Genomic DNA, 55,969 nt, shown 5'->3' on the forward strand with positions numbered 1-55,969 from the left:
GCCGACCTGGTCGGCATCGGCACCCGCTTCGTGGCCGCCCGCGGCGGCTCCGGCGGCCTGGGCAATGCGGCGCTGGCCTCCACCAAGCGCAAGGCCCCCGGCTTCGCCCTGCTCGGTGAGCCTGGGCAGGAGCGCAGCCTCGTGCTCGAGCTGAAGTCCGTGGCCGACGTCGCGCTGGTGGGCTACCCCAGCGCCGGGAAGTCCTCGCTGATCGCCGCGATGAGCGCCGCCCGGCCCAAGATCGCCGACTACCCGTTCACGACCCTGGTGCCGAACCTCGGCGTGGTCGAGGCCGGCCAGTACCGTTACACGGTCGCCGACGTCCCGGGCCTGATCCCCGGGGCCAGCCTCGGCAAGGGGCTGGGACTGGACTTCCTGCGCCACATCGAGCGCTGTCACGTCCTGGTCCACGTGCTCGACGCGGCCGCCCTGGAGTCCGATCGCGATCCGCTGACGGACCTCGCGATCATCGAGGAGGAGCTGGCCACCTACGCCGGCAGCCTCGACGAGGAGGCCGGGGCGCGGGTGCCGCTGATGGAGCGGCCCACCGTGATCGTGCTGAACAAGACCGATCTGCCCGACGGCACGGAGATGGCCGAGATGGTCCACGAGCGCCTCGCCGAACGCGAGGTGCCGGTGCTGGACGTCTCCGCGATCTCCCACAAGGGGCTGCGCGAGCTCTCCTTCGTGCTCGGTGAACTCGTCGACCGGGCCCGCACCGAGCTGCCCGAGCCGGAGCCCGCCCCCATCGTGCTGACCCCGACCGCGGTCGATGCCGAGGACTTCCGCGTCGTGACCGAGCAGTTCGACGGCGCGACGGCCTACCGCGTCCAGGGCGACAAGCCCGAGCGCTGGGTGCGCCAGACCGACTTCGCCAACGACGAGGCCGTCGGCTTCCTCGCGGACCGCCTGGCGCGGCTGGGCGTCGAGGACGACCTGCTCAAGGCGGGCGCCGTCGCGGGTTCCACCGTGCTGATCGGCCCCGGGGACGACGCGGTCGTCTTCGACTGGGAGCCGACGATGGTCGGCGGCGCCGAGCTGCTGGGCCGCCGCGGCACCGACCGCCGCATGGAGGACCATCACCGTCCCACCCGCGACGAGAAGCGCGAGCAGCAGCGGGCCCGCACCGAGGCCCGCATGAACCGGATCGCGGCGATGGAGGCCGAGCGCCGCGACGGCCACTGGGCCGATCCCACCGTGGACGACGAGACCCGCTGACCGTGGCCGGGTCGACCACCGCCGGCGCCGGGCTCCGGCAGCCCTCCCGCATCACCGCCCGCGAGTCCCTCGCGTCGGCGGCACGGGTCGTGGTGAAGATCGGCTCCTCGAGCCTGACCGACGAGCGCGGCCGGCTGGACCAGTCGCGGGTCGCCGGGATCGCGGAGACCGCGGCGCAGCTCGTCGCCGGCGGCACCGAGGTCGTGATCGTGTCCTCGGGCGCGATCGCGGCCGCACTGGGACCGCTGGGCCTGTCCGAGCGGCCGTCCTCCGTCCCGCTGCAGCAGGCGGCCGCCAGCGTCGGCCAGGCCCTGCTGGCGACCTCCTGGTCCTCCGCCTTCGGCGCCCACGGCCGCACCACCGGGCAGGTGCTGCTCACGGAGTCCGACGTGATCCGGCCGCAGACCTACCGCAACGTGCGCAGCGCCCTGGAGTCCCTGCTCGACCTCTCCGCGATCCCGGTGGTCAACGAGAACGACACCACCGCCACCCACGAGATCCGCTTCGGTGACAACGACCGCCTGGCGGCCCTGGTCGCCCAGCTGCTCGGGGCCGATGCACTGTTCCTGCTGACCGACGTCGACGCCCTGTACACCGCGCCGCCCACGGAGCCGGACGCCGAGCGGATCGGGGTCGTCGAGGACGCGGCGCGCCTGAGCGACGTGAGCATCGGTTCGGTCGGCTCGAAGGTCGGCACCGGCGGCATGGTCACCAAGCTGTCGGCCGCCCAGCTCGCCTCGACCACGGGCACGGCGGCCCTGATGACCTCTGCCGGGCAGTTCGCCGCCGCGGCCGCCGGGCACGACGTCGGCACCTTCTTCCCCGGCCATCACGGCCGTCGCCGCTCGCGCCTGGTGTGGCTGCGCTTCGCCACCCGCGGGGCGGGGACCCTGACCCTCGACGCGGGGGCCGCCGAGGCCGTGCGCAGCCGGCGCCGCTCGCTGCTCGCGGTGGGCATCACCGCGGTGGCCGGGACCTTCCCCGACGGGGCCCCGGTGGACATCGCCGACCCCGACGGCGCCGTGATCGCCCGGGGACTGACCTCCTTCAGCAGCGAGGAGCTGCGGGCCATGACCGGCCGCGGCTCCGACGAGCTGCGCGAGGCGCTGGGGGAGCGGTTCCGCCGTCCCGCCGTGCACCGTGACCAGCTGGTCGTGCTCTAGACTCCGGCCATGACTGCCGCCGCTGCCGTAGCCCAGGTCGCCCGCGCCGCGAAGGACGCCCAGCCGCGCCTGGCCCGTCTGCACCGCGAGGCCAAGGACGCGGTGCTGCTGGCCATGGCGGAGGCTCTGGTGGACCGGGCCGACGAGATCGTCGCGGCCAATGCGCGCGACCTCGAGGCCGCCGACGCCGCCGGCATCGCCGCCGGCCTCCGCGACCGCCTCGCCCTGGACGTCGAGCGCGTCGGCTCGATCGCCCAGCAGCTGCGCGACGCCGCGGCGCTGCCCGATCCCGTCGGCGAGGTGATGCGCGGCTCGGTGCTGTCGAACGGACTCGAGCTGCGCCAGGTCCGCGTCCCGATGGGCGTGATCGGCATGGTCTACGAGTCCCGGCCGAACGTGACGGTCGACGCCGCGGGGCTCGCCCTGAAGTCCGGCAACGCGGTGGTGCTGCGCGGCGGCTCCGCCGCCCTGCATTCCAACTCCGCGCTGATCGCGGTGCTGCGTTCCGTGCTCGCCGCCCATGACCTGCCCGAGGATCTGATCGCCGGGATCGACGAGCACGGTCGCGAGGGCGTGGACGCCCTCATGCGCGCCCGCGGCCTCGTCGACGTGCTGATCCCGCGCGGCGGTGCGGGACTGATCCGCCGGGTGGTGGAGAACTCCCTGGTCCCGGTGATCGAGACCGGCACCGGCACCACCCACGTCCTGGTCGACGCCGACGCCGACCTGGACCAGGCCGAGGCCATCGTCGTGAACTCCAAGACCCAGCGGGTCGGGGTCTGCAACGCCCTGGAGACCCTGCTGGTCCACCGCGACATCGCCGAGCGGGCCCTACCCCGTCTCGCGGCCCCGCTCGCGGCGGCCGGGGTGCGCCTGCACGCGGACGACGCGGCCCGCGCGATCCTCGCCGCGGCCGGCACCGGCGCCGAGGTGGTCCCCGCCACCGAGGAGGACTGGGACCTCGAGTACCTCGCCCTCGAGCTCGCCGTGAAGGTGGTGGAGGACCTCGACGAGGCGCTCGAGCACATCCGCGCCCACTCCAGCGGGCACACCGAGTCGATCCTCACCCGCGACCTGCGCTCCCAGCAGCGCTTCCTGTCCGAGGTCGATTCCGCCGTGGTCATGGCCAACGCCTCCACCCGCTTCTCCGACGGCGGCGAGTTCGGCTTCGGTGCGGAGATCGGCATCTCCACCCAGAAGCTCCACGCGCGCGGCCCGATGGGGCTGACGGAGCTGACCAGCGCCAAGTGGCTCGTGGTGGGACAGGGCCAGGTGCGGCCGTGACCGCGCTCCCATCGGGGGCGTGGGGCCATGACCTCGACCCCCGCTGTGGGATGATGGGGCCGTCACTCGTGGAAAGGTCCCAACGCACATGATCGACCAGCTCATGATCCTCGCCGAGAGCGGCGAACACGCCACCGGCGGAGTCACCCCGCCGATGGTGGGCATCGGCGTCTTCATCATCCTGATGATCCTGCTCGGCATCACCTACCTCACCGGCGGGACCCACCAGCGCAAGCGGGACGAGACCCGCGAGCACGGCGACCACTGATCGACGTGGAGCAGCAGCGACGCCGGATCGGTGTGATGGGTGGGACCTTCGATCCCATCCACCACGGCCACCTCGTCGCCGCCAGCGAGGTCCAGAGCGTCTTCGGCCTGGACGAGGTGGTCTTCGTCCCCACCGGCCGTCCCTGGCAGAAGTCCTCCCGGGAGATCTCCGACCCGGAGCACCGGTACCTGATGACCGTCGTGGCCACTGCCGCGAACCCGGTGTTCACCGTCTCGCGCGTCGACGTCGACCGGCCCGGCTCGACCTACACGATCGACACGCTCCGGGACCTGCACGACCAGCAGCCCGAGGCGGATCTGTTCTTCATCACGGGGGCCGACGCCCTGCAGTCTATCCTCACCTGGAAGGACTCCGAGGAGATCTTCTCCCTCGCGCACTTCGTCGGCGTCACCCGCCCCGGGCACGAGCTGGACACCGCCGGTCTGCCGGCGGACGGGGTCACGCTCATCGAGGTCCCGGCGATGGCGATCAGCTCCACCGACTGCCGGGTGCGGGTCGCCGCCGGGGAACCGGTCTGGTACCTGGTGCCCGACGGCGTCGTCCAATACATCAACAAGTACGCCCTCTACACAGGAGGTGACGGCGATGACTGAGTCCGACACCACCCCGCGGCGCGGCCGTCGTGCCCGCGAGCTGGGCCCCGAGGAGAGTGCCGCTCTGCAGGAGACCCGGACCTCGGCCCCCGGCGTGCGCGGCGCCGTCGCCCCGCCGACGGCGGACGCCCCCGTGCCCACGCTGCGCAAGTTCGGCCGTCGCGCCCGTATCATCGAGCTCAGCGACGACGCCCCGGCCCCCGCGCCGGCTCCCGTCCCCGAGCAGCCCGCCTCGCGCGATCGCGACCTCGACGGCGTCGAGCTGGGGGAGCTGTCGGTGAGCGAGGCCCCCGAGCCCCGTCCCGCCCCGCGCTTCGACGGCAAGGTGCTGCACCGCCCCGAGCGCTCCGGCAGCCGCCCGCTGCTGTGGCTCGTGTGGGCCCTGATCGCCGTGGCCCTGATCGTGCTGGTCGTGCTGCTGCTGACCGGTGTGCTCGGTCCGGGCACGGCCTCCGACCTGGGGGCAGCCGCCCCCGACCTGTTCGTCGACCATCCCCTGCTGGAGGAACCGATCGCGTGAGTGCTCCCGAAGAATCCCTCGACCTCGCCCGCGTGGCGGGCCGGGCCGCCGCCGGCAAGCTCGCCGAGGAGGTGATCGGCCTGGACGTCTCCGAGCAGGTCGTGATCACCGACGTGTTCCTCGTGTGCAGCGGCGACTCCGAGCGCCAGGTCTCCGCCATCGTCGACGGGGTCGAGGAGGCCCTGCTGACGGACCGCCGGCGCAAGCCCCTGCGCCGCGAGGGCGAGCGGGACGCGCGCTGGGTGCTGCTGGACTACGGCGACATCGTCGTGCACGTCCAGCACTCCGAGGACCGTGCCTTCTACGCGCTCGAGCGCCTGTGGCGCGACGCCCCGGTCATCGACCTGCAGATCGACGAGGACACCTCGGCGTGAGGTCGCCGCACGCCCCGGGTGGCCACGTGCGCACCCGTCTCGTCCTCGTGCGCCACGGGCAGACGGACTACAACCGCGAGGGACGCCTGCAGGGGCAGGTCGACATCCCGCTGAACGAGGCCGGCACCCGGCAGGCCGCCGTGCTCGCCGCCACGGTCGCCGAGAACCCGCCGGACCTCCTCGTCTCCTCCCCGCTGGAGCGGGCCCGTGACACCGCGGCGATCGTCGGCGACGCCTCTGGGCTGGACGTCACCACCGACGAGGCGTTCCTCGAGCGCGGCTTCGGCCGCTGGGAGGGCCTGCGCGGCGAAGAGATCCGCCGGCACTGGCCGGCCGAGCACGCCGACTGGCGCGCCCACCGTCCCGTGCACGGACTGGGCGTGGAGGACCGACCCGCGGTGGGCGAGCGGGTCGCGGCCGCCTGCCGTCAGCTGGTCGCCGAGAACACCGGCGGCACCGTCATGGTGATCGCCCACGGCGCCGCCATCACCCTGGGGATCACGGCCCTGCTGGGCCTGGACGCCGACGGCTTCCGCGGCGTCGCGGGCCTGGAGAACTGCCACCGCTCGGTGCTCGAGCCGCTGACCTCGGACACCACCGGTGAACTGATGAGGTTGGTGTCACACAACCTCCCCCCGGATTTCCACTGACCCGGGGAGCGATGTAATATCGATGAGTCGCCTGATGGGGCGACGCCCGACACGGGGCTATGGCGCAGTTGGTAGCGCGCTTCCATGGCATGGAAGAGGTCAGGGGTTCGAATCCCCTTAGCTCCACCCCGCGCACAAGGCTCGAACCCTTGCCAACAGAATCGTTGGCTGGGGTTCGGGCCTTGTCGCCGTTCTGGGTCCAGTTGAGGGCGTTGGCGTTGACCTCGGGATCGAGCAGCATCTCGAAGGGCCGGTTGTTCTCGACGCGTAGCTGGTCGTCCTCGTCGATGTAGACCTTGGTGAAGAAGGCCTGGTTGCACAAGCGCCGGTTGGCGTCGTCGCACCGTTGGTAGATGTCGGCGCAGTCAGTGAGCAGGTTCAGCGCATCGTCGAGGTGGGTACGGGCGTCGGCGTAGTCGCCGTGGTGGGCGTCGATACGCCGGTTGACGCTGTCGAGTTCGCCGAGGATGCGATCCTGTTCCCGTCTCAGTACCGGCAGAGGTACGGCGTCGGCGTAGTGGGCTTGCATGAGCCGGTCTTGTTCGTGTTCGAGCCGGTCGCGGTGCTTGGTGAGGCGTTCGAGTTCGTCGGTTTCGGCGGCCATGAGCCGGTCGAACTCGTGATGCATCATCCCCGACAGGGCATCGCGCTGTGCGGGGCTGATCTGCACGCGCGTGTAGTAGTTCTCGATCAGTTTCTCGACGTCTTCGATGAGCATCGCTTGTCGGGTGCAGTCGGTGCGCTTGGAGTGCCGGCCCGAGCACACGAAGTAGCTGTAGACCTTCCCGTGTCGGTTCTTGGCGTTGGACACGATGAGCCGGGACCCGCACTGGCCGCAGTGGATGGTGCCTTTGAGGTAGTGGTCGTGGACCTGTGTGGCCTCGGCGGCGGTCTTGTGCGCGGTGAGCACGGACTGGACCTGGTACCAGACCTCGGGAGGGACGAGGGCGGTGTGGGTGCCTTTGTAGCGGGTGCCGCGGTAGATGACATCGCCCTTGTAGTAGGGGTTGGTCAGCAGCCGGTGCACCGAGGACACCGCCAGCGCCTTGGCAGGCCGCTTCGGGGTAGGCACGCTGACCAGTCCGCGAGAGGTCAGCTCGTCGTGGAGCTGGCTGACTGTCCAGTTGCCCGAGGCGTAGGCCTTGAAGGCCCACTCGATCAGCGGTGCGCGGTCGGGGTCGAGTTCGACGGCGCGGACCTCACGGCCCATCTCGTCGCGGTTGCGGACGTTGAGGTAGCCGATGGGGGCCTTGCCGAGGGTGCCGCCGCCGATGGCTTTCTGGGTCATGCCTTTGGTGACCTCGGTGGCGAGGTTGCGGGAGTAGAACTCCGCGATGGTGGACATGATCCCGTGCAGCAGCATCCCCGAGGGGGTTTCGTCGATGTTCTCCGTGGCCGAGACCAGCAGCACGCCGGCCTGTTGGAGGGCCAGGTGGATGGTCACGTCGTCGGCGCGGTTGCGGGCGAGTCGGTCGACCTTGTGGACGATGCAGTAGGCGACCTTGTTGGCCTTGACGTATTGGATCATCCGCATCAGCTCGGGCCGGTCGGCGGACTTGGCCGAGGCTCCGGCGTCGACGAACTCCTCGATGATGGCCGCGCCGAGCTGGTCGGCCTTGCGGCGCACCGCCTCACGTTGGGCGGGGATGGAGAAGCCTTCGTCGGTGCCGCCCTTGGAGGCCTGTTCGCGGGTGGAGACCCGCAGGTAAGAGATGGCGACTGCCGTGCTGATCGGTGGTTCGATCAGACTGGCCGCCGGATCGGCAGCAGTAGTGGTGGTCATCGGGTCCTTCACTCTCACGCGATTCGACCCTCGCGCTCCCAAAAGACTGGGAGGGGATGTTGATCGTGAGAGCAGCCATCGATGTGGCTGTAGGGCGAGACCCGACGGGGTCACGGTTTTGCGTGTTGCCCACCCATGCGGGTGAGGTTTAGGACCACAACACCCCGCGCACGCGAGGCTTGCACGTTCATTCTACCAACGGGGCTGCGACACCCGCCTTGGTACTGGGTGCGGTGGTGCCGCGGTCGCTGTAGGTCTCGGGGGTCTCGGTGGCGCGGCGTTCGGCGCGGCTGTGCCCGGTCTCCTGCAAGGTCAACCGGATCAGGACCTCGGCGAGCTTGTGCAGGTCCGCCTGGTCGCGGTGTACTGCGCGGGCCGAGAATGACCGGTCCTCATACCGGCGCCGGTCGGTCTTCTTCACATAGGTGCCCATCAGTCCCGCACCTCCCCGGTCACCGGATCGACATCGAGGTCGTCGTCGAGGCTGGCGTAGAACTCGTCCTCGGCGTCCTGGCGGCTGCGGACCTGTGCTTGGACGAACTGGACGAACTCGGCGTCCCGGTCGGCGATCACGACATCCTCGACCGGCGGCCCGGGTTCTTCGCCGGGCCAGGTGGTCTGTCGGGTGGGCCGGTCGCGGTCGATGCGGGTGCCGGAGGCGGCGACCCAGTCCCGCAGCCGGGCGCGGGTGTCGGCGAAGTCGCGATGCCAGCCGATCGCGGCGGAGGCATTCTGTTCGGGGTCGTAGGCACCCAGCCAGTGCAGGTGCAAAGCCGACAGTTCCCAGACGAGTTCGGGATGATGGTGCCAGAACGGCGGAACCACCGAGGCCGGTAGTCCGTAGGTGTGGCGCAGCCAGTTCACCCACCGGTTCAGCGCGAGCCATTCCTGTTCCAGGTCGTGGGCGGACAGCAGGTTCCAGTTCACCGGGTGCGGTGTCTCGGGCACGTCGGCGTCACTGACCTGTGGTGGCCCGGCGAACACGTCCGGCTCATCCACCTCTGGCTCGTCGTTGTCGAGCGGGTCGGGTTCGGGAATGTGATCGGTCATGATGATCGGCTCCCGGCGTTCACAGGCCGATGGCCGCGGACTGCGGTGCCTGAGCTGGCCGAGTGGGCGGCTCGACGGCGGCTGCTTCGCGTTCGGCGGCGCGGCGCGGTGTGCGGTCGACGTCGTAGCGGGTGCGGGCGGTGTCATGGCCGATCTTCTTGGCCACGAACTCCTCGCTCTCGACCGCTTGGCCGTCACGTTCGTAGTTGATCTCGCGGGCATAGCCCTCGGCAATGAAGTTGTCGCCCTTGGCGAACCTCGCGTGGGCATGCTCGGCGGATCGGCCGAACATCACCAGATGGTGGTAGGTCGTCTCGGTCTGGGTGAACGAGCCGTCGTCCTCGCGGCGGAAGTGCTCCTTGCCGACCCGGGCGTAGAACCGCGGGTCACCCTTCGAGGTCTGGCTGAGCTGGGGGTCCGAAGCGATGAACCCCGAGAACGACTCCTGCGTGCGGATAGCCATCAGACTCTCCTCCTGACACATCACGCGACCCCACGTGTAGGGCCGCTCGTGCCAGACAGGTGCACCCACCCGCCCAAACGTGGTCAGGAGCCCGGGCGGCGCAGCAGCGCTTCGATCTCGGCCCGGTCGGTCTTGAGCTGAGCTGCATCAGGACGCGAGGGCCAAGGACGCAGATCGGTGACGATCGGTGGCGCAGAGCGCAGGAGGGTCACACCCGTACCGAACGGGAGCGTCCTGATCCGGTCCGGGGGCAGGATCGGCACTCGACGCACCGAACGCTGATTCGATCGCGTCCCGTGGTCACCGAGGGTCACGCTGTCGGTGTACTCGTCGCGTTCCCCGATCAGGGTGGAGAGGTCTTGGAGGTCGCGGGAGTTGGAGGCGCCGCCGAGGATGATCTTCACGATGGAGGCGTCCCAGATCGCCCCGGCGGCGTTGTCGGACCACTTCTCCCGCGCCTGGGCGAGGGACTGTAAGACCGGGAGTGTGGTGATGCCGGTGCCGCCACCCTCGGCCATCAGCGCCGGTAGCGACGGCAACGGTGCGAGGTTGCCGATCTCATCGAGTGCCAGCAGCAGCGGTGGGTCCAGACGTGCGCCGGGTGAGCGTGCGGCGATCCGGCGGGCGGTTTCGATGAGGTCTTCGACGAACGCCGCCACGAGTGCTGCGGATGCGCCGGCTCCGGCTCCGGTGGCGAGCAGGTAGAGGGTGCCGCGCTGGCGGATGAAGGTCTCGGGGTCGAAGTCCTCGCCCGGCCGTGGTGAGACGGCGTCGAGGACGCGGGGATCGGCAAGGGCTCCGAGGGCGAGTGCGACGCCTTGCCAGATCGAGTCCCTGGTTTTGGGGTCCGAGTCGATCATCGCCCCGAGGGAGTCGGCCCACCCTGTGGCGGCCTGGGTGGTGTTGGTGAGGATGGCGACGGCTTCGGCGGCGGCGGTGGGGTCGAGGGTCCAGCGGAACAGCTCCGCGGGTGGCCGGTGGTCCAGTGCTGCGGCGTGCAGGAGGGCTTGGAGGGCGGTGCGCGTTTTCCCTTCCCAGAACCCGCCGGATTCCACCCCGCCGCTGCTGAGCCCGGTGGTGGAGGCGAGGCCGGTGGCGCGGATCATCGCCGTTAGCGGGTCATCGCAGCCGCGGATCGGTGACCAGCGCATCCCGGCGGGGATGCCCTCGGCCAGGTGCTGGGGGTCGAACACCGCCACCGGCCGACCATCTCGCTGGCGAGCTTTGAGGGTGGCGGTGAGGTTGTCCGGCCGTGTGGATGTGGTGACGACCGCGCCGGGTGCGTCGAGGATGGCGTTGATGACCACGTGCAGGCCTTTGCCGGAGCGGGGTGGGCCGATGAGCAGGACCGAGTCCTCCACGCTCGCCCATACCTGCCTGCCCTGCGAGCGTCCGAGCAGGTAGCCCACATCGGAGGGCGTGGGCTCATCGAGCGAGGGACGCAGTGTCGCGGCCCGGCGCAGGAGTGTCTTGGCGGAGGCGGTCTGGATGACCTCGTGGGCGGTAGCGATCCCGGCCAGGCGGCGTGGGTCGGTCTCGACCTTGCGCGAGTGGCGGCGCAGCCGCACCCACACCGACCCGGCGGCCGTCGCGAGGACGGCAAGCAGGACTGCGGTCACGATCCAGTACGCGACTGGGCTCAATCCGTCGGCATCGAGCGCGGCGGCGGGTTCGGTGGGGTTGAACAGCACACCGAGTCCCGAGGCCGGCCCGGCAGTGGGTTGGGATGCGCCGGTCAGGAACGCCGCCACGCTCCCTGCGGCGCGCAGGATGAGCGCGGCACCGAAGGCGCTGATCAGGGCGATGATGGCGGCGTTGGTCAGCTCATCGCCCAGGCTCCCGGTCTGCCGCCCCGACGCCGGTCCGGTCATGGCAGCCGCCGGACCTGGACTGTGCCTGAGACCCGGCCCAGCAGCACGACCTCCCCGGCGTCGTCGTCGAGCAGGCCAGCGAGGCGGCTGGTGTCGAGCAGGGCGCGGGCGTGACCCGTGCCGGTGGCATTGGTGTGGGCGAGGACGAGGGCGACGGCGATGTCCTCGCCGGGCACGAACCCTTCGCCGGTGACCTCCACCAGCTCCGGCACCTGCTTGGATTTGGAGTGCTTCCCGCGCGGTTTCCTTTGCTTGGTCTCTGCGGGTTGTGGGGGTGTGGGTTTGCGGGCGTGGATGAGGTCGGTGAACACGGTCCCGTCGCTCTCGCGGACCTCGATCCGAACCGCGACCGTGCGGTCCTTCGTGATGGCGTCCAGCAGGGCGCCGAGGGTGCCCCGCGTCCACACCTGTCCCTCAGCAGGGGCCGGGAAGGCGGCACCGTCGACGGTGACCTCCAGGGCACCGGTCTCGGTGACCGTGATGACCACATGCGGCAACACCACCGGCGGCGCATCGGGTGGCGTGTTGCGGCGGCCGCGGCGAGACGGAAGATCGGCGTTGGAACCCATACCGGCCAGGTGCACGGGCTCTGCCCTGTGAGCACGGCCGTGTGCGAGTTCATCGGCTGGTCATCTCCGGGCCGTACCGTCAAGACCCAGGACGGCGGCACGAACAGAAGGGGCGGGTGGGTGCGGATGCGGGTGGGGACATGGAACGTGGAGAACCTGTTCACCCCCGCCGCCGGCACCGGCTACGGGCCGACCGAGAAGGCCGTGTTCGAGGCAAAGATCGCAGGTCTTGCCTCCACGATCACCGACGCCGAGTTGGATGTGGTGGCGGTGCAGGAGGTCGGCGACGAGGACGCCTTCACCGCCCTAATCGACGCGCTCGGGTCAGGGTGGGACGGTGAGCTGTCCACTCGGTTCGCGACCCCGCACACGATCCGTAACGGCATCCTCTCCCGCCTGCCCATCGAGACCGTCAGCGAGCACGAGGCGATCCCCGACGAGCTGCAAGGCGTCCCGGTCGACGACGCCGGTACGGCGTTGACCGCGATGGGCCGCGGCGCCCTCCACATCCGCGTCACCGCCCGCGGTCAGGCGGTGGACGTGGTGAGCGTGCACTTGAAGTCCAAGCTCATCACCTACTCCGGTGGCCGGTTCACCCCACGCGACGAGGCCGAGCGCGCCAGATATGCCGCCTACGCGTTGTATCGGCGGGCGGCCGAGGCCGTCGCCGTGCGCGGTTTCGCCGATGCGCTGATCGACGCCCAGGGCGACGAGAGGCATCTGGTGGTGGCCGGGGACTTCAACGACGAAGCGGCCGCGGCGACCACGCAGATTATCCACGGCCCGGCCGGCAGTGAGATCGGCACACCGGGTGAGAACCGTCCCGATCAGGGCGACGCGCACCGGTTGTTCAACCTGGCCCCGCTGATCCCCGAAGAGCTGCGGTTCTCCCGCGTCTACCGCGGCCGCGGCGAGCTGATCGACCACCTGTTCGTCACCAACGCCACCCGCCAGGCCGTCACCGACGCCACCACCCTCACCGGCGGCGAACCCCTGCCCTCCATCGACGACACCCCCACGACCCGGCGTGATTCGCCGTACTCCGACCACGCCCTGGTGGTCGCCACCCTCGACCTGTAGACCTCAGGCGGGATTCTGAACGCCGGTATAGCGCTGGTCCGTCCGGAAGAGTTCCAGCTCAGCGGGATGCAACTGGTGCTGGGTCACGAAGCTCCTGGCCTTGATCCGCCACAACCCCTGACCCACGCCGAGGGACGGGAGCAGCTTCTGCTCGGTGCCGGTCAGTCCGAGCGCGGTGGCGGTGGGGCCGAGCTGGTCGGACTCCTGCCGGTACACGATCCGCGTCTCCGCATTCGCCAACAGGCTGTTGGCGAGAGAGCGCATCGCTGAGCCGACGTCACCGACGTTGTCCAGGTCGGAGAGCTTGTGGAAGATCAGCATGTTCGCGATCCCGTAATGCCGCGCCAGCCGCCAGTGCGCATCCATCCGCTTCAACAACGCCGGGTGGGACATCAGCCGCCAGGCCTCGTCATAGATCACCCACCGCTGCCCACCGTTTGGGTCGAGCAGCGCTGACTCCATCCACGCCGACGAGCAGGTCATCAGCACCGAGATGAGCGTGCTGTTCTCGGTGACCCGCGACAGATCGAGGCTGATCATCGGCAACGACGGATCGAAGGCGACGGTGGAGGGGCCGTCGAAGAGTCCTTGGAGGTCGCCGGCAACAAGCCTGCGCAGGGCGTGTCCGACGAGCCGGCCGTCCTCTGCGAGACGCCCGCCCGTGTCGCCGGTGGGGTTGAGGATGTGGTCGACGACGGTGGGCAGGATCGGCACGTCGTTCTCCCGCACCGTGGCAGTCAACGCGAGGTCGATCGCGGTGTGCTCCAACGGCGTGAGCCCTCGCGCCAGCACCGTCTCAGCCAGCGCGCCGATGAGGTCACGGCGACGGGAGGCCACGGTCGTCTTCCACTGCTCATCGGTTAGCCCGCCGGGGCGGTGTCCTTCGTCGAGGGGGTTGAGGCGAGTGTTGAGGCCGTGGCCGAGGACGATCGCGCGTCCGCCGACTGCCTCGGCCACGGCGGTGTGTTCGCCTTTCGGGTCGCCGGGGACGTAGACGCGGCGCCCGAACGGCAGGCTGCGCGTGTAGAGGGACTTGGCGAGGGAGGACTTTCCAGAGCCGACGATGCCAGCGAGCACCACGTTGGGTGCGGTGATGATGCCGCGGGCGTACAAGACCCAGGGGTCGTAGACGAACGATCCGCCGGAGTAGAGGTCTTGGCCGACGAACACCCCGTCGGAGCCGAGCCCGCCTTCGGCGACGAACGGATACGCCCCCGCCAATGTCGCCGAGGTGTCCTGATGGCGCGGGAGCCGGAACCGGCCCGGTAACCTGAGCGCTGCGGGGCCGGGTTCGCCGGCGGCGGGCAGGTAGCGGGTGGCGCGGCGTTCGGCGCGCTCAGCGTCCGCCTTCGCGCGTGTGGCGGCCTTGTCGGCGGCGTCCTGCTCGACCTGAAGCCTCGCCGCTGCCTTTCGGCGCTGCTTGCGCAGCTGGCGGCGCTCCTTCGCGGGGGCGACGAGAACCGATGTGTGCAGCCGCTCCCGTTCGGCGCCGGTCACAGCGACAACCCCCGCGGGGAACCGGTGGAAGCGCTGGCTGGGCCGGCGTACCAGTCTCGGTCCGGGCCGAGGGCAGCGCCCCGGGCAGCCGACGCATCACGAGCCGGTGCGGGGTCCCGGTGTGGCTGCTCGTTGACGACCGCCGAGGGCGGCCGCTCGACCTCGTGCAGTGCGGGGTCTGGTGGGGTGTCGAACTCGCGGTACAGGCCCACATGCCCCAGGGCGTGGTTGTAGGTCAGCGCGTACCCCGCGGCAGTGACGGTCCGGTCGGTGCCGCTCGCTGGCGGCTGGTCGTCGTGGACGTAGCCGTTCTCCAACGCCGCGGCGGTGGTCTCGTCGCCGTAGTCCCAACTCTTGAGGTTTTCGATGGCGGCGTCGGCGCCGTCGCGGTCGATCAGATCGAGCATCGCATCGGCCTCCTCGCCCTGGAGGAAGGCCACGTCGAGCCAGCGCCTCCCCACCTGCGCGGGTCCGGCGACGCGCCCGGTGGGGTCGTGCTCGATCAGCTCGGCCAGGGCGTCCGTGCTGATGCGTGCGGCCTCGGCCACCCACGCCGGGAACAGACCCTCGTGCTCCGGGCTGCTGCCGGGATGGTCGAGTGCGTACTGGCGAGCCTCACCCGCCGCGCTCAGGAAGGTCGCGAGGTCACGGAACGCGCGGTTGGGGTCGACGGGGGTGCCGGCGCCGGTGAACAGGTCTCGGCCCGCCACTGCTTCGCCGGTACTGGTGTCGGCGATCCGGTAGGCGTAGCGCTGATGCTCACCCACCGGCGCATCCGGCAACACCGTCAACGCGAGCGACCCCGCCTGCACGGTCGTGGTCGCGGGGTCGCCACGGAGCCGGGCGGCCAGCCGTTCTCGGGCGGCGTCTCGGTCGACGACCGGTTCGGGGTGCCAGGCGATCCTCCCGGAGTGGGAGAACGCCGTGTCGAGCCGGTCGTAAGCCTGATCGAGCAGCGTGCCGGCCTGGTGCAGCTCATCGGCCGCAGCCAGCGCGGACGTCGCGCCCGCGGCGGGGTTGCCGTCATCGTCGAACGCCCGATCCCGCGCGTTCAGGTGGGTGGTGGCGAGGTGGTCGAGGATTTGACGCAGCGACCGAACCCCCGCTACGAGGTCACCAAACACCCGGTAGGTGTCGGCCGGGTCATCGAACACGCGGGAGGCGTGGGCCAGGCCCCGCAGCGCCTCGGAGGCTTCGGCCGCATCAGCGAGCGGGTCGTGGAAGGTGGGCATCACAGCCTCCAAGGCATGGCGCGCGAACAGAGAGGGGCGAGCCCGGCAGTTCGGGCTCGCCCCTCAGGTGCACGCACCACGCCACCGCCTTGACTGGGTCGGGGGCCGGCGCCTGTGCGCGATCAGACGCGACGGCACAACGGCAGTGCAGCGGCGGTGAACGCCGCAGCCTGCTGGCCCACCAGGAGCCGGGTCTCGCAGGAGGCTTGGATGGCGGCCTGCTCGATCGCTGCCACCCCGGCCTCAAGTTCCTCGACGGTGGGCGCGGAGACACTGAGGAGGCCGGTGTAGCGCAGGACGCCGTGGCCGGCGGTCAGGTCGGCTTCCTGCTGGAGCACGTCCTGATACTCCGCGGTCTGGGCGGCGTCTTCGATCTGCCCGATCTTCGCCCGCTGCGCGGCATCGGAGATGTGCTCGACCTTCTTCTTGCGGATATCCCTGGCGGCCTGGTCGGAGCGCATCGGGGTGCAGATCAGCGAGAACGACCGCTGAATCCCGGTCGACAAGAGCACCGGCGACAAGAAGCCGGGATAGACCAGCGAGCGGGGCCACTCGGAGACCCAGAGCACGGCGTGGTGGGCGGAGTCGGTGCGCAGCCGGGTCCAGGACTCGTTGACCGCGACCGGCCCGGCGGTGGCGAGGGACTGGCCGAGTTCGCCGTGGCGTTCCAGGGTGGCGGCGATGGCCGGGTCGTACGCGCTGCGGAGGATGACGGCGATCTCGCCTGGGCTCAGCCATCCCGAGGGCGTCAGGTCGGCCGAGCGGAGCGCCGCGACCAAAGTGGACATCTCTTGGCGGAGCACGGCGGCGGCACCCCGGATGCCGCCGCCGGCGGTTCTGATCTGCCGTGCGGCGTTCTTCATGTCCAGCGCCAGGCTCAGGGTGGTGGCGTGGCGTTCGCCGGCGGGTCCGGCGCGGTCGATCAGCTGGGAGTAGGTGGTCGCGGCCCAAGTGTCGTCGGCGGTGCCGTGGGCGGCCCACCATTCGGCCAGTCCGGTGCCGGAGTCCGGCAGGGTGCGTTCGAGGACTTGGAGGGTGGCGATGCGCCCGGAGCGGCAGACGGTGGCCAGGACGCGGCCCCAGGAGGTGACCCGCCGTTCCTGCTCGCCGGGGTCGAGGAGCACGAACGCCGGATGGGACACCTCGCAGACCACGGTGAGGGTCTGGGCGTGGGGGTCGTGGATCATCCCGGCGTTCGTTTCGGGGTCGGTGTATTCGCGCAGTCGCCCCATGTCACCGGGCAGAGCGAGGGTGCCGACCGGCCGGGGTGTGACGACTCGGCGACGGTAGAGGAGTTGTCCGCCGGTCGAACGCCAGAGCCACCAGAACGCGACCGGCAGCCACTCCACCGCCGGGCGTCCGGCGATGGGTATCCACGTCAAGGCGGCGGCCACGACCCAGATGGGTGCGGTGTAGGCGAGGAGGATGCCGCCCCCGGCGTAGAGAGCTCCGACGATGGACAGGATGCCGGTGGCGAGGGTGATGAGCTGCGACAGGGACAGCCCCAACAACACCCCGCGGCGGGTGAGGCGGGAGAACTTCACCGGCACCAGCTCCGCCGAAGATGCGGAGGGCTCGTTCTGCTTGGTAGGCACGGTGGCTCACTCCTTCCCGGTGGGCTTGGAGGCAGGCGGCGGTGGCTGCTTCGTCGGACGCGACTCCGACTGCGACGGCCCGCCGGTTGGTGGTTTCGGTGCCGGCGTTGACGGCGGTGGCGCCTGCGCGGCCGGTGGGGTGCTGCCGGCCTGTCCGGCGGAGTCGGCGGCGGCCTCGCCCTGCCCACCGAGTGCCTTGCCGGCCTTGGGTCCGGCGGTCGCGGCGTCCTTGGCGACCTTCGCCACCACCACGGCCGCGGCTGCGGGACCAGCCGCCGCAGCGCCGGCCCCAGCACCGGCGCCCGCGCCTGCTCCACCGCTTGCCCCGGCACCGGCGCCGCTGCTCGCGGCCGCCTTGCCACCACCGGCCCCGGCCGAGCCAGCAGTGCCGCTGGATGCCTGAGGCTTCGGGTCTTTGGGCTCCGGTGGCTTCTTCCCACCACCACCGTCGCCGTTCCCGCCGCCTCCACCACCAGACTTGCCGCTGCTGTCATCGAGGATCTTCTTCGGCTCGTTCCCGCCCTGCGGCTTGGCGGGGGTGGGGACGGGCCTGTTGAGGGCGTTCTTGGCGTCCTGCTCCGAGCCGATGGCGTGATACATGTCGAACCCGACGAAGCTCAAGAACTTGTAGGTCAGGTAGGGGGCGAAGGCGGCCATGGCCATCAGCACGATCCCGGCGATCGGGTCCGCCACGGAGGACAGGTCCCCATCGATCGGTGCGCTGACTTGGGTGATGGCGACCAGGAACATCACGACCAGGACGAGCTTGGAGACGATGAGGGCGATGACGAACATCGCCCACTTGCTGATCCACCCCTTCGTCGCATCCCACGACGCCCCGGAGAACGCCAGCGGGGCGAGCACGATCGCGACCAGCAGCAGCGCCTTCCGCACCAGAAGACTGAGCCAGACGATGGCGGCTGCGCTGATGGCGAGGCCGGCGAGGAAGATCGTGATGATCGCACCGACCCCCGGGGCGGCGATGTTGATCCCCACCAACCCGGCAGCGAGCAAGGTGATCTTGTCGCCCATCGACTCGGTGGTTTCGCCGGCGGCCTGGATGATCCCGATACAGAGCTGATCGACGATCTCCAACGACAGCGCGGTCAGGGTGATGACCACGAACGACCCCAGCACGGACTTCGCGAGCCCGAGTGCGGCTCGGGACAGTGCGGTGGGGTCGCGGCGGATCAGCCCGGTGATGAGTTGGAGGCAGAAGAACAGCAGCATCACGAACACGGCGATGCCGAACAGGATGTTGTAGACCGCCACATACTCATCGCTGGTGACGTCCACGAGGGTGGTGGTGTCGAAGACGCTCCAGACGGCCTCGAACAGCCAGCCCGCGGCAGCACCCATGGCCTGAGCGAGCCAGTCGAACGGTGCCGCAACCAGGCTGGCGGCGGCTTCTCCCGCGGTATCGCAGACCGAGGAGATGATGGGGACATCGCATACGCCCACCGCAATCACTCCCTATGCAGAGTCGAAGGGTTGGGCGGGATCAGACCTGCTGGCCGACGTCCCAGAAGAAGTTGATCAACGTGACGCTGGCGCCACAGATCACGGCGGCACCGCAGGAGACGAGGACGCCGATCTTGCCCCGGCCGGCGAGGTGGGGGTTGCTGGAGTTGGCGCCGAAGCCCCACACGATCGCGCTGATGATCAGGGCCAAGACGCTGAGGATGAGACCGATGGTCATCACCGCGCCGACGATCGTGCGCAGCTGGCTAATGCCCGGCAGTCCCGTGTCGTTGGGGTCGATGGTGATATCCATCGGCAGCACCACCGGCCACGTTGTGGCGGCAGCGGAGGTGGTTTCGGTGATCAGGCTCAGGACGGTCATGGCGGGGTGCTCCTTCGGGCATCGGCGAGATGGGGGTTCTCGCCGACCAGGTGCACCGCCCGCCCCACACAGTCGAAGCCGATGAGGGGTCCGCTGGTGGGGCGGGGTTCAGATTTGCTGGCCGAGGTCGATCAGCCAGTTCAACCACGCCACCCCACCGCCGGCCAAGACCGCGGCACCCAGGGCGGTCCAGGCGCCGATCCTGGCTTTGGTGGCGGCGGCGTGGTGGCCGTTCGCGGTCGACAGTGCCCACACGATGGCGCAGACGATCAACATCAGCACGGCGATGATAAGCACGAAGGTCAGCAGGGCACCGATGACCTCGCGCAGGTCACCGATGCCACCGAGGCCGTCGAAGTCGGGAAACACATCCATGACGACTCAGCTCCCAACCGGTGCTAGCAATTATTCGAAGCGTTCGAAATGTCCATGCTGACGAGGTGCGTCGGCCGTGTCGGGTGGTCGACTGGGCAGCGGTTAGCGTTGAAGTGTGGACGTCTGGACCGACGAACCGGGTGTGGTGGAGCTACCTGATGGGCGACGCATCCGTGGCACCGGGGTGCGCAAGCCGCGCGGGGACGTGCCCGCCCCGGACTTCGCGGTCTATCTGCTTCGCCGCGACTCAGCGCCCATGCCTTGGCCTCATCGCTGGGTCCGCTGGCGAGACTTCCGATTGCCCGACTCGACCGAGGATGCGGTGGTGGCATTGCGTGAGGCATGGGAACGTGCCAGTGAGCAGCGTGTCGAGATCGCCTGTGGTCGCGGCATCGGGCGGACCGGGACGGCTCTTGCCCTGCTGGCGACCATGAGTGGTGCCGTACCGGAGGACACAATGGCATGGGTCCGTGCTCAGTATCACCGGCGTGCCGTCGAGACTCGGAAACAACGCCGCTGGGTTGAGACAACCGCGGCTTCGTTTCATGCAGAGAGTGACTGAATCTGCCAGGCGCTAGTCAACCAGCGTAGGCAAGTATTCAAGACGTTCGAAATCCACGTCATTCAGGTGCGTCAGTCCCTCCCCGAAGAGATCGCTCAGAGGGTTGGGGACATCCGGCGCCCCGCTCCGATGACGCCGATAGCCTTCCTAAACCCCTTGCCGTCCACTACCTAGTAGTTCGACGGTGCTGGCACTGCGATTCTCCCATTCGAGTCGAGGGCGGTGGAGCATAGACTTGGACGCATATGAGCGGTGAGGTCATGTCGGGGCTGGCCCTGGCGGAAGCGTTCTACACACGAGCGGTGGCTCCGCTCGTGGCGGTCCCGCATGCCGCCTGTCTCCTGGGGGAAGGCTCCGAGGTGCTCGGATTCGACACTTCCCAGTCGCGGGACCATGAGTGGGGGCCGCGTGTGCAAATTTTCGTGGACACTGCACACGTCGATACCGTCCGGGCGCGGATGCGCCATCTTCCCCCGGTGTTCGAAGGGTTCGACACGGCCTGGTTCTCCCTGGCCACCGGCACCGTCACCCATCACGTTCATGTGACGACGCTGGACGAATGGGTCACCGAGGCGCTCGGCCTCGACCCTCGCAAGGGGATGGACGCCGCAGCGTGGCTCGGGCTACCCCAACAGCGTCTGCTCCATGTCACCGCCGGTCGGGTGTTCCACGACGACGATGGCGAGCTGACCCGCGTCCGTCGTCTGCTGACCTGGTATCCCGATGATGTCTGGGCGTGGATGATGCTCTCGGGCTGGCATCTGATCGGCAACACCGAGCCGATGCGCGGCCGGTGCATTGAGACCGGCGACCTGCTCGGTGAGCGTCTGCTGACGGCCCGACTGTGCCGCCTGATCATGGAGCTGACATTTCTCCAAGAACGCCACTACTGGCCCTATGACAAGTGGTTCGGAGCCGCGTTCGCCCGCCGCAATGCGGCGGCGACACTCTCCAAAATGTTGGAGCAAGCGCTAACGGGCAAGGAACCTGATGCGACTATCGCTCTGCGAGATGCGGTCACCTGGCTCGGTCACCACCACAACACGCTCGGTGTCGGCGTGCAGGTCGCACCCCGATACGGCCCGTTCGAGGTCGGCATCAACAACGCAGTCCGTCCGTATGAAACAGCGAACGCCGGCGACTACGTACAAGCCCTACGCGAGTCGATCACCAACGACACCCTCCGGAATCTCATCCAGGTCGGCTCGATCGACCAGCTCACCCACAGCGACGACGCCATCGTCACCCACACCGACTGGGCCGCACGCTTCAGGCACGAGTACCGGGACGCGATCACACGTTCCGCACACGAATAGCTAGTTGGCCGGCACGGTGACGTGCAGGTGATCGAAGTGCCCGCCGGTCACGTCGTCGGGGTCGTGCATGCCGCCGCCGTCGTAGGGCCGCCACCCCTCGGCGTCGCGGGCCAGCGACCAGATCAGGCCGTCCCAGATCAAGTACTCCACCCCGAGGGTTTCGGCGTGGTCCTTCATCCAGTTCGTGACCTCCCAGCCCAGTTCGCGCTGCTCAGGCGTCGGGTGCTCACCGATGGCGTTGCCGAACGTCCCGTCACAGGCGCGCCCGAGGGGGTGTTCGGAGATGGTGCCGGGGCGGGGTGAGTAGCAGGCCCAGGAGGTGTCTGGGAACGCGGCGATGGTCTGGGTGTAGAGGTGCAGCATCCGCGCGGTGATCTGCCCATCCGACGTCGGGTCGTCCACGAGGCGGTCCGGGTCACCGTCGACCGGGTCCGGTTCACCACCGGGCGTGCCATCACTGGTGTCGCAGTCACCGCCTGGTGCACCGGTCTCCGGTTCGGGCAGGTCCGCGGCGTCGTGGGCGTTCAGCCAGGCGGCGGGGTCGGTGTGCTCACCGTTCGTGCCGCCGAGACGGACCTCGAAATGCAGATGCGGACCCGTGGAGTTGCCGGAGCTGCCGGTGTCGCCGATGTGCTGCCCGGCCGTCACGGTGTCGCCGGGGGCCACGTGGATGCCGTGCTCCCACATGTGCGCATACGCTGTGGCGACCGTGGCGCCGTCGATCTGATGCTCGATGACGATGAGGCCGCCGTAGCCGCCGGAGAACTCCGCCACCGTCACCCGGCCGTCCGCTGCGGCGAGGAGGGGTGTGCCGTCGGGTGCGGCGAAGTCGGTGCCGGTGTGGAAGGAGTCCTCGCCGGTGATGGGGTGGATGCGTGGTCCGTACTCGGAAGTGAGGACCCAGGTGCCTTCGGGCATCGGGAACACCACCCGCGACGACCCCACCGCCACCGGCTGTGCAGCCGGGACCACGGCATCACCGGCGGACGCGCCCGCCCCGGCGGTCGTAGTGGTGGTGAGGGTGGACAGGATGGTCTCGGCGACCGGCTCGTAGTTGCGGTACCGGTCCGGATACGCGCTGACTTCGACGGCTTGGGCGGCCTCGCCCTTGTCCATCTCCTCCCATCCGGGAATGTCCAACAAGCCCCGTGGTGAGGGGTGGTTGGGTCCGGTGGGGCCGCCGAAGAACGCCTGCGCCTGGTAGACGGGGTCCATCAGCTCGGCGACCGTGCCCCACCCGGACTGAGGCCGCATCTGAAACAAGCCCAGGCTGTCGTGGTCGGAGCCGTCGCCGTCGTTCGGATAGTCACCGGATTCCGGGTAGGTTCCCGTGTTGGCGAGCATCCGCAGCGTTGATTCGGTCAGTGCCGCCATGAGCGCGATCACCAGCCCGTCGCGGGTGATCCCGTCGATGCTGTTGCCGGTCTCGATGATCGTCGCGGCATGGGTGAGCTGTTGCCGGTTCAGCGTGAACGTCTCCCCGTTCGCCGTGGTGACCTCCAGTTCGTCGGGGACGTCGCCGACGGTGACGTTCGAGCCGCCGGGGATGGTGCAGGAGCCGGTGGCGCTCAGGGCGGGGTTCATCACCACGCCGATCCCGATCAACACCAGCGATGGTGCGAGGAAGACCAGTGCGAGGGCGGCGATGGCGAGCTTCTTCAACACGACATGTCACCGACCTACTGGAGGGGGTTGTCGAGCTGGGACAGCCGCAGCAGATGACAGGTCTCGTAGGTCGGGCCGCAGACCACGAAGATCGTGAACGCCACCGAGTGCTCGGAGGTCACCGGTTCGTCATTCCACAGGCCCGCACGGTGGCGGGTGCCCTCGATCGTGACCGCGACCGTGCCCTCGGCAAGCTGACCCGGCTGCGCCTGCTCCACAGCCGTCGCCCACGCGTCAGGGACGAACGTGTTGTCGATGGTGAGGTGCTGGGTGGTGGCGTACTGCCGCAGCTCCAGCCAGGCATCCCGGCTCGGGAGGTAGGCGGCGATGTCGGAGGCGAGCCCGGCCTGCTCCGTACCGGTGGGGTCGCCGACGTCGAGGACCACGCTGGTGTAGTCCAGGGGCATGAATCCGCTGGCAGTGTCCCACTCGAACAGTACGGTGGCGACGTTGCGTACGAAGGCCTGCGGATCATCCGACGCCCGCACTACCGGCAGCCGCGGTGTGGCCGTGGGCACCGGATCGGACGGCGCGGTGACACTCGGCTCAGGGCGGCCACCATCATCGTCCCGGTCCGGACTGGGCGGTCCGACCAGGAGGCCGTAGACGCCCACAGCGGCCAGTACGAGGACGACGACCGCCGCGGTGAGGGCGGCGATGAGTCGGCGGCGGGTCCGGGGGTCGGAGAGGTCGGGAGTCTTCATGCCCACCAGGTGCGCACCCGCCACCAACGGAGGTAGAGGGAGGGTGACCGTCAGAGGGCGCGTAGATGGGCGCGAGCCGGCACTGGCTCATCGTCAGCGGCGTCGCGGTCGCGCAGGGTGCGCAGTTCCTCGGCGAAGCGGCTGGTGCCCTCGGCAGTGGTCAGGAAGGACTCGATCTGCTCATCGCTCAGCTCAGAGGCGAGATGTTCGACGTCGTAGTGGGTCCACCACTGGTCCAGCTCGCCCCAGGTCAGTACGAACGCCCGCACCGGGTACTGGGCGGGTTCGCCCTTGTTGTCGGTGACCGGTCGGGGCCGTGGCGGGCGCTTACCGGTCTTCGTTTGCTTGGCGCGGGCGAGGGCGTCGGCGGCGAGCTGATGCAGGTCGATCTCGCGTTCTGCCTGCGCGCTCTGGGCGGCGGCGCGGATCGCCTCAAAGATCGGATGCACGGGAGCGCCAGCGTCGATGCGCTCCAGCTCAGCGCTCACCTGTGCTCGGAGTTCGGCGGGTTGGGCGGGGTCTTCGGCGATCTTCTGGAGGTAGCCGATCTTCTCCAGCGTCGTGTGCGAGGCACCGCCGGGGATCATCGCTGCCGCTTGTTGACGTGCCTCGCCCAGTGCTCCTGACGGTCCCGCAAAATTTGCGGGACCGTCAGCGCCGGGTTGGTTCTGGGCACTGAACTGGGTGGCTGCCTTCCTGCGGTCGGCGTCCTCGGCCATCAACACCCGAAGTTCGCGGTAGAGGGCGGCGGCCTCGGTCTGGGTCAGCGGCTTGTGCAGGACATTGTCGTCCTGCTCGGCCAGCAGGTGTCCGAGGCGGTCGGAGATGCCTGAGCGGACCCAGACGTTGACCTTGCGCCAGCCGAGCTTCTTGATCGCCGCTAGCCGGCGCGCCCCGCACACCAGCACTCCGTCGGGGGTGATGGTGATCGGCTGCAACAACCCGTCCCGCTCGATCGAGGCGGCGAGTCCGTCGATGTCGCCGAACGCGGTGCGGTGCCGGCGCCCGACCCGGATCGAGTCGACGGCGCGCTCCAGCTCGATGTAGCCCGCCGGTGCGGTCATGACCGATCACCGCCAGGGTGGTCGTGGTGGCCGGGTGCGGCCAGGGAGATGGTCAGGATGAGGTCGTCGTCGCGCAGCAGTACCGGCAGGGTCTCGCCGATCAGCAGTCGCAGCAGCACACCCCGCCCAGCGGTCGTGGCGGAGTAGGCGGGGTGGGGGTTGCCCAACAAGGCGCGCAGCAGCGCGGTCCACGAGGAACGCGGGATGTCCAGCAGGGCGCGGGCGTGCTTGTCCCGGCGCAGTGCCTCGTAGGCGGCCTGGCGGGTGCCGGTCTTGGTCAGCGCGCCGCAGACATGCTCGACCCCGGCCCGGGCGGTGGCCGGGTCCCAGCCCAGCAGTGTGAACAGGGCGATGACGTCCTCGGCCGCGGACCCGGCGGACATGCACGCCCGATCCGAGCCGCGGCCACCATCGGAGCCTGACCCGGTGGCGTCCATCTCCGCGTCGGCGTCATCGTGGGGGTCGGTCATGTGGAAGGCGGGGTGGTAATCGGTCAGCGGGTTCTCCCGGTCGGAGAACCGCTCGGGGTCGTGGAACGCCGAGACGTGCGGGCGCCTCGCTTGGTGGACCGAGCAGAGCAGTCCTTGGGCGCGTTCCTCGAAGATGCAGGTGATCCGCACCCCGTGGGTGACCATCGCCCACGGGTCATCGGCCCGCCGCGTGGAGGCGTACTGCATGGCGTCGAACGCCGCCGTTGCTGCCTCCCACGGGTCCAGGCCGTGCTTGCGCGCCAGCGGGGTGTACTTCTCCGCGGCGTAGGCCATCAGCTCGCGTGCGGCCGGGTCGGAGGCCCAGGCTCCCTCACCAGCCTCGTGCAGCCGGTTCAGCAGGGCACGCAGGCCCTCACCGGTGGTGAAGTCTGCGCCGTCGTGGTTTGTTGTGGTGGTCATGGCCGGTCACCTGTTCATCCCGACACTGGAGCGCACCGGCCCCGTGGGGCTGGTGCCGCTGCGGCCGAAGGCGGACAGCGGCGGCAACCGGCGCGCCCGGTCGGCGAGGTCGTGGGCACGGTTCGCGATCGGGGCGCGGGCGCGGCGGGCCAGCTCGGCCTCGAAGTCGATACCTCGCCCCGACAGCGTCGCCCCGTGCCGAGCGATCAGGTCCGTGGGCCGCACCCACTCCACACCCCGCGCCAGCCTCTCGTGTCCGGGCGTATCGTGGTCGCCGTTTCGGCGGACGTGGGCGGCTTCCACCGCATCCGGCGTACTGGTCGCATCGACCGACTCCCGCTCGCCTTCGTGCTCAGGGGTCGGCCGTCGCCGCTCGTGTTGTTCGTGTGGGTTCCCGTTCATCGGGTCGCCTCCTCACCATCGTTGCTGTCAGGAAGGTGCGCACCGGCGAACCAGCGCCCGACCGTGGACGGGTGCACGCCGAGTTCGCGGGCGATGCGCTTGTTCGACCAACCCACCCGGCGCAGCTCGGCCGCCCGGTTCCTGCGCTCCAGAGCTGCTGTGGCTGTAGAGGTGTCGGGCACGTTCGCGCCCGCCCCATGTGCGAAGTCGTCGGCACGACGTGGCGCCGTCAGCTCTCGCGGCTGCGACGGCTCCGGCGCGTCGCGGACTGCACGGCTCGGCGTCGCGAGGCCGGGTGAGGCCTCATCGGGACCTGCTGTGCCGGGAGCGGGGCGGGTGAGGATGACGGTCAGGTGGGTGATCGCCAGCAGCACTACCGGCGGCACCGCCGCCACCGACGCGGCCAGCACACCAGGCACATCGGCATCGGCGGCCACGACGGCGTGGATCGCGTTGGCGGTCACCGAGACCGCGGCACCGCCGATCAGCAGCACCCACGGATACCACGCCGTCTTCTGCCCGGCGAGGGCGACGACGGCGACGGTGGCCACGACGATGATGCCGTCCACGATCAACGGCCACGCCCACGCCTGCCCCGCACCGACACCGCTTCGGGCCGCGAGGTCCGCCAGCGCGGTGAAAGACAGCCAGAAGGCGCCGGCGGCGATGAACACCGTCCCGGACACCGCTGTCACCACCGCCCACCGGCGACTTGCCGTCCTGCTTGCGAACGGGGTGGTCATCACAGCCCCCGCACACTCGACGGTCCGGTTGACGGGCGGGCGGGGTCACGGCTGAACCAGCCGTCCGCGGCCAGCCGCGACTCCCCGAGTACCGACGACGACGATGGGTCTCGTCGGGCGGGTTCGCCGCGGACGGTGCGGTAGGCGGACCGGACCGTGGCGGTGATCTCTCGCGGTCCGAAGTCCGACTTCGCTGCCGTCAGCACGGCATCGAGGGCATCAGTGAGCGGGACGCCGCCCTCGGCGAGACGGCAGGACGCCCAAAACAGCTTCAGGTTGCGGTCGGTGTCCTGCCGGTCCAGCCACGCCGCCAACCGCTGCGCATCTTCCCGGCCCACCGGCCGCCAGGTCTTGGGCCGCGGGCGAGGTGCGGGGCGGGGGTCGAGGAAATCCCGCAGCGCGTCGGAGTCCAGCAGGCCAGTCCGGCCGGTGTTGACCTCTTCGACCCGGTAGCCGACCGTGGTGCCCTCGATGGAGCGGGTAGATGGCGGGACGATGATGTAGCCGCCGTCGCCGCGGAAGTCGATCCCGGCGCGCCCGGCCTGCCACGACCGCTGCTCCGTACCGGGTCTCGCCGGGTAGTAGGCGTGCAGTCCGCCGGTGGGCGTGCGCACCAACAGCTCCCACCCGTCCACCAGCCCGGCGCGGTGGGCGCGGTCGAAGCTGGTCCGGCCGTCGACCGGGCCGTGCACATCCACATCCACCACGACCGTGCCCGAGGCGGCGCCGGTCGGGACGCCGATGTTCGCGCCCGGTGACTGCCGCCACCACGCCTCGATCTGATCCAGGTTCGTGGTGGCGTCGTGGAAGCCGTGTTCGGTGGCCGGCCGCTTCCCCCACGGTGCGCAGGGGAAGACCGGCACCCCCGCGGCGGCGAACTCCCGCGCGGCCGCCGACAGCGGCCACGCCCCGCTCATCCGAAGCAGCACCGAGGAGACCGCACCGTGCTCGGCCATCACAGCCCCCGCCCGTCGAGCGCCGGCACCGGGACGGGGCGCACACCTGGTTCAAGCAACGACGCCACCTGCCGCAACGGGGCCGGTTCCGGTACCGGTTGTACGTCAGCGGGTGTCTCGCGGTTGGCCGCGTCCCGGTCCAAACCGGGCGGAGCGCCGTCACCGACCTGCGCGGTGTCGAGCGGGTCCAGGATCGCTAGGGCGGTCTTGCGGACCCGTTCCCCGGTGGCCTTGACGAGTTCGACCGGCTCTTTCCCGTCGACGCGGGCCGCCCAGGTGGAGACGTACGGGATCGTGTAACCGCTGGTGTCCATCCCGTGGGCGGCGCCGATCATCAGCGCGACGGACTCGGCTTCGACTTCTCCGATGCCGCGATGCTGACGGGCCGCCTCTGCGTCGGGGCCGTGCAGGAGGACGTGGCCGAGTTCGTGGGCGAGGGTCTTGACCTGGGCGGCGGGGTCCATGTTCTCCCGCACCGCCACGGTGTTCGCGGTGTAGTCGGTCATCCCGTTCGCGCCGTGGATCATGCCCTCGTGCGGCACCCGCAGCACCGCGAACCCGGCCGCCTCGACCTGCGCGGCCAGCCCGTCCCACAGCCCGGCGGGCGCTTCGCCTTCCAGCAGGCGCGGTACCGGTGGTTCGGGGATCGGGTCGCCGGTGGTCTGGGAGGCGTCCCACACATACGCCGGACGGACGCCCACCATCTTGGAACGCACCACCTCACCAGCACGCGGCCTCTCACCCTTCCCCAGACGGCGCCACGAGTCCGCATCCGCAGGGTCGGCCGAGGCGAACCTGCCGGTCACGGGCGCCAGAATCTGATAGCCGGGCTGGCCCTTCTCCACTTGCCGCCCGAGGGCCTGCCACTGCTTGTAGCCGGCCACATACGACGGGAACGGCTCCGGCACCCGGCCCTGCTCATAGGCACCCTGATGCTGCACCCAGATCAGCAGGGTGTTGTTGAAGCTCCTGGACCGGAACCGGGCCGCGAACGCCAGCGCCCTTGCCCAATCCGGGCCGGACACGAGCCGTTCGACCGCGCCGGTCAGCTTCTCGTGCAGTTCGTCAAGCTTCGCCTCCCGCGCATGGCGGGCCTCCTGCCTCGTTGCCATCTGCTCTGGCCTCCTCCCGACATAGACCGCGCCCAGCAGAGGGCGGCGGTGCACCAACGAGGTGCGCCAGGAGAACCAGCAGGTATGTCGAGACGGTGAGCGGACTACGAGGTCGGTAGGTTGGCCGTCAGGAGAACTCGTGGTGCGCCTGACGTAGGACATACCGGCCTACCGGGAATCTCGAGCCATCTGGGGTTCGGGGCCGGGATGCTCCCGATATCCCGCTCGTGATGCTCAGATCGGGACCGGCGTTCAGCTAACGCGAAAGGTCAGTTGCCGGTACCGGGTTGGGGTGACCCCGACGTACTTGCGGAACTGCTGGGCGGCGTGTCCGCGGCTGCGCCAGCCGACCTCCCGCATCGCGGTCTCGATCGGCAGGTCGGTCTCCCGCAACGACTTGGCAAGGTGCTCCGCGCGCAGCATGGTCAGATACGCCAAGGGCGTCTTGCCGAAGGCGCCGGTGAACACCCGGCTGAGCTGCGAGGGCGACAGATGCACTCTCGCGGCCAGAGCGTCGAGGGTCCACTGCTCCGCGGGCGCGTTGCGAAGTAGCTCGGCGGCCCGGCGAGCCTCGGCACGCAACGGCGCGAACTGGCGATGCCGTGGCAGCGTGGGCCGGATATGCGCACGCTGCAACGCCGACATCCGCACCGGGGAAACCTTGACGAACGGGGCGATCACGTGGGCGATGCTGAACCACAGCGCCTGTATCCGGTAGAAGTTCCGGGGGAAGCCACCGTCGATGCTCCGCTCGACCAGCTCATCCAGCCACGGCATCAGCATCCCGGCGCGCTCCTCACCGAGGCGGAGTATCTGCGCCGGCTCTGAGTAGACCGTCTCGGCGAGACTTTGGGCTTCGAGCCGATCCTGCAACAGCCCGGCGTGCCGCCAGAACACCTGGTCGATCACGTAGTCGGTGTCCAGGTAAATGGTGGTGACGGTGATATGCCCCTCGGGCTCCGAGCCACACAGCACGTTCGCACCGAGAATCACCGCGTCGCCCACGTTGGCGGGCTTCCGCCCGAACTCACTGAACAAGATCGCCGAGCCCGACCTGACGACGATCACCGTCACACAGTCGTACGCCACCGGACCTACCGGCGAATGGATCGTCCGCGTCCGCGCGAGGATCGGCTGATGATCGTTCGACCTCAACGGCATCGGCATCCCGTGACGCGATGAGGTCGCTAAGGTCGCGCGAGGCGGTGCGTGATCGCCTCGTGTGCTCGGGTCAGTTCGATTTCGAGTCGCCGGACGGTTTCCGGTGACAGGTCGCCACTCGTCGCGCGCACGGCGACTACTTCGTATACAGCTCGAACGAATTCGGTCACAGCGCGCTGGGCCGCTGAGTGCACGGCACGGTCCCCTCCGAGGTCGGCGCGTCGAGCCTCAGCAGCCACTCGGCGCGATGTTACGGCGGGCGCTGTGATGCCTTCTCGGCCACGGTCGGTGATCGCTCGACGAGGGCGAGCATTTCGTCGGTTGGCTGGCCACCAACAGGGCCCCCGGTCAAAGCCGCTCATGTCGCGCGGAATCCAGGGCCGGGTGGTGCTCGAGCAGGCGGCTGGCCCTGCTCTCGGGCGGTGCATGGTGTGCGTCAGCAGCCTTGCTCAGAGGACTTGGAGGAGTCCGACGTTGGCGGTGGTGCGGTCGAGGATTTCTGGGCCGCGGCGTTCGAGTTGCCTGCTGGCGGGTCGGGTGGCCAGAAGGATGGAGCATGCGCCGATGGCGATGCCGAGCGGGGCGCCGGCCCATTGCAACCAGGTGGCATCGCTGACCACGCCGATGAGCACCGCTGTGAGCGGGAGGAGCAGGGCGGTGGCGATCGCGGTGGCGATGATGGTGATGGAGATGAATTGTCGTGGCCCGAGGATGAGGCGGAAGGGCAGTTGGGCGCCGACGCCGGTGCGGGGCATCGCCCACGCAATGAGGGTGCTCATGAGAACGGATGCGGCGATGCCGGTGCCGAGCATCACCGGCACGCTGGCGGCGAGCCAGGGGATGGCGTAGGTGGCGGGCTCACCGGCGGCCAAGATGGGGATCACGGTCAGCAGGACCACGGGCGGGGTGTGGACGATGAGCCAGGCGAGCTGTTTGGCCAGGACGTCGGCGCGGGCGGCGCCGGGGGCGGTCAGGGTAGTCCAGAGCCGGTCTGCTTCGAAGCCGTAGAGGTTGGCGGCGATGAAGATCGCGACCACGAGCGCGCAGAGTCCGCCGTAGGGCAGCATGCCCGGTACGCCCATCGCGGCCATCAGCACCCCGAGTGCGATGCCGGAGCAGATGGCGACCAGCAGGGACATGGTGCGGCGTTCATCGCGCGCCCACAGCAGTAGCTCCTTGCGCAGCGAGGCAGCCAGCGGCGACGCCACGGCGCGGGTGCGCGCGGTGGCCCCGGTGGCGGGGCGCGCGATCGTGGTGCGGATGACGCTGCGGGCCACTAGCGCGGACCATGCCGCCCGTAGCAGGCCGCATGCGACGGCCAGCCCGAGCAGTGGCACCAGGGTCGCCACGGCATCGGCTCGTGTCGCGCCCTCGATCGCGGAGACGGCCCAGCCGGTGGGCAGAAGCCGCAACGTCTGGGATAGGGCGGGGTTGTTCTGGGCGATGAGCTGATCGGCGGCGTCGTCGAGGGCGAAGCGCAGCACCCAGGCACAGGAAGCGATGAGTGCAAACGCGGCCTGGCCGATGACCCGCCAGCCCCGGGCGCTCAGGCTGGTGCCGATCGAGGCGACCACGACCCGGCTCAGCAACAGGATCAGCACCAGTTGCAGCCCGGCCGCCACGACAGCGACCAGCACGCTCAGCACACCACCGCGGAAGGAGAAGACCACCAGCCCGGCCAAGGCGATGACTGTGAGGATCGCCGCCGGGCTGAGCAGCACGTTGGCGAAGGCGCCGGCCATCATGGTGCGGGTACGCAGGGGCAGTAGCGCCAGGTGTCCCGGGTCGGGGGTGTCGCGGATGCCCAGCAGCAGCGGCACCACGATCCACAGCACCCCGATCCCCAGCACGCCGGCGGCCAGGAGGTCGACGTTGACCGCCGTGGTGTCGAACTCGATCGCGCCCAGGCTCGCGGTCCCCAGCGCGAGGGCGAAGCCGATCAGAGCAAAGACCCCACCGAAGACGAGAGTGAATCGGGTGCGGGTGTGGCGGCGCTCGGTGCGCGCCCACCGAATCAGCGTCCGAACCATGCCAGCAGCTCCTCGTTCACCGGTTCGGAGCCGGCCAGCCGCATGAACGCCTCCTCCAGGCTGCCCTCGGCGCGGACCTCGGCCAACGTGCCGTCGGCGGCGACCCTGCCGGCGACCATGACCGCGACGTGGGTGCAGATGCTCTCCACCAGCAGCATCGAGTGGCTGGAGATGACCACCGCACCCCCAGAGCGCACGTACTCCATCAACACCCGGCGGATGGCCAAGGCCGAGACTGGATCGACGGACTCGAACGGCTCATCGAGGATCAGCAGGCCCGGATTGTGCAGCATCGCGGTGGCGATGCCGATCTTCTTGGTCATGCCCGCCGAGTAGTCCGCGATCAATGTCGATGCGGCCCCGCCCAGTTCCATCAGGTCGATGAGACTGTCGGTGCGCTGCTCGATCTCATCCCGCTCCAGCCCGCGCAAGGCACCCAGCAGATGCAGCAGCTCGCGCGCGGTGAGCCGGTCCGGCAGCGCGTACCCATCCGGGAGGACGCCGAACAGGGCTTTGGCGGCCACCGGGTCGCCCCACACATCGTGACCGAACACCCGCACGCCGCCCGCATCGGGACGAAGCAGGCCCACCGCCATGGACAGCGTCGTCGTCTTGCCCGCCCCATTCGGACCCACGATCCCGTAGCAGGCTCCCGCCGGCACGGCCAGGCTCACGTCATCGACGGCGGTCTTGGCCCCGAAGGTCTTACGCAGCCCTTCGATCTGCAACGCCGAAACGGGGGCGGTCGGTGGCGTCTGCTGGTTTGTCATGACGTCATCTCCTTGGCGACCATCCGCCCGACCGCCTCGCACAGACGGGTCGAGAACGCCAGCGCATCCGTGCCGGGCTCGGCGGCGAACACCCCGGGCAACGCGTCGATGGTCGAGCGGATCATCACGGCGACCGTACGGGCGTGGACGTGGCCGAACTCCCCGGCGTGCTGGCCATTGAGGAGCATCTGCTCCACCACAGAGATCAGCGCGTCGCTATCGGCGTGGCTGTAACGCAGCCGCCCATCGGAGTCGCGCAGGTTGCGGAAGATCTCACCCACACCCGCAAGGCGCTGCTGGTTGGTCCAGGCGAACATCACGCAGCCGTGCAGATACGCATCCAGCTTCTCCCGGTGCCCCTGGGCAGACTCCATCGCCGCCAGCAGATCCGGGGCGGCCTTGGCATAGACCTCCTCCACCGCCGCCTCCAGCAGCTCCTGCTTCGACCCGAAGTGATACAACACAACGCTCTTGGACACCTCCGCACGCCTGGCCACCTCCGCGACCGAGGTTCCCGTGAACCCCAACTCGGCCAGCGCCTCCAACGCGCACTCGATGAACTGGCTACGCCGGGCACGCTCCAAGAACGTCAACGATTGACCTTCTGATCCATCTTTCGACCGCATGGTCTAAGAATAGATCGCACGACCTGCGACCGCAAATCCGACCTCAGCCGTCGCCTGATGGCACCAGATAGCCCGAGTCCGACAAAGCGCAGTTACTCTTGCGCCCCCACGGTGTACTTTCCTCCACGTAGTAGCGCGTGAGCGGCGTCGACAGCGAGCGGTCTCCATCGGCCGCGGCGACAGAGCGCAGGAGGTGCTTGTAGCCGTCGCCGGCGCTCATCACCCGCATCGGGACCGTCATACAGGGCAGGCGAGCGCCCACCATCGCCCCGTACGCATCGGCCGACTCACGGCCTCTGATCGGCGGTATCATCAGTTGACTCGGGCGGCTGTCGAGCGGTCGTCGAGTTCCTAGGCGGCGGTTGCAGCGTTTCGATCGCTGCCGCCATGTGCGACTACAGCCCCGAGCAGGGTGCCAGGCACGAGGCCGGCCTGCTTGCTTGCCCACGGTCGGTCGGACATGCTGGCAAGGTAAGCCCCTGCAGAGGATGTCACCGACGGGATACGGCCAGTCGATGGTGATGACGTCACCGAGATTCTGTGCGTCAGGCCAGTGGTGAGCGAACACGCGGGCGAACCGGTTCGTTGACCTCGGAGAACCCAACGGTCTCGGCATTGAAGACGTGTTAGACGGCGAGGTCGAGGCCGCCGCATCCGGAGAACAGCGACCCGCAGCCGGCGGTCGGGCGAAGGGCTGGTGTCGTACATGAGGGCGCTCCGGCAGTTCAGCGACCCCGGACCCGAACCCCCCAGAGGGGTCCATTCACCGGACTGAACACTTGCCAGGTGCACGGCCCTCCGCCCACCATGACGAGCACGGACGCACTCCTGGTCTTGAAGCCGCCGCTAGGCGACCACGGAGCCGACCCCGGCCCGCCCTCTTGACCACCTCCCCTCAAAGCTGCCACGCGTCTTGCAGGTCGAGGCCGTCAACCTAGGTTGACGGCGCGTTCGCGCGGTCGTCGCCCGCTCACCTGACCACCGAAAGGCGGTGGCGCGGTGACGGTCTCGATGCGCGTGATGTCGGCGGGTGATGGCTATAAGTACCTGCTGCGCACGATCGCGGCCGCGGACGGTGACCGCGAGCTGTCAACACCGCTGACGAGGTACTACGCGGAGGCGGGAACGCCGTGGGGGGAGCAAAGGTAGCTCCGTCTCGATCGCTTGGTCCTGCTGTTCTCAATCTACTGTGAACGCGGGTGCAGTGTTCAGCCTGCGCCCCGGGTCTCTAGCTTCTCGGCCAGAGCCGGTACTGGACGACGTGGGGCTGAACTCGCGCCGACACGCGGCAACCGGCCAGTGGTGTTCAGCTTGCGTAGGCGAGGTCTAGAGGTAGATCGTTCACGTCTGCTACAAGCCGTTGCAGGTCGGGGTGGTCTCGTAGGCGTTTTGAAGCTCGTCGTGGCGTTCTATTGCGCGCGCGAGTCGGGGTGCGGCGGTGTATGCGGTCTGGGCGGCGCTGGCTATCTGCGCGGCAGCGAGAGGGCCGACGCGGGAGGCGGAGTCCTCGATGAACTCGATGGCGTCGGTGACGGCATCTTGTCGTTCCTCGAAGCTCTCCTGCATCTCGGCGAGCACAGCGTCGCCGTCCTCCACGGGCGGTGCGCCTGCGGAGTCCAGCACGGCGCGCGCTTGGCCGATCTCGGTCTCGACGAGTTCGAGGTGTGCCACCAGTTCAGCGGCCGTGTCCGGGTCGGAGACATCCGCCCAGTCGAGTTCACGGCGCTCATTGGCGACGGTCGCGATGGAATCGACTGCCCCGCACACCTCATCGAGCCACGGATCGAGCTCCCCGCCGACCGTCGTCGTGGAGTCCGGTGCGTCCGCGCTGTCGTGGTCGGTGAAGCCACATCCTGTCAGCGCGAGAACACCCGCCAGGGTGCACGCCACCGCCGAACGCGTGGCACGTACTGCGCGCCGGCTCATCTCGCTTTCCTTTCGCTCGCAGGCTCGCCCCCGCCCATCCAGGTGCCGCCATGAACACGATACTAGCACAGGTGTGCTAGTATCGTGTTCATGGCACAGGTGAACCATCAGGAGCGGCGGCGCGAGATCGTCGAGGCGGTGTGGCGGCTGCTGGAGAAGGGCGGCGTCGAGGCGGCGTCGGTGCGCGGTGTCATCGCCGAGACCGGGTTGTCGTCGGGGTCGATACGGTTCTTCTTCTCCACCCAGGCCGGCTTGCACGAGTTCGCGATGTCCAGCCTCGCCGAGCGCGTCCAGGAGCGCATTCGCCGCGCCGCGGTGGAGCCCGACCTGGGACAGCGGGCGGTGGCGATGGTGAGCGAGCTGATGCCGCTGCGTGATGACACCGAGCGGGAACTGGGCGTCTGGATGGCGTTCGTCGCCAAGGCCCGCCACGACCCGGCGCTGGCCCGGATCGTGGCCGAGCAGGCCACCGCGATCCGGGAGTTCCTGACCACCGTCCTCGGCGACCTGGTGACGCTGGGGCTCAGACCACCCGCGGCCGACATCGAGTCCGAGGTGATCCACCTCAACGCCGTCATCGACGGCCTCACCTTCGAACTGCTGACCGCGCCTGGCCTGATCAGCCGCGATCAGGCCACCGCCACGCTTCGGCGCGCACTGCTGTGCGACCAGGAACAGCCCGAGGACGCCGAACAGCCGGAGAACGACAAGGAGCGCCACCATGACTGACCCCCAACGCCCCGCCCCCACCTCGAACCAGCCGGAGACCTCGCAGAAGTGGGCGCCGTGGTGGATCTATCTGATCGTGCTGCTCGGCGCCAACTACCTGCGCGCCTTGGTCCTGCCGGGCGACTCGCTGCCGCTGCCGGCGACCGTGGCGATCGCCGTCGGTCAAGCGGCCGTGCTGTTCGTGATCGTCACCGCGATCTGGCGCCTCACCCGGCGCGGCGAAGAATGAACGGACACACCATGACTCGTGTACGAACCAAACGATCCGCACCGGGAGCGTCGTCGTGATCGCGGCGATCATCGCCGCCGAGGTCGCGTTCTGGGTGCTGCTGCTCGCCGGGCTCGCGCTGCGCTACCTTGTCCGTGCGAGGCGCCTGAGCACCCTTGTGCTCGCCGCCGTGCCGCTGGTCGACCTCGCGCTGCTGGTCCTCGTCGCGGTCGACGTGATGCGCGGCTCCCCGCCGACACGGCCGCACGCGTTCGCGGCTCTGTACCTGGGCATCACCGTAGCCTTCGGCCACCACATCATTCAGCACACCGACGCATGGTTCCGGTACCGCTTCGCGGGCGGACCGAAACCACTCAAGGCACCCAAGGGCTCGACTGCCGAAGTCCGCGCGATCTGGCGTGAATGGTTCCGCGTCGTGCTCGCCGCGGCCCTCGGCGCAACCTGCCTGCTGGTCATGATCGCACTCGAAGGATGGCACCTGCCCGCCAGCGTCGACGACGCCGCCGGCCATCCCTACTGGGCCACCCTGTTGCTCCTGCCGATCATCACCGCAGTCTGGTTCCTCGCCGGACCCGCCTTCGCAGGACGCGGCGACCCCGCACGCGATCGACAGCCCGCAACCCCCACCGACGCAACATCCCTGACCCTTCACGAACCGAGAGCTGGAGCCGAGCGGCCATGAGCGACCTGGGAAGATTCGTGGAGCAGCGCATCGCCGAGAACACCCTGCCGCCATCTGTCCAACGCGCCTACCAGACGATCTACGCGCTCAGCGACACGATCCGCGCCGATGGCAAGACCAACGACTGGGTCTCCTGGCTGACCGGAACCTCCGCCGCCGTGATAGTCGGCGAGTACATCCTCGGCGCCGACCCAGCCAGCGACGCCACACGCATCAGCGAGACCCTCAGAGCCACGCTGGCCCGCACCTGGCACGAACACCCCGACTACGACGACACCTGGAACGACCTCGCCCCCGACCCGAATCCTCGATAACTGACAACGACCACGGACTACGGCCCGAAACGCTGCTGCGAGTCGCCTGTCGACCACAGCGGTGATCCCGGGGGCTTCACCTGGCCATGTCGCCTTCGGCGGCGATACGTCCATGGAGCGAGCGCACCTCACCGGCATGACGGTCTCAATGCGGGTCATGAGCGCCGGCGACGGCTACAAGTACCTCCTACGCTCCGTCGCGGCCGCAGACGGCGACCGCTCGCTGTCGACACCGCTGACGCGGTACTACGTGGAGGAAGGTACACCACCGGGCCAATGGCTCGGGTCCGGCGTCGCCTCACTCGGCAAGGGCCAGCTCGCGGTGGGGGATCGGGTGTCGGAGGCCCAACTCCAGCTCTTGATGGGCATGGGCCGTGATCCGATCACCGGCGACCCACTCGGCCGCGCGTTCCCCGCCTATAAGTCCGTGCCTGAGCGGATCGAGGCACGGATCGCGGACCTCGACCCGGACCTGAGTCCGGGCGCGAAGGGCGAGGCGATCGCGCAGATCGAGGCCGAGGAGACCGAGCGCGGCAAGCGGCGGGCGGTGGCCGGGTTCGACTTCACCTTCTCGGTCCCGAAGTCCGCGTCGGCGTTGTGGGCGGTCGCCGACGCAGGGACGCAGGCGCTCATCGGTCAGGCGCATCATGCGGCGGTTGCAGAGGTGGTTGCGTTCATGGAGCGCGAGGTTGCAGCCACCCGCACCGGCGCAACCGCCGGCGACGGAGCCGTTGCTCAGGTCGATGTCACCGGCCTGGTCGCCACGGCATTCGATCACTTCGACTCCCGCGCCGGCGACCCCCACCTGCACACCCATGTCGTGGTCTCCAACAAGGTGCAGACCGCGTTCGACGGCAAATGGCGATCGCTGGATGGGCGGCCGATGCACGCCGCCGTGGTCGCGCTGTCGGAGCTGCACGAGGGGGTGTTCGCCGACCACATGACCCGCACCTTCGGCGTCGAGTGGGAAGCCCGCGACATGGGCCGAGACCGCAACCCAGCATGGGCAATCAGCACCGTGCCCGAGGAGTTGGTCCAGGAGTTCTCCACTCGTGCCCGGCACATCGACGCCGAGAAGGACAGACTCATCGCCGAGTACGTCGCCAAGCACGGCCGCCAACCCTCCACAGCCACGATCATCAAGCTCCGCGCCCAAGCCACCCTCGCCACACGCCCGGAGAAGGAAGTGCGGTCGCTGGCCGAACTGACTGTCGAGTGGCGCGCCCGCGCCACCGGGGTGCTCGGACAGGACGCCACCATATGGGCGCGCGAGGCGACCGACAACGACAAGGCGTTGCTGCTGCGTGCCGATGACGTGCCGTTGGATGCGATCGCCGAACTCGGGCAGACGGTGGTCGGGGTGGTGGGTGAGAAGCGGTCCACGTGGCGGCGGTGGAACCTGATGGCCGAGGCGTCCCGGCAGACGATGGGCTGGCGGTTCGCCACCATGCAAGATCGTGAGGCCGTCGTGGGGATGATCGCCGACGCCGCCGAACAAGCCTCGCTGCGGTTGACGCCGCCCGACCTCGCCACCTCACCGGCAGTGTTCCGGCGGGTGGACGGCACGAGCGTGTTCCGTCCCAAGCACTCGACGGTGTTCTCCTCCGAGCTGCTGCTGGAGGCTGAGGATCGACTGCTCGACCGCTCCCGCACCATGACCGCACACGCCGTGCCTGTCGCGACGGTGGAGGGGATCACCGCTCGGCCCGATGCCGAGGGCCGGATGCTCGGCGAGGATCAGGCAGACGCGCTGATGAAGATCGCCGTGTCCGGCCGTGCTCTCGATGTGCTGGTCGGGGCTGCCGGGGCCGGGAAGACCACGGCGATGTCCGCGCTTCGCCGCGCGTGGGAGACCGAACACGGCGAGGGGTCCGTGGTCGGGCTGGCACCGTCCGCGGTGGCCGCCCAGGTACTCGCCGACGACCTCGGCATCGCAACGGAGAACACGGCGAAGTGGTGGCAGAACCACCTCATCCACGGAACCGACTTCGAGGCCGGTCAGCTCGTCATCATCGACGAAGCCTCCCTGGCCGGCACCCTCTCGTTGGATCGCATCACGCATCTGGCCGAGCGAGCGGGTGCGAAGGTGCTGTTGGTCGGCGACTACGCGCAGCTCCAGTCCGTGGACGCCGGCGGCGCGTTCGGGCTCCTCGTCGGTGACCGGGAGGATGCGCCCGAGCTGGTCGACGTGCACCGGTTCATCAACGAGTGGGAGAAGACCGCCTCCCTCGCTCTGCGCCACGGCCGTACGCAGGTGATCGACACCTACTTCGACCATGACCGCATCCGCGACGGTGAGGCCGAGGCGATGACTGATGCCGCATACGCCGCATGGCGCGCGGACCGGAGTCAGGGCTTGGTGTCGGTGTTAATCGCTGAGACCCGCGATGACGTGACCACTCTGAACCAGCGCGCCCGCGCCGATCTGATCCTCGAGGGCACGTTGAAGCCGGGCTGGGAGGTGGAACTCACTGATGGGACCACGGCGGGGGTCGGGGACACGATCATCACCCGCCGCAATGACCGCCGCCTACGGGCCGGGAAGACGTGGGTGCGCAACGGCGACACCTGGACCATCACCGGCGTTCATGACGACGGGTCGGTCACGATCCGCAAGACCGGCCGCCGGTTCGGCGGCTCCCTCGTCCTCCCCGCCGCCTACGTGTCCGATCATGTCGATCTTGGATACGCAGTCACCGCGCATAGGGCGCAGGGCGTCACTGTCGATACCGCGCATGTGCTGGTGGAGCCGACCACCACTCGGGAGAACTTCTATGTCGCGATGACCCGCGGCAAGCACGCCAACCGCGCCTACGTGATCCTCGACCGGCCCGACGAGCACGCCCACCCGCATCCCAGCGACAACGCCGACGCCACCGGCCGATCCGTTCTGTTCGGCGTGCTCCAACACGTCGGTGCCGAGCTGTCCGCGCACGAGACCATCACCGCCGAACAGGAGCACTGGGGCTCGATCGCCCACCTCGCCGCCGAGTACGAGACGATTGCTGCCGCGGCCCAACGAGACCGGTGGGCCACCCTGATTCGATCCTCCGGCCTGACCGCCGAGCAGGCGGACGCCGCCGTCGAGTCGGAGGCGTTCGGAGCGCTCACCGCCGAGCTGCGCCGCGCCGAGGCCAACCACCACGACGTCGATCGCCTGTTCCCGCGCCTGGTCGCCGCGCGAGGATTCGATGACGCTGATGACATCGCTTCCGTCCTGCACTACCGGGTCGCGCGCGCTACCGCGCGCCCGGCCGGCTCGGGCCGCACCCGCAAGGCACCACGGCTCATCGCCGGACTGATCCCATCCGCCGATGGTCCGATGGCCGGCGACATGCGCCACGCGCTCGATGAGCGACGCGAGCTGATCGAGGCCCGTACCGACGCGGTGCTCGACACCGCACGCCAGGCCGGCGAGCCCTGGACAAAACCACTGGGTCAGCCACCCCGCGATCCACGCAAGGCAGCGGCGTGGCGACGGTACGCCCGCACCGTCGCCGCCTACCGCGACCGGTACGGCATCACTGAAGACTCGCCCCTCGGCCCGGAACCGGAGAACGCGGCACAGAAGATCGACGCGGCTCGCGCAAGAAGCGCACTTGCACAGGCAGAGGAAGCCGCTCGCCGGTCCGCAGCCGTCACCGAGCGTCGCCCGGTCGAGCGAACTTCTCCCGGGCGGAGCCTGTGATCTGAGCCCGAGGGAATGTCGGTGCGGCGGCGTAGAATAGTTACATGGGTGTAGTTCCCGCAAGTTCGACCGATCCCGGAGGCGAGATGCCGACCGGACAGGCCGACGCGCCCGGACGGCAGGACCATCCATCCACGACGATCGAGCCAAGCACCCCATCCGTCGATCGCTTCCAGATCCTCGCCCTGGATGGCGGGGGAACCAAGGCACTGTTCACCGCCCACGTGCTCGCGCGCCTTGAACAGGACCTCGACGTCAGCATCAAGGACTCCTTCGACATGATCGCAGGCACATCGGCGGGCGGGATCGTCGCACTCGCGCTGGGTGCCGGTCTCACCCCGAGCGAGATCGTCGAGCACTACGAAGAACTGGTCGAGGCAGTCTTCCCGGCCACACGCCGGCGACTCTGGCGGCGGCCACGTCAACTCACTGCACCCATCTACGACGGCGATGCGCTGCGTACCGCCTTGACGAAGGTGCTCGGCGAAGGGCTGCTGGGAGACAGCGGGAAGCGGTTGGTCATCCCGGCGTGGGACGTGCAACGAGGCTCCGTGCACATCTTCAAGACGCCGCACCACACACGGCTCGCCCGAGACTGGCGCATCCCGATGGTGGACATCGCGATGGCGACCTCGGCGGCGCCGCTCTACTTCCCTGCCGCGCGTGTCGATGGACACCGCCTCATCGACGGCGGCGTGTGGGCGAATAACCCCTCTGTCGTCGCGATCGCCGAGGCCGTGAGCATGCTCGACGTACCGCTCGCCTCGATCAGGGTGCTCAACGTCGGCACCATCGACCAGCTCACGAACCATCCCAAGCGCCTCGACCGCGGCGGGCTTTTCAACTGGGCGAAGCCGATCGCGCCACTGATCCTCACAGCCGGCAGCCGTGGCGGACAGGGCATCGCTGAGCATCTGATCGGCAAGGCCGCTTTCACGAGGTTCGATGCTCTCGTCCCGGGCGGACTGTACGCACTCGACGCGGCAGACCCGAGCGATGTCGCCGGCCTCGCCGCCTCCGTGAGCCGCGAGCTCAGCCCCATCTACACCGCGCGGTTCGCAGATCATCGCGCGGCTGACTACACGCCGTTGATCGGAGACCGACACCGCGGCGACCCGACCAGCACGTCGACCACGGAGGTCTCCCGATGAAGCTCACTGACTACTTCAACGTCCTGCTCAAGGACACCGTCAACCTCGGCCAGGTGAAGCTCGACTCGCTCGACTCTCGCGTCGAGGCAGTCTACAAGGCGTTGAAGGCCGACGAGCAGATCGGGCACCTGATCCTCGGCAAGACGCCCCAGGGCTCGTGGGCGCACAAGACCATCATCAATCCGGTGGGCAGCAACGAGTTCGACGCGGACTTCATGCTCGACATGAGCGAGAACGCGGACTGGTCTGACAGTCCCAAGAAGTACATCGAGGAGGTCTACGCGGCTCTGCACCGGCACAGCACCTACGGCAACATGCCGCACTCACGCAAGTGCCGTTGCGTCCGACTCGTCTACGCGAACTCCATGCACCTCGACATCGTGCCGCACCTCAACCTCGCCGATGGACGTGAAGTCATCGTCAACCGCGACGACAACGACTGGGAGCAGACCGACCCCCAGGGTTTCACGGACTGGATGAGGGACAAGGACACGCTCGCGAAGGGCAACCTCCGCAAGGTCATCCGGCTGATGAAGTACCTGCGCGACCACAAGAATTCCTTCACCGGGACCCGGTCGATCCTCCTGACGACACTGCTCGGCGAGCAAGTCACCGAGCTGCGCACGCTGCTCGACCCCGGCTACTACAGCGACGTCCCGACCACCCTCCTGCACCTCGTGAAGGACCTCGACGCCTGGCTCCAGGCGCGCCCGATCAAGCCCTCCATTCCGGACCCGTCCGGATCCGGGGTCACCTTCGACCATCGGTGGGAGCAGTCGACCTACAGCTACTTCCGAGACCGCATCCATGTCCACGCCGCCGAGATCGAGGAAGCATACGAGGAGGAGAACAGGGAGCGCAGCATCGAGCTGTGGCAGGGCATTTTCGGTGACGGCTTCAAGGCCCCGGCCACCTCGTCCAGCAGCGCGAAGTTCCCAGCAGCAGCTCCCGCGGCCGCTTCCACCGTGGGGCGGTCTGGCCGCGCGGGATGAGCCGCCGCAACCGGGCCACGCTCTCGACCTGGCAGAAGCATCTCGTTGACGAGCTGAGGTCACTCGCCAGGGATCGTCCCCATGACGTGCGGATAGTCGAGCAGCCTCGGCTCGACTCTGACGGCGACGCCACCCTCCGACTTCGGCTCCACACCGCAGATATCCCTCACCGCCCCCGCGGGCTGGAACTTGGAGACGACGAGGAGTTCATCGTCAAGATTCGCCCCTCTCTGTTCGCGCCCCCGAGCGCCGAGGTTGACCACACACGCTTCCTCGGTTTCCCGCATGTCCTCCAAGGGCAACGGCTCTGCATCTATCTCGACCCCTCCCGCGAGTGGCGGCCGTCCGCCGGAATGGCCGGATATCTCAGCCGACTGTGGGACTGGCTCACCGATGCAGCGGCCGGAGCATTCGATCCCTCGACCGCGATGTACCACGCTGTCGGAGGAGTGCTCCACCACGCCGACGCCACACCCACCATCGTCGTCCGCGAACCCGGGCCGCCGAAGCGGCAGCAGATCGCCCGGCTCGTCGCCCGCTCACCGCACCGCTACGACCTCACCTACTCGACCGACCGCGACGGACACCGCACACCCGTCTTCGTCCTCGCGAGCGACCTTCCCTTCGGCGCGGCATCCACCTTCGCGCTGTTCCTAACGCTCCTGGACGACCCGCACCTTGACCGCGCCGAAGGACGACCACCAGAGGTCTCACCGCAGTCGCCCGCGTTCCTTACCTCGCTCCTCGCCAGCGCTCTACGAAACCCTGACGGTACCGAGCAGTACTTCGTGCTTGCTGTGCCGCACCCCGCAGGGGGACCGCACCATCTTCTCGGCGGACGCCTTCCCGCAACTACCGCCGACGCCCTGCGACGCCTCGCCAAGAAGCACGGCACTGCGGTCAACCTCGATCCCGCGATCATCAACGCCGACATCCCGATCGAATGGTGCAACATGTCCGACGAACGGCAAGAGGTCACGACCCGGCGCGACGACAACCGTCCCGTCAACGGCTTCCAAGGAAAGACCGTTCACATCTGGGGCTGCGGTGGCCTGGGCTCATGGCTCGCCGAGTTCATCGCACGCGCCGGAGCCAGCGCCATCACCGTCTGCGACCCCGGCACCATCACCGGCGGACTCCTCGTCCGACAGAATTACACCGAAGCCGACATCGGCCAGACCAAGGCCGACGCCCTCGCCACACGCCTCCGCGCGATCCGCGACGACCTGACCGTGACGGTCGCAGAAGGAAGCGTCCCCGACCCAGCCGTCTCCCTCTCCGCGGACCTCATCATCGACGCCACCGTCAGCCACAGCATCACCACCTACCTAGACACCCTTGCCGGCGAAGACCGCACGGCACTCATCGCCCAGGTCGCCACCGACGCGAGGACGGGATCGCTCGGTATCGCCAACATCTGCGCGCCCGGCGACACCTGTACGCCGTCTGAGCTTGACGACCAGGCAGGCCGCTCGGTAGTGGCCGATGGCGGGTTGGAGCTGTACCACCGGCTCTGGGAGGACGCAGCCGAAGGCGACGAACTGACTCCCACGAGGGGATGCTCCGTACCCACGTTCCACGGCTCGGCCGCGGACCTCGCTGCCGTCGCCGCGACACTCGTCAACATGATCGGCCTGCACCTCCAACAGGCAGAGGCACCTGTTTCAGGGACCCACCTCATCGCCCTGCCACACGCACCAGCCGGCCCACGGCATCACTTCCTTCCTGCGGCGTCGGACACTCGCGGATGAGATAGCACGGGTTTACGTCTGTCCGGGCTCGGGCGTAAAGTGGGGGCCGAGGCAGGTTCTCCTCGATTGCGGGTCCTTCGGGACGGCCCAGCTTGGGCGCTCATACACGTACTGCCTCCTCGACGGAGAGACACGTGTGACGAGAGGCCCGCCATGATCCGCCTGATCTGGACGCTCAGCGCCCACACTCGCTACTACCTGCGCCGCTACATGCCGACCAATCGGCTGCTCGACGCGATCCGACGCCGACGCAACTTGAAGTGGGGCATCCCCGCGATGCTCCTGGCCGTGCCCTACCTGCTGATTGCGAGCATCTGCACCAAGGCCCTCGACCAGGGGGCACCAGGCTGGTTGCATCTGGTCGTGTTGTGGGCGGTGTGGAACGCGATGAAGTTCATCGTCATGGGACCGGTCAGCCTGATCCTCCTGATCCGCGCCCGGACCCAGGAAGCCATCGCCCGGCACCGCGACCGGCAGGCCACCCGCGACCGCTCGGAGTCCCAGGTGCCTATGACCGTAGCGGCGGCCCGATGAACGCCGCCACCTACACCTACGCCGCTCGCCCTACCCCCGAGGCGCACGAGCGGCAGCAGACCGCTTGCCTGGCGCTTGCACGCGACCTCGACCTTGATGTCACTCGCAGATACAGCGATGAAGCCGGCGAACGCTCGGAGCTGACACGACTGCTCGCTGACGCTGCAACCGGCGAGTTCTCCGCCCTGGTGATCGCGCGGCTGGACCGTCTCGGGCGGACGATCCCCGTTGCCCCGCACGTCCTGGCAGACCTCGACACTGCTGGTGTATGCGTGTATGCGGTCGATCGTGGCACGTACCCCCTCACTGACCGGATGACGTTGGCAGACATCCTGACCGCCACGATCCGACCGTGCACGTGCGGCAGGCACCTCACGCGCTGACCCCGAGCACGGCGTGGACTCGGCCGAATCGCGACGCCAGTCCCGGTCAGTGCGCGCTTGGCGGCTTGCTGGCTGACCCGAGTGGCCGGCATGCGGGGGATCAGCGATGCTCTGACGGTCCTGGCCCGTAGACTTGGGATAACACGCGGCGTACGGCGGGAGGTGAGTGGTGGCCGGATCAGGAGAGCACTTCAAGGCGCTCGTACGAAGCCACGGAAGCGGCGACGACGAGGCGTTCTACTCAGTCGCGCTACAGGTTGCCGCTCAGGCGGCTCGGCAGGGGCACCACCATCTCGCGGCTGACCTCAAAGCCGCAGTTGACCACTCACGTGTCGAGCGGCCGAAAAAGGTCACCTCAATCGCTCAACCGCGAGGCGATCTTTCAGAACTCGTTATCGCCTCTCACCCAGCCGTTGGCTTGAAAGACTTGGTTCTGCCGGATGAGCTTGCCGCGCAGGTGCGACGTGTCCTCAGTGAGCAGCGCCAACGCAAGCAGCTCCTGGATCACGGCTTTGAGCCCGCGCATCGCCTCCTGTTCGAGGGGCCGCCTGGTACGGGCAAGACGATGACCGCGGCAGTCCTGGCTCACGAGCTCTCTCTGCCCTTGCTGACGATCAGGCTCGACAGCCTGCTGAGCAAGTTCATGGGCGAGACCGCCAGTAAGCTGCGCGTCATCTTCGATGCAGTGGGCGCGCAGCGCGGGGTGTACTTGTTCGATGAGTTCGACGCGCTCGGTGGCGACCGAGCAGGAAACGACGTAGGTGAGGCCCGACGCATCCTGAACTCCTTCCTGGTGTTCCTGGAGAACAGTTCTCCCGAGAGCATCGTCATCGCTGCCACCAACCACCGGTCGATTCTGGACAAGGCCCTGTTCCGACGTTTCGACATGGTTCTCAACTACTCACTGCCGGACGCGAAACAGGCCGCCGCCGTGATGCGCGGCAGGCTCGGGTCTCTCGCCAAGGGCGTCCGTTGGGCCGCACTGGCAGAGCACATGGCAGGGCTCTCCCATGCGGACCTCGTGAGGGCTGCGGAGTCTGCCGCCAAGAGCGTCATCCTCGCTGGCGGAACACGAGTGAGTGCCGACGACATTCGACAGTCGCTTAAATCGCGGCAGGCGGCGAGCCTTGGCTGAGGGGCAGGAACACCTCAGTCACCTTCTGGTAGAAGATCGAGCGGCAGACGAGGAGTTTCGCCGACGGGGTGGACCGGACCCGAAGATCCGTCCGGTCGAAGACCGTGCCGGTCACGGCGGCGGGCGGCTGAACGAGTTGCAGTCCGCGTTCTCTAGCGGTGACGAGACCCGTGAAGAACAACTCACAGACGACGAGCTACGTGCCTTGGGCACCATCATCACGTTGGAGGGCTCTGACCCCGCGTATCCGCTCAAGCTCGACACTCTCCAACAGCTCACCTCGCACCGCGATCCGCAGCGCAGGCGCCCCAAGTGGCTCCTTCTCTCGGTCCTCCCCGCGGACTCGGGTTCTCGCATCCCCGAGCGAGCGACCGTATGGGTCAGCGACGACTACCGTGCGAAGTTCCTGCAGCTCTTCGAGGACTACCTGGCGAAGGAGTCACCGAAAGGCAAACCGCGCAACAACGAACTCGTCGCGAACATCGCACGCATCCGCGCCACCATCCTGGGTGACCTTTGGCAGTCCGAGGGTCGCCCGCCAGAAGGTACGACGACATGGTGGGAACTATGGCTACGCCCAAACGCTGACGGCCCCGATCTGCTACGGCGCTTCGCCGAAGCCTCCGGACTGACCATCTCGCAGCGTCTCCTCCGGCTCGTGGACCGCGACGTCATGTGGGTCGAGGCGACGTGGGCGCAGCTAGAAGTCCTACCGTTCACCGCGGTGCCGCTGGCCGAAATCCGGCGCCCGGAATTCATCGACTCCATAGAAGACCTCACCGCCGAGGAGCAAGCCGAGTACGTCGACGACCTGGCCAAGCGACTGGAACCTGCCGACGAACTCCAGCCCGCCGTCTGCCACCTCGACACGGGCGTAGCGAGAACTCACGTCCTCATCGAGCAGTCCCTGGCACCCCAGGACCTGCACACCGTGATCGGCGTCAGCGGCTTCGATCAAGACGGACACGGCACCAAGATGGCCGGCATCGCGCTGCTGGGAGCCGCGGTCGACCGCCACCTGCTCGGATCGGACTCCGTTGTGCTGCGACACCGACTGGAGTCGGTTCGCATCCTTCCGACCAAGACCGAGAAGCCGCACGAACCCCGCGCGTACGGAGACGTCACCGTCCAAGCCGTGTCGCTGCCCGAAATCGCAGCGACACGGCCCCGGGTGTTCTGCATGCCGGTCAGCACCAGTACCGACACCCCCGGCAACCCAGGTCAGCCCACGCTGTGGTCGGCCACCGTCGACGCACTGGCCGTCGGCGCCAACGTCGTCAGCAACGGCGACGAACTCCGGCTACTCGCGCCACCAGACAGCGAAGCAGCAAGACTCCTGATCGTGTCCGCCGGAAACGTCACCGGCACCTACGTCGCCGACCACCTCGCCGAATCCGACACCTCTCCGGTTCGAGATCCCGGCCAAGCCTGGAACGCACTCACCGTCGGCGCCTACACCGACCTCGACGCGGTCCCGACCGATCCGGCCTTCGCAGGCTGGACCCCCGTCGCGCGGAAGGGCGACCTCTCGCCCCACAGTCGCACGTCTCTGCCGTTCGGAAACAGGCCCTGGCCGATCAAGCCCGACATCGTCATGGAAGGCGGCAACGTCCTCCATGACACCGCCTCCATGTTCGAGCCGAATCACCCGGCGCTGTCCCTGCGAACCACCGGGCACACAAACGACCAGGCTCTGGCATCGGCCAACGCAACCAGCGCCGCGACCGCGCAAGCCTCCCGGCTTGCAGCGCTCGTCATGGCCACCTATCCCGAGTACTGGCCCGAGACGATCCGAGCACTCCTCGTCCACTCCGCGCAGTGGACACCCATCATGCGCGACGAAATCGATCGAGCGGGGCAGAGCGGACTTCAAGCCAAACAGATGCTGCTACGCCGATACGGCTGGGGCGTCCCGACCGAGGAACGCGTGTTGTTCTCCTCCGATCGGTCCGTAACCCTGGTCGTACAGGACGAGTTCACCCCTTTCGAGGGCGATGAGTTCAAGGTCCCGTCGTTCCGGCTGCACGACCTTCCTTGGCCGCGCGAAGTACTGCAAGACCTGGGCTCCGCTTCCGTGACCCTGCGCGTCACCCTCTCCTACTTCATCGAGCCGACGGCGTCCCGACGAGGATGGCGTCAGCGGTACAAGTACGCATCACACGGACTCCGGTTCGAGCTACAAGACCCCCTTGAATCTGAGGCCCATTTCGTTCAGCGAGTGAACCGTGAAGCCCGCACCGAGGAAGCCGGCGGGCGCCCCACAAGCGGACAAGTGTCGTGGCTCGTCGGCGCCAACCAACGCCTGTACGGCTCACTGCATCAAGACATCTGGGAGACCTACGGTTCAGCACTCGCCGACACCGGAAAGATCGCCGTCTACCCCGTCGGCGGCTGGTGGAAGAACAACAAGAACCGCGAACGCATCGACCGGAAGATCCGATACGCCCTCGTCATATCACTCCAGACCGACGCCACCGACGTCGACCTGTACACACCAGTGGCGAACCTCCTCCACACTCCGATCGAGATTCCGATCGAGTGATGTCCGATTCGCTCCGAATCCCGCGGATAACGGATAACACCGCCGGACTCGCAGCTCAGACGTTCGTTGCGACGGCCTGTGCGCGCCGACCACCCGGTCGAATCGTGACGCCCTCTGCGGCCAGCGCGCGTCGGACAGCCTGCTGGCTGACCCCGTACCGCAACCCGACTTCCATTAGCGTAAGGCCCTCGTCGTACAGCTCGACCGCTTCGGCAAGATGGCACTCATCGAGCCCCCGCTGGCGTATCGGTACCGAGCGGCGGACAAGGTGCGCCGCCGCGGTGCGGCGATGAATGCTGAACCGCTCGCCCAACTCCACGAGTGTCGCGCCCGACTCATACGAGGCCACCAGCTCGTCCACCTGCGCCGGGCTCAGAAAGGTTTGAGTCATCCCAACTGCATGCACCATCCGCCCCCGCTCGTCCACTACAGACGGCTCCAGCGGCCTCCGGTCCCGCCGGTAGACGCCCCGCGACCTGCGAGAAGTCACGGTTTTCAAGGCCGGGCAGGGGTTCTCGAACTCTCTACGGAGGTCCACTCGAGAAACCGTGAGACAGTGACTCGTCGGAAGGGCCCCGCCGGCTGGCGGGGCCCTTCCGCTGTCCGCGCGCAGCGCGCACGCACCAGGAACAGGGGCGCCGCGAGGGCGAGCACGACGCCGCCGACGGCGATCGCGAGACCGCTGGAGGCCCCGGTGGCCAGTGCCCCGAGCACCACCGACCCCAGAGAGCCCGCCGGCTGCATGGCCATCGAGGCCAGCGACAGCACCGTGGCCCGATGCGGACCTGCCACCTGCCGGTGCAGGAGCGACTCATAGGCCACTCCCGACGCCATGTGCACGCCGTAGGTCGCGAGGTACCCCACCACGAGTCCGACGGGGCCCAAGGCCAGTCCCATCGCGACCACCGTCGCGCCCTGGAGGATCCGCAGCGCCACGGAGACCAGGCCCCAGCGCCGCGTCAGGTGCGGCACCGCCGCCGCCCCGAGCGCCGCGGTGGCCCAGCCCGCGGCCACCACCGGCCCCATCGTGGCGGCGGCACGGTCCGCGTCACCGAGCAGCTCCGCGAGCCGCACGGGCATCAGCGTCTCGAAGGAGACCATCCCGAACCCCCAGAACAGCTCGACCGCGACCAGGGCCCGCAGCACCCGGGACCCGGCGAGCAGGCCGAGCCCCGCGCGCACCGCGTGCGCCGTGTCCCGGACGGGGGCGAGGCGCCGCGGGCCCCTGCGCGGTGGCTCGTCCATGAGCAGCCCCGTCGCCACGATCTGCAGGAGGGAGAGGACGGCGGCGCCGAGGAACGGGAGCACCAGGGCGGAGGTCGTGCCCCAGGGCGCCCACGCGACCAGCCCGGCCGAGAGCACGGAGCCGGCGGCGATGGATCCGCCGATCGCTCCGCTCGCCGCACCGAGCCCGGAGGTCACCAACCCTTCTCGCTCCTCGGGGGCGGAGCCGGCGTGCACCTGGTCGACGAACCAGGCGTTCAAGGCACCGCTGTCCAGAGCCCGGAACACCCCGGACAGAGCCGCGGCCAGGGCCAGCGCCAGCGGTGCGGCGGCCACGGCGAAGGCGAGGTACGAGAACAGGGCAAGGGTCGCCGCGAGCGCGAAGAGCGGGCGCCGCCCGACGGTGTCGGCCAGGCCACCGGTGGGCAGCTCGAGGCACAGCACCACGATGCCCTGGACAGCGAGGGCCGCGCCCATCTCGGCGACCGTCATGCCGCGGTGCAGGGGCAGCAGGGCCATCACCGGGACGACGAGTCCCGTGGGCAACCACCGCAGCGCGGTCAGCAGCAGGAACCGTCGCCGGAGGCTCATGGGGTGCGGGGAAGGGCCAGGACGTGCAGAGCGATCGGCTGGGAGCCCGTGCGGTCGCGATAGCGCTCGACCACGGAGGCGATCTCCGCGGTCATCTCCTGGACGTCCTCGGGGTCGAGTCTCAGCAGGTAGTCGTCGTGCCTGTGGCCCTCGTCGGCCCCGGAGACGCGCCAGGCGTCGACCCCGTCCACGAGCGCCTGCAGCTGCCGGTCCCGCACCTGCCCCAGCGCCGCCCACGCTCCCGGCCGGGAGGAGAGGTCCTCGGCGAACTCGGTCATGTCGTGGGTCGCGCGCCAGCGCCGCTCCCGGCGGGAGGGCTGCTCCTCGGCGTCGGCGACGAAGCCGTAGCGCTCGAGCTGCCGGAGGTGGTAGGAGGTCGAGCCGCTCGACTCCCCGAGCACGCGGGCGAGCTCGGTCGCCGTCGCCGGGCCGTCGCTGCGCAGCGTCCCCAGCAGGCGCAGTCGGATCGGGTGGGAGAGGGCCTTGAGGGTCTCGACGTCGTCGACGACGCGGCGGGTCGTGGGCATGCAGGCACACTACGACCGCAAAGGATTATTTGCAAACAATCCTTTGCGGGCGTGGTGAGGGGTCAGTGCTCGCTGTCGAGCTGCGCCATGAAGGCCGCGGGGTAGCGCTCGCCGTGGGCGGCGCCGACGGGCAGGGCCGCATCTATCCGGGCCAGGTCCTCCGCTTCGAGGTGCACCGCGCCGGACTCGAGCATCGAGGTCACCTGGTCCGGGCGGCGGGCGCCGACGAGCGGCACGATGTCCTCGCCGCGGGCGGCCACCCAGGCGATCGCGAGCTGCGCCATGGAGGCACCGTGGGCAGCGGCGATCCCCTGGACCTGCTCGAGCAGGGCGCGGTTGCGTTCGAGGTTCTCGCCCTGGAAGCGGGGGAAGTTCTCGCGGGCACCGCCGGTGCGGCCGGCGACCAGCCCCTTGGCGAGCACGCCGTAGGCCGTCACGCCGATCCCCAGCTCCCGGCAGGTGGCGAGGATGCCGTTGCCCTCGATCTCCCGCGAGAGCAGGGAGTACTCGATCTGCAGGTCGCTGATGGGGGCGAGCGCGGCCGCCCGGCGGAGGGTCTCGGGCCCGACCTCGCTGAGGCCGATGTGGCGCACGTAGCCCGCCTCGACCTGCTCCTGGATCGCCCCGACGGTCTCCTCGATCGGCACGTCCGGATCAAGCCGCGCGGGTCGGTAGATGTCGACGTGATCGGTGCCCAGGCGTCGCAGCGAGTAGGCCAGGGAGGTGGCGACGCGCTCGGGGCGAGCGTCGAAACCGGTCGGCATGCCGCCGGGCTCCAGGGTCGCCCCGAACTTCACCGAGAGCACGGCGTCCTCGCGGCTCCGCTCCGCGAGCGCACGGCCGATGAGCAGCTCGCTGTGGCCGGCGCCGTAGAAGTCGCCGGTGTCGATCAGGGTGGAGCCGGCATCGAGGAAGGCGTGCAGCGCGCGCACGCTCTCGGCGTCGTCCGTGGGGCCGTAGACGCCGGCCAGGCTCATGGCCCCGAGCCCCGGGGAGGTGACGGTCGGGCCGGTGTCGCCCAGGCGGCGGGTGGTGGGTCGGTACGTGGTGTCCTCTGTCGTGGTCATGGCGACCACAGTGCGCCCTGATCGGTGACGGGACGAGGCCCGGCGCATCCGGGGACAGGCTCTCCCTGGATAGGAGGCGCTCCGGGGAGGACGATGGGTCGATGACCGCACGCCAGGACCTCGCCGACTTCCTGCGCCGTCGCCGCGCCCTGCTGCGTCCCGTCGACGCGGGACTGCCGGAGGGCACGCGCCGCCGCACTCCCGGGCTGCGCCGCGAGGAGGTCGCGATGCTTGCCGGCGTCTCCGTCGACTACTACGCCCGGCTCGAGCAGGGCCGCGGCTCGACCCCCTCGGTGAGCGTGGTGACCGGTATCGCGCAGGCGCTGCAGTGCGACCGCGACCAGCGGGACCACCTCTTCCGCCTGGCTGGGCACCCGGCACCGCCGCGGCGCTCCGGGCGGCATGTGCGCCCCGGACTGATCGCCCTGGGCCATCGCCTCACGGATCTGCCCGTCGTGATCACGACAGACCTCGGCGAGGTGCTCTGGTGCAACCCGCTGGGACAGGCGCTGCTCGGCGGGCTGCTGGGGGAGACGCCGCGGGAGCGCAATGTGATGCGGCGCTGGTTCACCGATCCGTCGGCCCGCGCGATGCCGCGGGAGGAATGGGAGAGGATCTCGGCCGCCCACGTCGGCGATCTGCGGGCGGCCTTCACTCGCCGCGGGGGCGACGAGGAGGTCACGGCCCTGGTCGAGGAGCTGCAGACGGCGAGTTCGGAGTTCGCGCGGCTGTGGACGCTGCACGACGTCGGCGTGCGGCGGTCGGACCGCAAGACCATCGTCCACCCGGAGGTCGGGATGATCCGGATGCGCTGCGAAGTGCTGCTGACGCCCGAGGAGGACGTCTCGATGCTCGCCTTCTTCCCGCTCGAGGACACCGACGCCCAGGAGAAGCTGGACCTCCTGCGCGTCATCGGCACGCAGGTGATGCGCAGCAGCTAGAGTCCCTCGGCCAGGTGCTCGATCACGGCGGCGGCGGGGCCCTCGGGGGCGCTGCGGTAGCCGGTGCCGGCCCACAGGTGCAGACGGTCCGCATCGCCGGCGGCCCCGGCGGCCCGGCGCAGCGGCCGGGTCAGGTGGTGGATCTGCGGGTAGCCGGTGGGGGCCGTCGCCTGGTGGCGGTCGATCAGCCCGTTGCGCACGGAGCGTGCCGGACGCCCGGTGAAGACCCGGGTCAGCACCGTCTCACGCGCCGCGGGATCGGCCAGCGCGGCCCGGTGCGTCGCTGACGTGCCGGCCTCGTCCGTGCGCAGCAGCAGCGTGCCGACGGCCACGGCCTGCGCGCCGGCGCCGAGGATCCGCGCCACCGCCTCGGGGCCGTCGACCCCGCCGGCGCCGATCACCGGCAGGTCCGCAGCCTCGAGCACCTGGCGCACCAGCTCGGCGGTCTCCACCGGCTCCGGGGTGCGGGCCGGATCGTGGGTGGCGCTGTGTCCGCCCGCCCGGGGCCCCTGGACCACGAGACCGTCGATGCCGAGGGCCGCGGCGTCCTGCGCCTCCGCCGGCGTGGTGACGCTCGCGAGCACGGTGGTCCCCGCCGCCTGCAGGGCCACGACGTCCGCGGCGTCGGGCAGGCCGAAGGTGAAGGACACCACCGGGACCGGGTCCGCCAGGAGCAGGGCGAGCTTCTCGGCGTAGAAGTCGTCGTCGCTGCGGGGTGCGGGATCCAGGGTGAGACCGTGGACGGCGGCCTCCTCGGCGAGCTCGGCCGCGTAGGCGGCGAAGGCCTCCTCGTCGATCTCCCGGTGGGGGAGGACGAACAGGTTCACCCCGAAATCCGCGCCGAGCCCGCGCGCCGCGTCGACGTCCGAGGCCAGCGTCTGCGGTGTCGTGTTCCCGCCCGCCAGGAAGCCGAAGGCGCCGGCGGAGGTGGCGGCGCGGATCAGGTCGAGGGTGCTGGGCCCGCCGGCCATCGGCGCGGCGACGAGGGGAAGGCGGGAACCGAGCAGGTCAGACGTCATGCTCCTGATCCTCCCACCGGAACCCGTCCGGGTCGGTGAGCTCGCCGAGATCACCCACGATCGCGAGACGTCGGGATCCGCTGCCCTCGGCGTCGACCCCGGCGGCCTTGGCCAGCCCCTTGCGCTTGAGCAGGGCGAGGGAGATGTCGCCGGTCGCGAAGCTGGTGTACTTGCGGCCGTAGCTCTGGGCGACCTCGGTGCCGCGAGCGACGTAGAAGTCCCTGCTCTCGGCGACCGCCGTGACCCCGAGCTGGAGCACGAGCTCGTCGATCGTGCCGGGGGTGGCGCCGTGGGGCCTCTTCGAGGAGGTGGCGACGGTGACCACCGTGCCGTCGGGGGCCTGGAGCGTCCCGCCGTACCCGAAGAGGTTCCTGGTGGCGGGCTTGACGGCGCGCGCCCCGGCGGCGGTGCCGGCGTCCAGGAAGCCGTCGACGACGACGGGGTCGGGCACGATCAGCGACACGGTGGCGCCGCGGAATCCGGTGCTGGGCTCGTCGGTGCCGCGGGTGCTGATCCTGTCGCCGAGGCCGAGCGCCTCAGCGTAGAAGCGGGCGGCGGTCTCGGGGTCCTCGGACTCGAGGAGGAGCTGTGTGATCGTCGTCATGCTCGCCAGACTAGTGCGGCCCCGCCGAGGGTGCTTCTCGATTCCTGACCGGCTGGCGCAGGATCGTGCGCAGCTTCTCGGGGGCGGCGCGGCGGGGGTCGCCGAGATAGATCTCGTGGTGCAGGCCGCGTAGCGCGAGACCTCGGTCGGGGATCTCCTCGTGGTGCATCCTCGCGAGCACGGGACCCTCCTGCTCGTAGGGGCCGACGTGGAGGGTCTGGATGCACTCTCCCTCCTCGAACTCCTCCCAGCGCACGCCGCCGGACGTCTCGACCCGGCCGCCCTCGATCCACGGCGGGGTCATCAGCAGCAGGCGCCAGTGCCAGCGGCTCTTGTCCCGGGCGGAGGTGAAGGCTTCCATGTCCTCGGCCCACCACAGCCCCTCCAGCGGCGGGACCACGTAGTCGCGTCCCAGCTCGCGCCTGCTGCGGAACTTCAGGGAGTAGGCGAGGGGGTAGAGCTCCGAGAGCGCCGCCTCGTACGCCGGGGA

General features: G+C 69.2%; 57 protein-coding genes, 1 tRNA gene and 1 pseudogene (2 of these 59 only partly in view). 26 read left to right on the top strand and 33 right to left on the bottom strand.

Annotation, left to right across the window (positions count from 1 at the left end):
* The 9 genes from obgE to JOF43_RS19830 all read left to right on the top strand — a co-directional run.
* Positions 1–1,218: the 3' portion of a GTPase ObgE gene (gene obgE / locus JOF43_RS19790; RefSeq protein WP_209904870.1), read on the top strand. It extends 315 nt beyond the left edge of the window; only the last 1,218 of its 1,533 coding nucleotides appear in the window; its start codon lies off the left edge, out of view; the stop codon is at positions 1,216–1,218.
* A gap of 2 nt (positions 1,219–1,220) precedes the next feature.
* Positions 1,221–2,381, top strand: a complete 1,161-nt coding sequence (gene proB, locus JOF43_RS19795) for a glutamate 5-kinase (RefSeq protein WP_209904871.1) — start codon at positions 1,221–1,223, stop codon at positions 2,379–2,381.
* Positions 2,382–2,390: 9 nt separating this feature from the next.
* Positions 2,391–3,665: a glutamate-5-semialdehyde dehydrogenase gene (locus JOF43_RS19800; RefSeq protein ID WP_209904872.1), complete on the top strand. Its 1,275-nt coding sequence runs from the start codon at positions 2,391–2,393 to the stop codon at positions 3,663–3,665.
* A gap of 88 nt (positions 3,666–3,753) precedes the next feature.
* The gene (locus JOF43_RS19805; RefSeq protein WP_209904873.1) at positions 3,754–3,933 is read left to right on the top strand and encodes a hypothetical protein; all 180 of its coding nucleotides are present in this window, start codon (positions 3,754–3,756) and stop codon (positions 3,931–3,933) included.
* Positions 3,934–3,968: 35 nt separating this feature from the next.
* Complete coding sequence (gene nadD, locus JOF43_RS19810) at positions 3,969–4,547, top strand: nicotinate-nucleotide adenylyltransferase (RefSeq protein WP_245354856.1); 579 nt, start codon at positions 3,969–3,971, stop codon at positions 4,545–4,547.
* Positions 4,540–5,067, top strand: a complete 528-nt coding sequence (locus tag JOF43_RS19815; RefSeq protein ID WP_245354621.1) for a hypothetical protein — start codon at positions 4,540–4,542, stop codon at positions 5,065–5,067. The genes nadD and JOF43_RS19815 overlap by 8 nt, the downstream gene beginning before the upstream one ends.
* The gene (gene rsfS, locus JOF43_RS19820; RefSeq protein WP_209904875.1) at positions 5,064–5,441 is read left to right on the top strand and encodes a ribosome silencing factor; all 378 of its coding nucleotides are present in this window, start codon (positions 5,064–5,066) and stop codon (positions 5,439–5,441) included. The genes JOF43_RS19815 and rsfS overlap by 4 nt, the downstream gene beginning before the upstream one ends.
* Complete coding sequence (locus JOF43_RS19825; RefSeq protein WP_209904876.1) at positions 5,438–6,091, top strand: histidine phosphatase family protein; 654 nt, start codon at positions 5,438–5,440, stop codon at positions 6,089–6,091. Before rsfS ends, JOF43_RS19825 begins: the two co-directional genes overlap by 4 nt.
* A 53-nt stretch (positions 6,092–6,144) precedes the next feature.
* Positions 6,145–6,217, top strand: a tRNA-Ala gene (locus JOF43_RS19830).
* Positions 6,218–6,830: 613 nt separating this feature from the next.
* Here JOF43_RS19830 and JOF43_RS19835 read toward each other — a convergent pair.
* From JOF43_RS19835 to JOF43_RS19860, 6 genes and pseudogenes are all read right to left on the bottom strand, one after another.
* Positions 6,831–7,874, bottom strand: a pseudogene (locus JOF43_RS19835) (recombinase family protein); the annotation flags it as partial.
* Positions 7,875–8,061: 187 nt separating this feature from the next.
* Entirely contained in the window at positions 8,062–8,307 is a 246-nt protein-coding gene (locus JOF43_RS19840; RefSeq protein ID WP_245354622.1) for a hypothetical protein, read from the bottom strand.
* Positions 8,307–8,924: a hypothetical protein gene (locus JOF43_RS19845; protein ID WP_209904877.1), complete on the bottom strand. Its 618-nt coding sequence runs from the start codon at positions 8,922–8,924 to the stop codon at positions 8,307–8,309. The genes JOF43_RS19840 and JOF43_RS19845 overlap by 1 nt, the downstream gene beginning before the upstream one ends.
* 19 nt (positions 8,925–8,943) lie before the next feature.
* Positions 8,944–9,387 carry a single-stranded DNA-binding protein gene (locus JOF43_RS19850; RefSeq protein ID WP_209904878.1) on the bottom strand — a complete coding sequence of 148 codons (444 nt, stop codon included), beginning with the start codon at positions 9,385–9,387 and terminating at the stop codon, positions 8,944–8,946.
* 83 nt (positions 9,388–9,470) lie between these two features.
* Positions 9,471–11,258 (bottom strand): type IV secretory system conjugative DNA transfer family protein, encoded by a 1,788-nt coding sequence (locus JOF43_RS19855; RefSeq protein ID WP_209904879.1) that lies wholly within the window; start codon positions 11,256–11,258, stop codon positions 9,471–9,473.
* A complete protein-coding gene (locus tag JOF43_RS19860; RefSeq protein ID WP_209905411.1) occupies positions 11,255–11,758 on the bottom strand; it encodes a hypothetical protein in 504 nt (167 codons plus the stop codon). The genes JOF43_RS19855 and JOF43_RS19860 overlap by 4 nt, the downstream gene beginning before the upstream one ends.
* Before the next feature lie 216 nt (positions 11,759–11,974).
* On the opposite strand from JOF43_RS19860, the gene JOF43_RS19865 reads away from it, so the two are divergent.
* Positions 11,975–12,907, top strand: a complete 933-nt coding sequence (locus JOF43_RS19865) for an endonuclease/exonuclease/phosphatase family protein (RefSeq protein WP_209904880.1) — start codon at positions 11,975–11,977, stop codon at positions 12,905–12,907.
* 3 nt (positions 12,908–12,910) lie between these two features.
* On the opposite strand, the gene JOF43_RS19870 is transcribed toward JOF43_RS19865, so the two are convergent.
* The 6 genes from JOF43_RS19870 to JOF43_RS19895 form a co-directional block, all read right to left on the bottom strand.
* Positions 12,911–14,404 carry an ATP-binding protein gene (locus tag JOF43_RS19870; RefSeq protein WP_209904881.1) on the bottom strand — a complete coding sequence of 498 codons (1,494 nt, stop codon included), beginning with the start codon at positions 14,402–14,404 and terminating at the stop codon, positions 12,911–12,913.
* Entirely contained in the window at positions 14,401–15,636 is a 1,236-nt protein-coding gene (locus JOF43_RS23320) for a hypothetical protein (protein ID WP_377782517.1), read from the bottom strand. Before JOF43_RS23320 ends, JOF43_RS19870 begins: the two co-directional genes overlap by 4 nt.
* 122 nt (positions 15,637–15,758) lie before the next feature.
* Positions 15,759–17,231 carry an SCO6880 family protein gene (locus JOF43_RS19880; RefSeq protein WP_209904882.1) on the bottom strand — a complete coding sequence of 491 codons (1,473 nt, stop codon included), beginning with the start codon at positions 17,229–17,231 and terminating at the stop codon, positions 15,759–15,761.
* A 6-nt stretch (positions 17,232–17,237) separates the two neighbouring features.
* Positions 17,238–18,692 (bottom strand): conjugal transfer protein TrbL, encoded by a 1,455-nt coding sequence (locus JOF43_RS19885; RefSeq protein ID WP_209904883.1) that lies wholly within the window; start codon positions 18,690–18,692, stop codon positions 17,238–17,240.
* Positions 18,693–18,732: 40 nt separating this feature from the next.
* Positions 18,733–19,074, bottom strand: a complete 342-nt coding sequence (locus JOF43_RS19890; protein ID WP_209904884.1) for a DUF6112 family protein — start codon at positions 19,072–19,074, stop codon at positions 18,733–18,735.
* Positions 19,075–19,182: 108 nt separating this feature from the next.
* Complete coding sequence (locus JOF43_RS19895) at positions 19,183–19,449, bottom strand: DUF6112 family protein (RefSeq protein ID WP_209904885.1); 267 nt, start codon at positions 19,447–19,449, stop codon at positions 19,183–19,185.
* Between the two features lie 115 nt (positions 19,450–19,564).
* Between JOF43_RS19895 and JOF43_RS19900 the strand changes: the two genes are divergently transcribed.
* Positions 19,565–20,011 (top strand): protein-tyrosine phosphatase family protein, encoded by a 447-nt coding sequence (locus JOF43_RS19900; protein ID WP_209904886.1) that lies wholly within the window; start codon positions 19,565–19,567, stop codon positions 20,009–20,011.
* 245 nt (positions 20,012–20,256) lie between these two features.
* Positions 20,257–21,327 carry a DUF4037 domain-containing protein gene (locus tag JOF43_RS19905; protein ID WP_209904887.1) on the top strand — a complete coding sequence of 357 codons (1,071 nt, stop codon included), beginning with the start codon at positions 20,257–20,259 and terminating at the stop codon, positions 21,325–21,327.
* Here JOF43_RS19905 and JOF43_RS19910 read toward each other — a convergent pair whose 3' ends face one another.
* The 12 genes from JOF43_RS19910 to JOF43_RS19965 form a co-directional block, all read right to left on the bottom strand.
* Positions 21,328–22,992: a M23 family metallopeptidase gene (locus JOF43_RS19910; protein WP_209904888.1), complete on the bottom strand. Its 1,665-nt coding sequence runs from the start codon at positions 22,990–22,992 to the stop codon at positions 21,328–21,330.
* Positions 22,993–23,006: 14 nt separating this feature from the next.
* Positions 23,007–23,696 carry a hypothetical protein gene (locus JOF43_RS19915; protein WP_209904889.1) on the bottom strand — a complete coding sequence of 230 codons (690 nt, stop codon included), beginning with the start codon at positions 23,694–23,696 and terminating at the stop codon, positions 23,007–23,009.
* 50 nt (positions 23,697–23,746) lie between these two features.
* Positions 23,747–24,760: a ParB N-terminal domain-containing protein gene (locus JOF43_RS19920; protein WP_209904890.1), complete on the bottom strand. Its 1,014-nt coding sequence runs from the start codon at positions 24,758–24,760 to the stop codon at positions 23,747–23,749.
* On the bottom strand, positions 24,757–25,650 hold the full coding sequence (locus JOF43_RS19925; protein WP_209904891.1) for a hypothetical protein: 894 nt from the start codon (positions 25,648–25,650) through the stop codon (positions 24,757–24,759). The genes JOF43_RS19920 and JOF43_RS19925 overlap by 4 nt, the downstream gene beginning before the upstream one ends.
* Before the next feature lie 6 nt (positions 25,651–25,656).
* On the bottom strand, positions 25,657–26,052 hold the full coding sequence (locus JOF43_RS19930; RefSeq protein ID WP_209904892.1) for a hypothetical protein: 396 nt from the start codon (positions 26,050–26,052) through the stop codon (positions 25,657–25,659).
* Positions 26,049–26,750, bottom strand: coding sequence for a helix-turn-helix domain-containing protein (locus tag JOF43_RS19935; protein WP_342592242.1), 702 nt, complete (start codon positions 26,748–26,750; stop codon positions 26,049–26,051). Before JOF43_RS19935 ends, JOF43_RS19930 begins: the two co-directional genes overlap by 4 nt.
* 44 nt (positions 26,751–26,794) lie before the next feature.
* Complete coding sequence (locus JOF43_RS19940) at positions 26,795–27,751, bottom strand: bifunctional DNA primase/polymerase (RefSeq protein ID WP_209904894.1); 957 nt, start codon at positions 27,749–27,751, stop codon at positions 26,795–26,797.
* Positions 27,751–28,863 (bottom strand): ArdC-like ssDNA-binding domain-containing protein, encoded by a 1,113-nt coding sequence (locus JOF43_RS19945; RefSeq protein ID WP_209904895.1) that lies wholly within the window; start codon positions 28,861–28,863, stop codon positions 27,751–27,753. The genes JOF43_RS19940 and JOF43_RS19945 overlap by 1 nt, the downstream gene beginning before the upstream one ends.
* Positions 28,864–29,115: 252 nt before the next feature.
* Entirely contained in the window at positions 29,116–30,030 is a 915-nt protein-coding gene (locus JOF43_RS19950; protein ID WP_245354624.1) for a helix-turn-helix domain-containing protein, read from the bottom strand.
* Between the two features lie 443 nt (positions 30,031–30,473).
* The gene (locus JOF43_RS19955) at positions 30,474–32,054 is read right to left on the bottom strand and encodes a hypothetical protein (RefSeq protein WP_209904896.1); all 1,581 of its coding nucleotides are present in this window, start codon (positions 32,052–32,054) and stop codon (positions 30,474–30,476) included.
* A complete protein-coding gene (locus JOF43_RS19960; RefSeq protein ID WP_209904897.1) occupies positions 32,039–32,824 on the bottom strand; it encodes an ABC transporter ATP-binding protein in 786 nt (261 codons plus the stop codon). Before JOF43_RS19960 ends, JOF43_RS19955 begins: the two co-directional genes overlap by 16 nt.
* Positions 32,821–33,321: a TetR/AcrR family transcriptional regulator gene (locus JOF43_RS19965; RefSeq protein ID WP_342592269.1), complete on the bottom strand. Its 501-nt coding sequence runs from the start codon at positions 33,319–33,321 to the stop codon at positions 32,821–32,823. Before JOF43_RS19965 ends, JOF43_RS19960 begins: the two co-directional genes overlap by 4 nt.
* Here JOF43_RS19965 and JOF43_RS23070 point away from each other — a divergent pair.
* Positions 33,296–33,424, top strand: coding sequence for a hypothetical protein (locus tag JOF43_RS23070; RefSeq protein WP_281065196.1), 129 nt, complete (start codon positions 33,296–33,298; stop codon positions 33,422–33,424). The genes JOF43_RS19965 and JOF43_RS23070 overlap by 26 nt on opposite strands.
* Before the next feature lie 69 nt (positions 33,425–33,493).
* Here JOF43_RS23070 and JOF43_RS19970 read toward each other — a convergent pair whose 3' ends face one another.
* Both JOF43_RS19970 and JOF43_RS19975 read right to left on the bottom strand, forming a co-directional pair.
* The gene (locus tag JOF43_RS19970; protein ID WP_209904899.1) at positions 33,494–33,691 is read right to left on the bottom strand and encodes a hypothetical protein; all 198 of its coding nucleotides are present in this window, start codon (positions 33,689–33,691) and stop codon (positions 33,494–33,496) included.
* Between the two features lie 1,109 nt (positions 33,692–34,800).
* Complete coding sequence (locus JOF43_RS19975) at positions 34,801–35,376, bottom strand: hypothetical protein (RefSeq protein WP_209904900.1); 576 nt, start codon at positions 35,374–35,376, stop codon at positions 34,801–34,803.
* Between the two features lie 90 nt (positions 35,377–35,466).
* Between JOF43_RS19975 and JOF43_RS19980 the strand changes: the two genes are divergently transcribed.
* From JOF43_RS19980 to JOF43_RS20035, 12 genes are all read left to right on the top strand, one after another.
* Positions 35,467–36,105: a TetR/AcrR family transcriptional regulator gene (locus JOF43_RS19980; RefSeq protein WP_209904901.1), complete on the top strand. Its 639-nt coding sequence runs from the start codon at positions 35,467–35,469 to the stop codon at positions 36,103–36,105.
* Positions 36,098–36,334 carry a hypothetical protein gene (locus JOF43_RS19985; protein ID WP_209904902.1) on the top strand — a complete coding sequence of 79 codons (237 nt, stop codon included), beginning with the start codon at positions 36,098–36,100 and terminating at the stop codon, positions 36,332–36,334. Before JOF43_RS19980 ends, JOF43_RS19985 begins: the two co-directional genes overlap by 8 nt.
* A gap of 55 nt (positions 36,335–36,389) precedes the next feature.
* Entirely contained in the window at positions 36,390–37,016 is a 627-nt protein-coding gene (locus JOF43_RS19990) for a hypothetical protein (protein ID WP_209904903.1), read from the top strand.
* Positions 37,013–37,330: a hypothetical protein gene (locus JOF43_RS19995; RefSeq protein WP_209904904.1), complete on the top strand. Its 318-nt coding sequence runs from the start codon at positions 37,013–37,015 to the stop codon at positions 37,328–37,330. Before JOF43_RS19990 ends, JOF43_RS19995 begins: the two co-directional genes overlap by 4 nt.
* A 136-nt stretch (positions 37,331–37,466) precedes the next feature.
* Positions 37,467–41,018, top strand: a complete 3,552-nt coding sequence (gene mobF, locus JOF43_RS20000; protein ID WP_209905413.1) for a MobF family relaxase — start codon at positions 37,467–37,469, stop codon at positions 41,016–41,018.
* Positions 41,019–41,062: 44 nt separating this feature from the next.
* Positions 41,063–42,169 (top strand): CBASS cGAMP-activated phospholipase, encoded by a 1,107-nt coding sequence (locus JOF43_RS20005; protein ID WP_209904905.1) that lies wholly within the window; start codon positions 41,063–41,065, stop codon positions 42,167–42,169.
* On the top strand, positions 42,166–43,161 hold the full coding sequence (locus tag JOF43_RS20010; protein WP_209904906.1) for an SMODS domain-containing nucleotidyltransferase: 996 nt from the start codon (positions 42,166–42,168) through the stop codon (positions 43,159–43,161). Before JOF43_RS20005 ends, JOF43_RS20010 begins: the two co-directional genes overlap by 4 nt.
* Positions 43,162–43,247: 86 nt before the next feature.
* On the top strand, positions 43,248–44,912 hold the full coding sequence (locus tag JOF43_RS20015; protein ID WP_342592270.1) for a ThiF family adenylyltransferase: 1,665 nt from the start codon (positions 43,248–43,250) through the stop codon (positions 44,910–44,912).
* 153 nt (positions 44,913–45,065) lie between these two features.
* Positions 45,066–45,446 carry a sulfate permease gene (locus tag JOF43_RS20020; protein ID WP_209904908.1) on the top strand — a complete coding sequence of 127 codons (381 nt, stop codon included), beginning with the start codon at positions 45,066–45,068 and terminating at the stop codon, positions 45,444–45,446.
* On the top strand, positions 45,443–45,829 hold the full coding sequence (locus tag JOF43_RS20025) for a recombinase family protein (protein ID WP_209904909.1): 387 nt from the start codon (positions 45,443–45,445) through the stop codon (positions 45,827–45,829). Before JOF43_RS20020 ends, JOF43_RS20025 begins: the two co-directional genes overlap by 4 nt.
* 169 nt (positions 45,830–45,998) lie before the next feature.
* A complete protein-coding gene (locus tag JOF43_RS22790; RefSeq protein ID WP_034228238.1) occupies positions 45,999–46,964 on the top strand; it encodes an AAA family ATPase in 966 nt (321 codons plus the stop codon).
* Complete coding sequence (locus tag JOF43_RS20035) at positions 46,957–49,506, top strand: S8 family peptidase (RefSeq protein WP_245354625.1); 2,550 nt, start codon at positions 46,957–46,959, stop codon at positions 49,504–49,506. The genes JOF43_RS22790 and JOF43_RS20035 overlap by 8 nt, the downstream gene beginning before the upstream one ends.
* A gap of 55 nt (positions 49,507–49,561) precedes the next feature.
* Here JOF43_RS20035 and JOF43_RS20040 read toward each other — a convergent pair whose 3' ends face one another.
* From JOF43_RS20040 to JOF43_RS20055, 4 genes are all read right to left on the bottom strand, one after another.
* A complete protein-coding gene (locus JOF43_RS20040; protein WP_245354626.1) occupies positions 49,562–49,897 on the bottom strand; it encodes a helix-turn-helix domain-containing protein in 336 nt (111 codons plus the stop codon).
* Positions 49,898–50,001: 104 nt separating this feature from the next.
* Entirely contained in the window at positions 50,002–51,321 is a 1,320-nt protein-coding gene (locus JOF43_RS20045) for an MFS transporter (RefSeq protein ID WP_209904911.1), read from the bottom strand.
* Positions 51,318–51,848, bottom strand: a complete 531-nt coding sequence (locus tag JOF43_RS20050) for an ArsR/SmtB family transcription factor (RefSeq protein WP_209904912.1) — start codon at positions 51,846–51,848, stop codon at positions 51,318–51,320. Before JOF43_RS20050 ends, JOF43_RS20045 begins: the two co-directional genes overlap by 4 nt.
* Positions 51,849–51,910: 62 nt before the next feature.
* Positions 51,911–52,915, bottom strand: a complete 1,005-nt coding sequence (locus JOF43_RS20055; RefSeq protein WP_209904913.1) for an aldo/keto reductase — start codon at positions 52,913–52,915, stop codon at positions 51,911–51,913.
* A gap of 101 nt (positions 52,916–53,016) precedes the next feature.
* Here JOF43_RS20055 and JOF43_RS20060 point away from each other — a divergent pair, with 101 nt between their 5' ends.
* Positions 53,017–53,856 (top strand): helix-turn-helix transcriptional regulator, encoded by an 840-nt coding sequence (locus JOF43_RS20060; RefSeq protein WP_209904914.1) that lies wholly within the window; start codon positions 53,017–53,019, stop codon positions 53,854–53,856.
* Here the strand turns inward: JOF43_RS20060 and JOF43_RS20065 are convergent.
* The 3 genes in view from JOF43_RS20065 to JOF43_RS20075 are tightly spaced (at most 10 nt apart) and all read right to left on the bottom strand, a layout consistent with a single transcriptional unit that may run on beyond the window.
* Positions 53,853–54,875, bottom strand: a complete 1,023-nt coding sequence (locus tag JOF43_RS20065) for an NAD(P)H-dependent flavin oxidoreductase (RefSeq protein ID WP_209904915.1) — start codon at positions 54,873–54,875, stop codon at positions 53,853–53,855. The two genes, JOF43_RS20060 and JOF43_RS20065, sit on opposite strands and share 4 nt — an antisense overlap.
* Positions 54,865–55,479 carry a VOC family protein gene (locus JOF43_RS20070; protein ID WP_209904916.1) on the bottom strand — a complete coding sequence of 205 codons (615 nt, stop codon included), beginning with the start codon at positions 55,477–55,479 and terminating at the stop codon, positions 54,865–54,867. The genes JOF43_RS20065 and JOF43_RS20070 overlap by 11 nt, the downstream gene beginning before the upstream one ends.
* Positions 55,480–55,489: 10 nt before the next feature.
* Positions 55,490–55,969, bottom strand: partial view of a GyrI-like domain-containing protein gene (locus JOF43_RS20075; protein WP_209904917.1) — the 3' portion only. The gene runs 132 nt beyond the window's last position; 480 of the gene's 612 nt are visible here — the last part of the coding sequence; its start codon lies off the right edge, out of view — the gene reads right to left on this strand; it ends in the stop codon at positions 55,490–55,492.

Origin of the sequence: Brachybacterium sacelli, assembly GCF_017876545.1 — a bacterium.
Lineage (GTDB): Bacteria > Actinomycetota > Actinomycetes > Actinomycetales > Dermabacteraceae > Brachybacterium > Brachybacterium sacelli.

Excerpts from the sequence above, each read along its gene's own strand:
- JOF43_RS19800 (WP_209904872.1), top strand. The coding sequence starts at position 2,391 with ATGACTGCCGCCGCTGCCGTAGCCCAGGTCGCCCGCGCCGCGAAGGAC.
- JOF43_RS19805 (WP_209904873.1), top strand. The coding sequence starts at position 3,754 with ATGATCGACCAGCTCATGATCCTCGCCGAGAGCGGCGAACACGCCACC.
- nadD (WP_245354856.1), top strand. The coding sequence starts at position 3,969 with ATGGGTGGGACCTTCGATCCCATCCACCACGGCCACCTCGTCGCCGCC.
- JOF43_RS19815 (WP_245354621.1), top strand. The coding sequence starts at position 4,540 with ATGACTGAGTCCGACACCACCCCGCGGCGCGGCCGTCGTGCCCGCGAG.
- JOF43_RS19840 (WP_245354622.1), bottom strand. The coding sequence starts at position 8,307 with ATGGGCACCTATGTGAAGAAGACCGACCGGCGCCGGTATGAGGACCGG.
- JOF43_RS19845 (WP_209904877.1), bottom strand. The coding sequence starts at position 8,924 with ATGACCGATCACATTCCCGAACCCGACCCGCTCGACAACGACGAGCCA.
- JOF43_RS19850 (WP_209904878.1), bottom strand. The coding sequence starts at position 9,387 with ATGGCTATCCGCACGCAGGAGTCGTTCTCGGGGTTCATCGCTTCGGAC.
- JOF43_RS19855 (WP_209904879.1), bottom strand. The coding sequence starts at position 11,258 with ATGACCGGACCGGCGTCGGGGCGGCAGACCGGGAGCCTGGGCGATGAG.
- JOF43_RS23320 (WP_377782517.1), bottom strand. The coding sequence starts at position 15,636 with ATGCCCACCTTCCACGACCCGCTCGCTGATGCGGCCGAAGCCTCCGAG.
- JOF43_RS19890 (WP_209904884.1), bottom strand. The coding sequence starts at position 19,074 with ATGACCGTCCTGAGCCTGATCACCGAAACCACCTCCGCTGCCGCCACA.
- JOF43_RS19895 (WP_209904885.1), bottom strand. The coding sequence starts at position 19,449 with ATGGATGTGTTTCCCGACTTCGACGGCCTCGGTGGCATCGGTGACCTG.
- JOF43_RS19905 (WP_209904887.1), top strand. The coding sequence starts at position 20,257 with ATGAGCGGTGAGGTCATGTCGGGGCTGGCCCTGGCGGAAGCGTTCTAC.
- JOF43_RS19915 (WP_209904889.1), bottom strand. The coding sequence starts at position 23,696 with ATGAAGACTCCCGACCTCTCCGACCCCCGGACCCGCCGCCGACTCATC.
- JOF43_RS19920 (WP_209904890.1), bottom strand. The coding sequence starts at position 24,760 with ATGACCGCACCGGCGGGCTACATCGAGCTGGAGCGCGCCGTCGACTCG.
- JOF43_RS19925 (WP_209904891.1), bottom strand. The coding sequence starts at position 25,650 with ATGACCACCACAACAAACCACGACGGCGCAGACTTCACCACCGGTGAG.
- JOF43_RS19930 (WP_209904892.1), bottom strand. The coding sequence starts at position 26,052 with ATGAACGGGAACCCACACGAACAACACGAGCGGCGACGGCCGACCCCT.
- JOF43_RS19940 (WP_209904894.1), bottom strand. The coding sequence starts at position 27,751 with ATGGCCGAGCACGGTGCGGTCTCCTCGGTGCTGCTTCGGATGAGCGGG.
- JOF43_RS19945 (WP_209904895.1), bottom strand. The coding sequence starts at position 28,863 with ATGGCAACGAGGCAGGAGGCCCGCCATGCGCGGGAGGCGAAGCTTGAC.
- JOF43_RS19950 (WP_245354624.1), bottom strand. The coding sequence starts at position 30,030 with ATGCCGATGCCGTTGAGGTCGAACGATCATCAGCCGATCCTCGCGCGG.
- JOF43_RS19955 (WP_209904896.1), bottom strand. The coding sequence starts at position 32,054 with ATGGTTCGGACGCTGATTCGGTGGGCGCGCACCGAGCGCCGCCACACC.
- JOF43_RS19960 (WP_209904897.1), bottom strand. The coding sequence starts at position 32,824 with ATGACAAACCAGCAGACGCCACCGACCGCCCCCGTTTCGGCGTTGCAG.
- JOF43_RS19970 (WP_209904899.1), bottom strand. The coding sequence starts at position 33,691 with ATGACGGTCCCGATGCGGGTGATGAGCGCCGGCGACGGCTACAAGCAC.
- JOF43_RS19975 (WP_209904900.1), bottom strand. The coding sequence starts at position 35,376 with ATGAGCCGGCGCGCAGTACGTGCCACGCGTTCGGCGGTGGCGTGCACC.
- JOF43_RS19980 (WP_209904901.1), top strand. The coding sequence starts at position 35,467 with ATGGCACAGGTGAACCATCAGGAGCGGCGGCGCGAGATCGTCGAGGCG.
- JOF43_RS19985 (WP_209904902.1), top strand. The coding sequence starts at position 36,098 with ATGACTGACCCCCAACGCCCCGCCCCCACCTCGAACCAGCCGGAGACC.
- JOF43_RS19995 (WP_209904904.1), top strand. The coding sequence starts at position 37,013 with ATGAGCGACCTGGGAAGATTCGTGGAGCAGCGCATCGCCGAGAACACC.
- mobF (WP_209905413.1), top strand. The coding sequence starts at position 37,467 with ATGACGGTCTCAATGCGGGTCATGAGCGCCGGCGACGGCTACAAGTAC.
- JOF43_RS20005 (WP_209904905.1), top strand. The coding sequence starts at position 41,063 with ATGGGTGTAGTTCCCGCAAGTTCGACCGATCCCGGAGGCGAGATGCCG.
- JOF43_RS20010 (WP_209904906.1), top strand. The coding sequence starts at position 42,166 with ATGAAGCTCACTGACTACTTCAACGTCCTGCTCAAGGACACCGTCAAC.
- JOF43_RS20020 (WP_209904908.1), top strand. The coding sequence starts at position 45,066 with ATGATCCGCCTGATCTGGACGCTCAGCGCCCACACTCGCTACTACCTG.
- JOF43_RS20025 (WP_209904909.1), top strand. The coding sequence starts at position 45,443 with ATGAACGCCGCCACCTACACCTACGCCGCTCGCCCTACCCCCGAGGCG.
- JOF43_RS20040 (WP_245354626.1), bottom strand. The coding sequence starts at position 49,897 with ATGACTCAAACCTTTCTGAGCCCGGCGCAGGTGGACGAGCTGGTGGCC.
- JOF43_RS20045 (WP_209904911.1), bottom strand. The coding sequence starts at position 51,321 with ATGAGCCTCCGGCGACGGTTCCTGCTGCTGACCGCGCTGCGGTGGTTG.
- JOF43_RS20050 (WP_209904912.1), bottom strand. The coding sequence starts at position 51,848 with ATGCCCACGACCCGCCGCGTCGTCGACGACGTCGAGACCCTCAAGGCC.
- JOF43_RS20055 (WP_209904913.1), bottom strand. The coding sequence starts at position 52,915 with ATGACCACGACAGAGGACACCACGTACCGACCCACCACCCGCCGCCTG.
- JOF43_RS20060 (WP_209904914.1), top strand. The coding sequence starts at position 53,017 with ATGACCGCACGCCAGGACCTCGCCGACTTCCTGCGCCGTCGCCGCGCC.
- JOF43_RS20065 (WP_209904915.1), bottom strand. The coding sequence starts at position 54,875 with ATGACGTCTGACCTGCTCGGTTCCCGCCTTCCCCTCGTCGCCGCGCCG.
- JOF43_RS20070 (WP_209904916.1), bottom strand. The coding sequence starts at position 55,479 with ATGACGACGATCACACAGCTCCTCCTCGAGTCCGAGGACCCCGAGACC.